This is a genomic window from Mesorhizobium sp. M0051, from assembly GCF_040323235.1.
Classification (GTDB): Bacteria; Pseudomonadota; Alphaproteobacteria; order Rhizobiales; family Rhizobiaceae; genus Mesorhizobium.
Genome location: NZ_JAMYUT010000040.1, coordinates 1 through 53,130 on the forward strand (window position 1 = coordinate 1; position 53,130 = coordinate 53,130).

A 53,130-nucleotide genomic window follows, 5' to 3' on the forward strand; every position below is an offset into this window, starting at 1 on the left:
CCGGCGGGGGGGGGGCGGCGGGCTCGCGGGCGCTAAGTGCCACCCCCGATACCGCGACTACCCCCCCGTTACCCGGGCCGCGCTTCCCTACGCGGTGCGGCCCCGGGGCCACACCTTGGGGGCCGCCACGGCACTCGCCGCATGCAACGATCTCGGCCAGCCGGTTGTCGTGCAGGGCGGACGCACGGGGCTAACGGGCGCGGCGCGTGTCCAGCCAGGCGAAATCGTGCTCTCGCTGGAGCGCATGACCGGGCTCGCAGTGCCGGATCGCCAGGCTGCCAGCATCGTTGCCGAAGCGGGCGCGACGCTGCAGGCGCTGCAGGAGGCAGCCGATAGCGCCGGGCTGATGTTCGGCGTCGATATCGGTGCGCGGGGCTCCGCAACGATCGGCGGCAATGTCGCCACCAATGCCGGCGGCATCCGCGTGCTGCGCTATGGCATGTACCGGGCGCAGGTTCTGGGGCTGGAAGCCGTCCTTGCCGATGGTGGCGTGCTGACTTCGCTGAAAGGTCTGCCCAAGGACAATTCCGGCTACGACCTCAGCCAGCTCTTCATCGGCACGGAAGGAACTCTCGGTGTTGTCACCCGCGCCGCGCTCAGGCTGCATCCGAAGCCCGCGTCCGAGGTGAACGCCTTCTGCGCGCTCTCCTCGCTCGATGCGGCGATCGCGCTGCTTGGGCTGCTGCGGCAAAAGCTCGGCCCACTGCTGTCCGCCTATGAGGTCAATTTCGCGCCGCTCTATGACGTCATGGTCGCCAGCATGGCCATGCGGGCGCCGCTGCCCGCGGGCTCGCCTGTTTATGTGCTGGCCGAGATACAGGGCAGCGAGCCAGAGCGCGACGGCGAGCGCTTCGCCGAAGTGCTGATGCAAGCGGTCGAGGACGGCGTCATCGACGATGTCGTCGTCTCGCAGTCGTCGCGCGAATTCCGAGCCCTTTGGGACGTGCGCGAAGACGCCAATCGCGTCCTGTTTTCGATCAAGGATCTGATCGGCGTCGACATCAGCATCCCGTTGGCGCGGATGGGAAATTTTCTGCAAGAGGCGCACGCTGCCATCCATGCCGTCGACCCCGGCGCCGACATCTATGTCTTCGGCCATCTCGGCGACGGCAATCTGCACTATCAGGTACGCACGGTCGATCCTGCGGCGGCGTATGACATCGTCTATCGCGGCGTCGCGGCGGCCGGCGGTGGCGTTTCGGCCGAACATGGTATCGGCCTCGACAAGAAGAAGTGGCTGCATCTGGTCCGCAGCGATGCCGAGATCGCGACGATGCGGCGGCTGAAGACGGCACTTGACCCCAGAAACATCCTCAACCCGGGACGGGTTTTCGACCGCTTTCTCCCGATGACAATTGCCCTGTAAGTCAAGTCTGTTCCGTCGCGACCTGCCTCGGAATAAGAAAGCGGGCGGCAAGCACGCAGAGCAGCACGGTGAACATCAGGATCAGCGCCACCAGCGCATTGATGTCGGGTGAGAAGCCAAGCCGCATCATCGCCCAAAGCCTCACCGGCAGCGTGCTCTGCGTGCCGGTGACCAGGATGGTGATCATCGTCTCGTCGAACGACAGCGCGAAGGCCAGGATGGCGCCGCCGACCATGGCGCTCGACAGGTTCGGCAGGATGATGCGCCAGAACGTCTGCCAGCCCGTGGCGCCGAGATCGTAGGACGCTTCGACCAGCGTGCGGCTCATCGACTGCAGCCGCATCAGCACCGTGCGATAGACGATCGCCAACACGAAGACCGTATGGCCGATGACAACCGTCAGCAGCGAGCGTTCGAGGCCGATTTCGCGGAAGAAAATCAGCAGCGCCAGACCGCTGATAATCGGCGGCATCAGGAACGGCAGGAAGATGATGAACTGCAGGATCGAACGCCCGGAACGCCGGCCGTGATAGTAGAGCGCCAGCAGCGTACCGCTGACCACCGACAGGATGACAGTGCAGACACCGACGATCAGCGTGGTGCGCAAGGCGGCCAATATGTCGTGATTTTCGGCCAGCGCGACATAGGTCGAGAGGGTTGGCGACGACCAGTCGACATTGCCGTGCGCAATGGTGAAGAATGAAGACACGATTGGCACGAACAGGGGGCTGTAGAGCAATACCGCAACCAGTGTCGTGATCGCAGCCAGAAAGATGGTGGACAGTCGGGGCAGGGAGCTCATATCGCAATCCCCCGGTGGCGCCCGAAGCGTTCGCCGACGAGGATTGCCGCGATCACCACGACTGCCAGCGCCACCGACAGCGCGGCGCCGAACGGCCAGTTATAAGCCGTGCCGAACTGGCTGTAGAGGATGCGGCCGAAGGTGAAGCCGCTGATCCCGCCGACCATCTGCGGCGTCAGGAAATCGCCGATCGCCAGCACGAAGACGAAGCTCGCCGCCGAAGCGACACCGGGCAGGCTGAGCGGCAAAGTGATGCGCAGGAAGGTCTGCAAGCCGCTTGCCCCGAGGTCGTCGGAGGCGCGCAGCAGCACCTGCGGAATTCGTTCCAGCGACAGGAAGATCGGCAGGATGGCGAAGGGAATGAGCAACAACGTCAGCGTCAGCAGGATGGCATTCATGTTGAACACGAAAAGCGTCGACGGTTCCTGCAGGATGCCGAGCGCCACCAGCGCCTTATTGAGAAAACCGTTGAGGCCGAGGATGCTGCGGATCGCATAGATCTTGATGACGTAGCTCATCAGCAGCGGCACCAGCAGCAGCATCAGCAAGGCATAGCGCCAGCGCCCCTTCAGCGTCGTCAGGAAATAGGCGGCGGGATAGGCGAGCAGGATGCAGATGACGGCCACCGAGACGCACAGAACGATGGTATTCCAGAACACCGGGAGAAAGATCGGATCGGTGAAGAACCTGACATAGTTGCCAAGTGACAACCCGTAGACGATCGTGCCCTGGTCGACGCTGAAGAAGCTGTAGCCGAGGAAGATTGCCAGCGGCATCAGGACGAAGACCACGGGCAAGGCAAACGCCAGCACTGTCACCAGCAGTGACCATCGCCTTTCGGCAGGCTGTGTCGAGCCGGCTTCGCTCATGCCAGCACCAGATGGCCTTCAAGCGGCGCAAACGAAAGCGATACAACCTCGCCGGGTTTCAGGGTGCTGCCGTCGACCCGACTCGGCACGCGCAGCCGCAAGTGTTGCGCACCATCGTCGGCGCCGGCCGCGATGGTGACGATCGTGGATGAGCCGGCGAAGGCCATGTCGGAGGTCGTGCCGGAAAAGCGGTTGTCGGTGTCCTTCACGTCCGCAAGATGCAAGGCCTCGGGACGGAAGGCAGCGTAGGCGCTGGCACCATCCGCTGCTCCTTTCAAATAAGGCTGGTTCCTGATCGAACAAACCAGTCGGCCAAGCGCCGTCTCGATCGACCGCAGTTCGCCCTGGACGGCCCCAAGTTTTCCGGCCACCAGATTGTTCTCGCCGAAGAAGCGCGCGACGAACTCGCAATTCGGCTTGTAGTAAAGCTCATGCGGTGTGCCGAGCTGGCGGATATGGCCTGCTTCCATGACGCAGATCCGATCTGCCATGCCGATGGCTTCTTCTTGGTCATGGGTGACGAACAGGAAGGTGGTCTTGATTTCGCGCTGGATGGATTTCAGGAAGACCTGCATCTGCCGGCGCAGTTCGAGGTCAAGTGCGGCCAGTGGCTCGTCGAGCAGGATCAGGCGCGGCTGGCAGATCAGTGCACGGGCGAGCGCGACGCGCTGGCGCTGGCCGCCGGAGAGCTGTGCGGGAAAGCGGTCGGTGAAACGCCCGAGCTGGACCAGGTCAAGCGCCTCCGCGACCCGACGCGCAATCTCCTTGCGTTGGATATGGCGAACCGAAAGCCCGTAGCCGACATTGCCGGAAACGGTCAAATGCGGAAACAGCGCATAGTCCTGAAATACGGTGTTGAACGGTCGCTGGTTGATCGGCATGCGGCTGATGTCTTGGCCGTCCAGACGGATCTCGCCAGATGTCAGCGGCTCCAGCCCGCCGATCAGCCGCAACACCGTGGTCTTGCCGGAGCCCGAAGGCCCGAGCACGGTGAGGAACTCACCGTCGCGGATCGATAGGTCGATGTCGTGCAGCACGGGGACCGTGCCGTAGGATTTCGAGACGGACCGCAGCGTCAGCAGGTCGGCGTTCTGGTTCATGAAATACTCTCGCATACACTTCGGCGGTCCGGAACCTCCGGACCGCCGGGTCCTTCAAAGGCATGGGGCGGACAAGATCAGGGCGTCGCCTTGACCTCGTTCCACATGTCCGACCGCTTGAGCGGATCCTCGACATTGTTGAGCCAGACCAGCTTGTCGTTACCGCCGGCGCTGCTCGACTCGACCACGGTGTTGCCGAAGCCGGTGCGCTCGGAAAGCGCGCCGCTGACCTTCTTGCTCAGCATGAAATCGATCCATTTCTCGGCCGCCGCATTGTCGCGGACGCCCTTGGAAATGACCCAGTTGTCGAGCCAGGCGAGCGCGCCCTCGCTAGGATTGACGTAGGCGACATGGGCGCCGATCTTCTGCAGCGCCTTGACCTGCTGCTGGCCGTAATTGGCCCAGATCAGGGCCACGTCATTGTTCTGGTAGATCTGCTGCGCCTCGTCGGCGGTGGTATAGAAGCTAAGCACGTTGCGCTTGAGCTCAACCAGCTTGGCCTTGACCGCCGCAAACTGCTCCTCATTTAGATTGAACGGATCCTTGTAGCCGAGCGTCAGCGCGGTGAACGAGAAATTGTGCTCGCCATTGTCGTAGGCCAGCACCTTGCCCTTGTAGGCCGGGTCCCACAGAACCGACATCGAGGTCGGTGCCGGCTTGACCTTGTCGGTGTCGTAGATCAGGCCGATGGAGTCGAAGCAGAACGGAATGCCGTAGACCTTGCCGTTCTTGGTGTCGCCGCTGACTTGAGACAGATCACGGAAGCGTGGCAACACTTCCTTCTGGTTCGGCAGCTTCGTCACGTCGATTGGCGACACCAGGTCGGCCTTGATGTAACGCTGCAACTGGGCGGTGTTGACGGCGAAGACGTCAAAATCCTGGCCTTCGCTGCCCTTGATCTTGGCCCAGATCTCATCATCGCTGCCGATGAAGACGACATCGACGCCGATGCCGGTCGCGGCCGTGAAGTCCTTGACCCAATCGGGATCGGCATAGCCGTCCCAGGCCAGAACCCGCAGGTTCGCGGCAAGCGCCGCCGATGTCATCAGGCCGATGCCGAGCCCGATTGTCGCTAGTCTTAGAAACAGTTTTTTCAGTCCCATTTTTCAATCTCCCATTGTCGTTCTGATGGACCGCAGTTTCCGGACTTTCGCCGTCACAGCTGGGTGACCGCGACCAGTCCCTCGTCCGGCACCGACACCATCCGGTTGCGCAGTGGCTTGCCGAATGTCTGTGCCTGGATTTCATATTCGTCGCCGGAAGCCGTCTTGACGCCAGAGGCGTAGCTCATCACCGCCGCGCCGAAGAAATAGGCATGCAAGTCGCCCGCCCTGCGGTGCATCGGGTAGCGGAAATGGAAGTGTTCAAGATTGGCGATCGAGTGCGACATGTGCGCCTCGCCCGACAAAAACTCCTGCTCCCAGATAATTGTGCCGTCGCGCAGGATGCGCGAATGGCCGCGCACTTCGTCGGGCAGGTCGCCGATCAGCAGCTCCGGCCCGATCGAGCAGGAGCGCAGCTTGGAATGGGCGAGATAGAGATAGTTCTCGGCTTCCGTGACATGGTCGGAGTATTCGTTTCCGAGCGCATAGCCGATGCGGTAGGGGCGGCCGTCCGGCCCATTGAGATAGAGGCCGACGATCTCGGCTTCTTCGGCCCCGGCGCGTGCGAAGGCCGGCATCGGCAGCGGCGCACCTGGCGGCACGACACAGGTGCCGACGCCCTTGAAGAACCATTCCGGCTGAATGCCGATCTGCCCGGCGGCGGGCTTGCCGCCGTCCAGGCCCATGCGGAAGATCTTCAGCGAATCCGATTCCTCGGCATCCTCGCCATGGGTCAGCACATGCATCTTGTCGCGTGCGGCCGCACTTCCGGTATGGGTCAGTCCCGTGCCGGTGACCAGGAAGCGCGCCGGCTCCGGATTGTCGACCGGGGCCAGCACGCGGCCATCGCGCGACAGCTCCTCATAGTCGACCGTCGCGGTGCCCGTCCGCCTCTCGACCAGCGCTGCGATGGACGCGCCCTCGGCGATCGCCGCTTCGGCCAGTTCCAGCACGGTGCTGGTCTTGTCGAGCGGATGCAGATGATTGCCGTCGTCGGAGACACGGCCAACCCGTCTGCTGCCATCGGCCATTTTGAACTGAACAAGACGCATGAACTAACCTTCTTTCCCTAGGGCCGTGCGGGTCACACCCAGCCCGCATCGACGATGAACTGCTGGCTCGTGCACATGCGGCTGTCGTCGGCTGCGAGGAACAGGGCCATGCGCGCGATATCGGAGGGTTGCAGCCGATCGGGCAGGCACTGCCTTTCCTCGATCTGGCGTTCGCCGGCCGGGTTCAGCCACAGGCGCATCTGGCGCTCGGTCATCACCCAGCCCGGCACCATGCAGTTGACGCGGATGCGCTCGGGGCCGAGTTCGCGGGCCAGCGCCCGCGTCATGCCATAAACGGCGGCTTTGGCGGTGACATAGGCGGGGCAATCCGGATCGCCGACCATCCAGGTGATGGAGCCGAAATTGATGATCGAGCCGCCGCCCAGCGTGCTCATCTGTGCACGCACAGCCTGCGCGGCGAAGAACTGGTGGCGCAGATTGACCGCCATGCGGTCGTCCCAATAGGCAACCGTCACGTCCTTGCTCTGGTGGCGATCGTCATTGCCGGCATTGTTGCACAGGGCCTGGATGGGGCCGTTGTGCCGCATCGCCTGCACCGTGGCTGCCTGCAACTCTTCGACGTTGCGCAAGTCGCAGGGAATGAACAGCGGCGCACGATGTCCCTCGGCTGCGATCGCGTCGACCAGGCGCCGTGAAGACTCCTCGGCCATGTCGACAAACGCGACACGGCTGCCTTGCGCGCAGAAATGGCGCACCAGGCTTTCGCCGATGCCGCTGCCGCCTCCGGTTATGAAGACACTGCGGCCCTTGAGGCTTGGATAGATCGCGTAGCCGATTTCATCCGTCATCGCGCGCCTCTCTAGTGCGAATGCCGAGGAATGCCAGCATCGCGCCGGCCGACGAGAAAGTCGAAATCGCAGCCCTTGTCTGCTTGTAGGACGCGCTCGACATAGAGGCTCTGGTAGCCCCCTTCCGGCGGCGCCGGCGGCTTCCAGTCACGCCGGCGGATTGCGAGCTCCTCATCCGATACCAAGAGCTCCAGCCGGCGGCCGGCGACATCGAGCTCGATGAGGTCACCGTCGCGCACCAGCGCAAGCGCGCCACCGGCCGCGGCTTCCGGCGCCACATGCAGAACCACGGTGCCGTAGGCGGTGCCGCTCATACGCGCGTCCGAAATGCGCACCATGTCGGAGATGCCCAGCTTGAGCAGCTTCGCCGGCAGCGGCATATTGCCGACCTCAGCCATTCCAGGATAGCCGCGCGGCCCGCAGTTCTTGAGAACCATCACCGAGGAGGCGTCGATGTCCAGCTCCGGATCGTCGATGCGCGCGTAGTAGTGCTCGATGTTTTCGAACACCACCGCCTTGCCGCGATGCTGCATCAGCGCGGGCGTTGCCGCAGATGGCTTGATGACCGCGCCGTCAGGCGCCAGATTGCCGCGCAGAATGGAGATGCCGCCCTCCTTGGTCAGCGGCTGGCTCAGAGGCCGGATCACCTCGCGGTTGTAGTTGGGCGCGCCGTCGATCAACTCGCCGATCGTCTTGTCGCAGACGGTCGTGGCGTCGCGATGAAGAAGCCCCACTTCATCAAGCGACGCCATGACCGCAGCCAGCCCCCCGGCGTAGTAGAAATCTTCCATCAGGAACCGGCCCGATGGCATCAGGTCGACAATGGTTGGAACGCCGCGGCCAAGGCGGTCCCAGTCATCGAGACTGAGATCGACACCAATCCGGTTGGCGATGGCGATCAGATGCAGCACGGCGTTGGTCGAACCGCCAATCGCGCCGTTGACGCGGATGGCGTTCTCGAACGCCTGCCTGGTGAGGATCTGGGCGATAGTCACATCCCTGCGAACCAGATCAACGATCTGGCGTCCGGCCAGCTGGGCGAGCACACCACGCCGCGAATCCACCGCCGGGATCGCGGCGTTGTCCGCCATGCCGATGCCGAGCGCTTCCACCATGCTGGCCATGGTCGAAGCCGTGCCCATCGTCATGCAGCTGCCGGCCGACCGGCTCTGGCCCTGCTCCGCGGCAAGGAAGTCGGCAATCGGCATGCGGCCGGCCTTCACTTCCTCGGCGAATTTCCAGACATGTGTGCCCGAGCCGATATCCTGTCCGCGGAACTTGCCGTTGAGCATCGGCCCGCCGGAAACGGCAATGGTCGGCAGATTGCACGACGCAGCGCCCATCAGCAGTGCGGGCGTGGTCTTGTCGCAACCGACCAGCAGGATGACGCCGTCGATCGGATTGCCGCGTATGGATTCCTCGACATCCATACTGACCAGATTGCGAAACAGCATGGCGGTGGGGCGCATGTTGCTCTCGCCCAGCGACATCACCGGGAACTCCAGCGGCAGGCCGCCGGCTTCATAGACCCCACGCTTGACGTGATCTGCCAGGCCGCGGAGATGGGCATTGCAGGGGGTCAGTTCCGACCAGGTGTTGCAGATGCCGATCACTGGGCGGCCGTCAAAAGCGTCGGCGGGGATGCCCTGGTTCTTCATCCAGCTGCGGTGCATGAAGGCGTTCTTGCCCTCACCGCCGAACCAGGCCTCGGATCGCAGCTTGCGTTTGGTCTCGGTCACGATGTCTGTTCCCGTTCCTGGCGGCGCCTGTTGCGATTCTCGACGCTGCGGCGCACGTCTTCCTCGGCATTGTCGATGAGCACCAGCAGCGCATTTTGCGCGCCGGCGGCATCGCCGGATGCGATCTTTTCGGCCACTTCGCGGTGCAGCGGCAAAGAATGGCGCTGCCCTTCCGGATTGTCGTTGGAGAGGCGAAAGCTCATCACCAATGCGGTTTCGACCAGAGCCGCCAGCGAGCCGATCAACTCGTTGCCGGTCATGCGCAGAATAGTCTGATGGAACAAAAGATCGGGTTTGGCGAAGCGGTCGCCGTCTTCGACCACGGCTTCCATTTCGGCCAGCGCGGCATTGATCTCGGCAAGCTGCGCCGGTGTGGCGCGCTTGGCGGCAAGTGCGGCCGACATCGGCTCGATGGCTCGCCTAAGCTCAAACAGCGCCCGGACGTCCTCGGCACTGACGTCGCTGGCATAGCGCCACGACAGGACATCCGGATCGAGAAAATTCCAGTCGGCGCGGGGACGCACCCTTGTGCCGGTCTTCGGCCGCGATTCGACAAGCCCCTTGCCGGCCAGAACCTTGATCGCCTCGCGCAGCACCGTGCGGCTGACCCCTAGCATCTGGCTGGAATCGTCGGCGTTGGGCAGTGCCTCGCCGGGCAGGAAGTCGCCCTGCACGATGCGCAGCCCGATCTGCTCGACCACAGTTGCATGCAGCGCCGTCGAGCCGCTGGAAACCGCCACCGTGACTCTTGACGTGCGCGCGGTGCTGAAAGATTTCTTATTCTTCATACTATTCATAAGATATGTCTTATAGGCGTGAGAATTGGAGTCAAGGGGCGAGGAGAGCCGATGACAAAGAATCCATTCTCTGAAGCCCTTAGCCCATAAGAGATGCTGAGTGCCGCGCGATACTTCAGGCCCGGGCCCGGGGCCGCCATCAGCAGGTTGGAAACCTCCTCGATGCTCAAGACCACCGACAACTTCTGCGGTTGCCGACGGAATTGCGTATGCCGCTTCATGTCCTCGCGGCCGCAGGTCGTGCCAAAGAAAAAGCGAAGCGCGATGATACGGGCATTGAAAGTTGGCGGCGCGATGCCCGCGTCGAAACTCGCCTGCCGCAGTGCCACGCCGAGCGTGAGAAGTTGCGACCGCCGGCAGGTCTTCCCGCCGCCACCTAAGAGGAGGCTGCAAATTGCACAAAGTACCGTCTTAAGCCCGAATTAATACGTCATGTGCGACATTAAAGGAATTCACTCCTAAATTCTCGTTGAATTGGCGTACGTGGGGCGGGATTGGCCGTATTGTGCCAGTGTTTTACATGAACCACCTGAAGGGCGTTAGCGTTAGGACCAAGCTTTCGCTGGGCTTTGGTTTGGCGTTGCTGTGCATTGTGGCAGTAGGGCTATTTGGAGTCGCGCAGCTGCGATCTCTCAACGAAGTCACAAGCGAGATCACCGCGGTTTGGTTGCCGCAGGTCCAGGTCGTGGAGGAGATGAAGCGCAACCTGGCGGAACACCAGCTCTATGCGACCCTGCGCATGCGCACTGACGATACTCAACAATTGCTCGGCATCAATGACAAGATGGCGAAGGAGAGCGATGAGATACTCCGAGGTCGGCGAGCCTACCGCAGGAGTGCCGGATCGCTGGCCGAGCAGGACCTGTTCGACCAGTTTGTCTATCTGTGGACGGCCTATGAAGATTCCCTGACGTCGATTTTCCCGCTCCTGGAAACAGGAGAGCGATCGAGGGCCTTTAAAGAGTTCGAGACAGTGTCGCTTCCAATTGTTGCCGAGGCGGCTCAGCGACTGGACGGCCTGCTGGCCCTCACCAACCAGCGCAGCACTGCTGTCGCAGCGATGGCCGATCGCAGCTACAGCGTCGCACAGCGGCTGACCTGGATAGCGATTGTTTTTGCGGCCGCGTGTCTTGGCGGGCTTGTCGCCTGGATTCACCACAATGTCAGCAAGCCGATCCTCGCCGCGAGCGAGGCGATGCACCGGTTGACGCAAGGCGACCGCCGCTCAACCCTCGTTGCGCTGAAAAGCGATCGGCGCGACGAGGTTGGGCTATTGTTCTCGGCGTTTGCCGGCTACCGTGCCAGCCTGGAGCGCAGTGACGCCTTGGCCCGCGAGGCCGAACAGGAACGGCAGCACCTAGCAGCCGCCGCCGCCAACATGCCCGTGGGCCTATGCATGTTCGATGCCGGGCGACAGCTGGTTCTTTGCAACCAGAGTTACGCTGATCTCTACAACCTACCGGAGGCCCTGACTCGTCCAGGCACGCAATGGGCCGATCTGATGCAGTACCGAATTTCGGCGGGGCTGTACGTTGGCCAAGACCCGGGAAAGTATCTGCAACAACTCTCTGAGACCATCGACCGCGCTGAGCGCGTGGAGAGCTTGGTGGAGTTCAATGATGGACGGACCATCGACCTCATCCACCAACCACTGCCGGGCGGCGGGTGGCTCGCCACCCATCACGACGTGACCGACTTGCGCCGCAACGAGGCCCGCATCTCTCACATGGCACGCCATGACGGGCTTACCGACCTTCCAAACCGCATATTGTTCCGCGAACGCGCCGAGGAAGCCCTCGCCGAGATGGGACGCAGAGATGGCAAAGTCGCCTTCCTTTGCCTTGATCTCGATCATTTCAAGATGGTCAACGACACGCTGGGGCATTCGGCCGGCGACGCCCTTCTGAAGGAGGTTGCCTCCAGGCTGAGGCGGCTGGTCCGCGATGATGACACAGTGGCCAGGCTTGGGGGCGACGAGTTCGTGATCATTCAAAGGGAGGCAGGTCAACCGGTCGAGGCAACCGCCCTCGCGCAACGGGTCATCGATGCGCTCAGCGCGCCTTATGTAGTCGACGGTCATGGGGTCGTGATCAGCGTCAGCGTCGGCATATCGATTGCGCCCAACGACAGCAGGAACACCGACCAGTTGCTCAAGAACGGCGACATGGCGCTCTATCGGGCAAAGGCCGAGGGACGCAGGACGTATAGGTTCTTCGAGTCGCAAATGGATGCCCGCATGCAGGCGCGGCGATTTCTCGAACTCGATCTGCGCGAAGCGCTGGATCGCGGGCAATTCGAGATCTACTACCAACCGCTCCTCAATATCGGCCGTGGCGAGGTTAGTTGCTTCGAGGCGCTGCTTCGCTGGCATCACCCGAGACGCGGCATTGTCTCCCCAGCCGAGTTCATTCCCCTGGCCGAGGAGATTGGCCTGATCGTCCCGGTCGGGGAATGGGTGGTCAAGCAAGCCTGTCTGGATGCGGCACACTGGCCCGATGGCATCAAGGTCGCCGTCAATCTGTCGCCCATGCAGTTTCGCAACTCGCGCCTGCTCTCGGCAATTGTCGAGGCGCTCGATGTCTCGGGACTGCCCCCGAACCAGCTCGAGCTTGAAATTACCGAAACGGTGCTGCTGGCCAACACCCAGGCGACGCTGGCGATGCTGCAGCAGATTCATATGCTGGGCGTGCACATTGCGATGGACGATTTCGGTACCGGATATTCGAGCTTGAGCTACCTGCGCTCGTTCCCGTTCGACAAGATCAAGATCGACCAATCCTTAATCACGGACGTGGGGGGCATCGACAGTTCTGTTGCCATCATCCGAGCCATCACGGGTCTAGGCAACAGCCTCGGAATGCGGACCACCGCCGAAGGGGTTGAGACGGTGGAGCAGCTCGACCGCGTCCGACGAGAAGGCTGCACGGAGGCGCAAGGCTTCCTGCTCAGCCGCCCGCTGCCTGCCCGGGATATTCCCAAGATGCTGGAGCAGGTGCGCGCCGTGGTGGCGGGCGAGATCATCGAGACTGCACTCGACGCGACCGGAGGGCGGAACAGAGCGCAGTCCTCCGGTGGCCGGCGTTTCAGGAATGCGCCTTTCTCCGCTTAACCGGAAGCGAATTGATCGCGGTGATGCAGTCCCGGCGGTCTCCCGGATGGCTGCCCCAAAGCGACACGCCGTGAAGCCAATCACTTCTTGGCCGCGCCTTTCATATCCGCACACATTCAGCCGATAGCTCAGCAGAGCGAACCTCGATCGCCTAATGGCTGCGTCCGTTTTGACCAAAGTAAGGCTGGCTGAACCAACCGCTGAGGCGAAAGCGGCCATGGCGCGCAATCACCGGATCCCGTGGAAGGAGAAGTGCTATGACCAATCGAGAAGCCAGACTGAGCAGGGGTGAGTTGAACGCCATTGATCTGAAGCGAAGGGCGCCCGAGGTGACCCTTGATTGGAACCATTCTGTCCTGAACGAGTTTGGCGCTCTGGAGTGGGATAGTTCCAATCATGGCCGAGCATTATCAATCAGGGCAGATGTCGGCTGCGCACGCTGTTCGGCGCATGATTGCGTCCGATGAGACCCGTCATTTCCTCCACAAGGTGTTAGATTTGAAGGTCGAGGCGCACCTACCTGGCGCCATTGGGGCACTCCTTGCTGTGCTTGATCAGAAAGGACAAGACGAACCGTCCGAACCGTCCGAAACCCCCTGACCTTTCCCCTATTGCTCTCAGTTGGTTCCATGTCACCGACGTGATCGGCGGCGCCCTCACTGGCATCTTAGGTGCCGTCTTCCGAATCGGGCCGCGGCTTTGCGAACGACCATCTGGCCAAATGGCTTTGAATAAAAGTTAGCAATCGCTCGAGGTGAGCAGGGTCGGGAACATTTTAGCTGAGTTGCATGTTTCAATCACGATCACGATCATGGGCGATTTGAATGGCGCGAAAACCGAAAATCGGAGATGAGATCACGCTGTCGGCCATCCTGAAGGTGATGGAGGACGGCGTTTCGAGCGTTAGTGTGCCGACCTATAATTTCCCGCTCGCCATCGACACGCCGCAGAAGGCCAAGGTAGGCCAGAAAGTCGAAATCAGTGGTTTCGCGACGCGCGTCGATCAAGAGGACGGCAAAGTCACCGTTCGGATCGACGGATGCGGTCTTGTCACTGTCGATATGGATTCCATCGCCGAGGTCTCAGCGACATCGCGGGTAACCGTGCGCGAGTAGCTCGCGCAACCTTCCTGCGCGACAACGCCATAGGGCGATGACGAACGCACGTTAGCTTGTGCTTGCGGGGTGCCCGGACCGCCCCTGCCGGCGCCTTCGATCCCAGCGATACCAGCTCGTTTAGGGCTGAGATCGAAGAGGACGAACTGGCTGGGATGGATAACCGCGTCGATTAACTCCTTCGCGGTAGTCGTTGGCTTGTAGACCGCCTGAAGCCTCATTGCCGCGTCCGCCTCAAGGAGAAATCCAGGATCTATCCTCTTGGGCAGCCAGCCGGAGCGTGCGTAAAAGGCGATTGTCAGCCCGACCAGGTTTGACGTACCTAGCGGATCCGACGCCGACCGCAGCCAATGAAAGTGCGCCTGGCCGATCTCCGGATCAAGGCCCTTGCCGCGAGTGCACGAGATCGACTGATCCACGAGCTCCACGCCCCTCTCAAGGGAAGAGAGACTCTGTTGCGTTCCGGCAACAGGTCGAAGATTGCACCCAATCCGCCCGGCCGGCTGGCCTAATAGTCGTCATTTGACGACTGGTCGCATCATCCTCACTCCGCTTATCTTCGTTCGGAGCGGATCGAATCTGCGGAGGCCACATGTTCGGTCGGTGGATAGGGCTCGCAGGCCTGGCCGTCATGGCCCTGCTGGTGCTGACGGGCGCGGCGGCGGCGCAGGCGGTCTGCGGCGTAAGCGCAACAGGCGCCGAGCCACAGGGCAGTGGCGGTGCGACCGTGGACGGCTCCACAGGCTCCTTTGCCTGCGGTCCCGGCGCCACAGCTGTCGGCAACTCTACTTCTATTGGCGTGGATGCCGGAGATAGCGCCGCCCCCGGGAATGAGTTCAACGTCTCTGTGGGCACTAGCGCTGGCGGAGTCGTGAATGGTGCCAACAACACGGCCCTCGGCTCAGCGGCTGGCGTCCATGGCCGGTCTCCTTCCCGGCCAACAGAATCCCGCTTGGTTACCAGAGCGTTAACGATTCATGATTCCGCCCTGCGATGTCGGCAACCGACGTCTTATGGTAGCCGATGCGGCGAAAGTGCTGCTCCGCCACCTCCAGAATGCGCCGGCGCACCTCGTTTCGATCAGGTGGCTTTCGAACCGGGCGATCCATTGATGTCTCCAGTGCTGATGCCCCCTTCGCGGCTTGCGTGGCCAGTCATCGGCAGACGGCAAGATCGCGCAGCCGGCCTTGCGCATGTCAGGCAAGGCCAGCGGACGAAGTTGAACCGTCTCCTCCGACACCAGTGCCCTATTCGGCGGCCATCGCTGTTTGCAATTCCGGTTCTTCGGTCGAAGCCTGATGGGCCTCATCCGCAGTCGGCTTGATCCGGAACCAGGCGGCATAAAGAGCGGGAAGGAAGAGCAGGATCAGCACCGTGCCGGCCGCCGTGCCGCCGATCAGTGTGTAGGCCATCGATCCCCAGAACACGGAGTGCGTAAGGGGGATGAAGGCCAGCACGGCGGCGAGAGCGGTCAGGATGACGGGCCTCGTGCGTTGCACGGTGGCCTCGATGACGGCGTGATAGTCGTCAAGACCGGCAGCACGGTTCTCCTTGATCTGTTCCGTCAGGATCAGCGTATTGCGCATCAAGATGCCGGCCAGTCCTATGAGGCCCAGAATGGCGTTGAACCCGAAAGGCTGGTTGAAGGTGAGCAACATCGGCACGACGCCGACGAGCCCAAGCGGTGCCGTCAGCACTACCATGAACATCGTCGAGAAGGATCGTACCTGCAGCATGATGACGATCAGCATGGCGGCGATCATGGCCGGGAAGATCTTGCCCAAAGCAGTGTTGGCCTTGGTCGCCTCCTCGATTGATCCACCCATTTCGATGCGATAGCCGGCCGGAAGGGAAGCGATCAGCGGCTGCAGGGCCGTCATGACCTGCTTGGAGACCTCTGGAGGCTGCGTTGCCTCATTGATGTCCGAGCGGACCGTAATAACCGGCAGACGATCGCGGCGCTTCAGGATCGGCTCTTCAAGACGGACCTCCGAATGACCGATCTGGTCGAGTGGAATCTGGCGGCCGTCCCGGCTCATCAGCGAGAAATCCGCCAGACGCGACGGATCCAGCCGCTCAGCCCCAGCGCTGCGCGCCACGATCGGGACATTGCGAATGTCCTCGCGGACCTGCGTGACGGGAATGCCGGTGAGCAGGAACTGCAGCTGCTGGGCCACCTCCGCAGGCGACAGCCCGATGAGGTTCAGCCGATCCTGGTCAGGGATGAAGCGCAGTACGGGCGTGCGGTTGCCCCAGTCGCGATTGGCCTGTCGCACGTCCGGGACGCCCCGCATGATAGTGAGGGCGTTCTCGGAGATGCTATAGAGTTGCGCGGGATCAGGCCCGATGACCCGGAACTCGACAGGAAACGGTGTGTAGGGTCCGAACACAAGCTGTGTGACGCGCACATTGGCCTCGGGAGCGAGCCCCTGCGATACCGCCTCCCGGAGCCGGTGCTTCAACGCCTCGCGCGCCTCGGCGTCCGGGGTCAGCACGACGATCTTGGCAAAGGCGGGATCAGGCAGTTCCGGCGCCATGGCGAAGAAAAAGCGCGGAGCGCCCTGACCGACGTAGCTCGTCACGATCTTGGCTTCGGGCTGGCCGTCCAGCCAGTGCTCCAGCTTCTCCACTGTGGCGGTCGTGGTCTCCATGCTGGTGCCTTCCGGCAGGCGAACCTCGACCAGTACTTCGGGGCGGTCGGATGTCGGGAAGAATTGCTGTTTCAGGCTGCCCATGCCGACAACCGAGAGCGCGAAGACGATGGCGACGACACCGCAGGTCACGAACTTGTGGCGCACGGCAAAGATGATGAGCCGCCGTAGGCGCCGATAGTTCGGTGTGTCGTATATGGCGTGAACGCCGCCTTCGACCGGTTTGATCGCGGGCAGCATCTTGACGCCAAGGTAGGGCGTGAAGACCACCGCGACGATCCAGGAGACGATGAGAGCGAACCCCACGACCCAGAAGATGTTGCCGGCGTACTCGCCGGCCGTCGAGCGTGCGAAGCCCACGGGCAGGAACCCAGCGATCGTCACGAGCGTTCCCGACAGCATCGGCGCCGCGGTATGGCTCCAGGCGTAGGCCGCCGCCTTGATGCGATCCATGCCTTCTTCCATCTTCACCACCATCACCTCGATGGCGATGATGGCGTCGTCCACGAGAAGACCGAGCGCCAGGATGAGGGCGCCGAGCGTGATGCGATCGAAGAACCGGCCGGTCTCCAGCATGATGAGGAACACGGCGGCAAGCGTCAGCGGGACGGCGGCCGCCACGACGATGCCGACGCGCCAGCCCATGCTGAGCAGGCTGATCAGCAGCACGACGCCGAGCGCCATCGCGAACTTCAACATGAACTCGTCGACCGCCGAGGTGATGTTGACGGCCTGGTCGGACACCTTGTCGAGCGTTATCCCAAGCGGCAATGTCCGTGCGATGGCCGCCGTCCTGTCCTCCAGCGCCTTGCCGAGCGCGCGACCGTCCCAACCCTCCTGCATAACGGCCGCGAGCATGATGGTGGGCTCGCCCTGGCGTCGGATGAGATAGGTGGGAGGGTCCTCGTAGCCGCGGCGGACCTGTGCAACGTCGGAAAGCTTCAGCGTCCGCCCCCCGGCAACGATCGGCGTGTCGGCGATAGCCTGGACACCGTCATAAGCGCCGTTGAGCCTGATGAAGACCTGCGGCCCCTGAGTATCGATCGAGCCCGCCGGCGTGACGGTGTTCTGCCTTTGCAAGGCCGCAACGATATCTTGTGCGGACACGCCGAGGGTTGCCAGCTTGGCATAGGAAAACTCGACGAATATCTGCTCCGGACGTTCACCGAGGATGTTGATCTTCTTGACGCCAGGCACGTGCAGAAGATCCTGGCGAATGGTCTCGGCCTGCCTGGCCAGCTCACGCATCGGCATGCCTTTTGCCTTCAGCGCATAAAGGGCGAAGCTCACATCCGAATATTCGTCGTTGACGAAGGGGCCGTAGACGCCGGGCGGCAGGTTGCGGGCTTCATCCCCGAGCTTCTTGCGGGCCTGGTAAAATTCTTCCTGCACGGCGGATGGCGGCGTGCTGTCCTTCAGCGTGACCGTCATATAGGCGTATCCCGGCCGCGTGGTCGTCTCGACCCGATCGTACCAGGTGAGCTCCTGAAGCCGCTTCTCCAACGGCTCGGCGACAAGGTCCTGCATCTCGCGGGCCGTCGCGCCCGGCCATGCCGTCGTGACCGTCAGGGTCTTGATGGTGAAGTTGGGATCCTCCGCCCGCCCGAGCATAAGGAACGCGTAGGCGCCAGCCGCCACGAGCAGGAGGATGAAGAACAGGGTGACGGCGCGTTCGCGAACGGCGATCGCTGAAAGATTGAGGTTCATCGTCAGTTGCTCCCGCTTTCGGAAGCAGTCCTGACGCGAGCGCCCTCCTGCAGAAGATGAGCGCCGAGCGAGACAATCTGATCGCTGGAACCCAATCCGGAGATCACGGCGGATTCGCCGGTCACACGAACAAGCTTGACCGGTTGAAAGTGTACGGTCGACGTGCCGTTGTCCAAGACCCAAACGCCTGTCTTCTTGCCGTCGTCGAGCACTGCCCCAAGCGGCACCTGGACTTCCGGCTGACTTGCCTGGGTTGCAAGGCGAATGGTTACCGTCGCGCCAAGCGGCGCTGCCGCTGCCTCACCGTCAAGCACATAGCGGGCCTCATAGGTGCGGGTCTGGGCATCGGCGGAGTTGGACAATTGTCGCAGATGTGCCGCGTGGCGTTGCTCATCACCCCCGTAGACGCTGGCCTCGGCCGCGGAGCCGATCGCCGGCCGGATCGTTTCGGGAAGTGCGACCACAGCTTCGCGGGGGCCGGCCTGGGCGACACGAACCACCGCCTGGCCGGCAGAGGCGACCTGACCAGGCTCGCCAAGCGTATCGACCACTGTTCCATCGGCATCCGCGACCAGGACCGCATAGGTCGCCTCATTCTCCGCGACCTTCGCTTCCGCTTCGGCGGCGGCGAGCTGGGCCGTGGCGGTATCCATTGCGGCCTTCGCCTGCTCGTACCGCTGCCGGGGGACCCATCCGTCTTTCAGCAGATTGGCGTATCGCCGTTCATCCGGCTCGGTCTGGGCGACGATCGCACGCGCGGCGACAACGGCATTATGCTTTGCAGTGAGCGCGAGACGAAGGTCGGTGTCATCGATCCGCATCAACGGCTGACCGGCTTTTACCTGCTGACCGACATTCACGAGCCGTTCGATGATCTTGCCAGGAACGCGGAAGCCGAGATTGCTCTCCACCCTGGCCCCTATGATGCCCGTGAAGCTGCGTTCGGAACCGCTCACTTGCGCTGCCGTCGCCAGCCTGACGACGGGCGGCTCCTGCCTCGGGTCGGTCGAGGCGGAAGCTTCCTGCGCGGAACTGGCAAATGTGGCGAATGCCGTCGCCGCTGACACCGCGATCAACCCTGACCCCGCGATCAGGATCGCACCCAGCATAATAACCGGTCTCTTTTTCATGCCCATCGCCTTACGTCGAAATAGATTGCGTTCATTCTCTATGCTGTGTCCTGCGTCGCCCGAGATTCTGCGGACCATCTTCGTATCCCCCTTGTTAGATTGCGGTCGAACTCTATACCATTTAGATTTCGAGCGCAATCTAAAAAGGAGACATATTCGGTCCGCGACAAACCGCCACACCGCTCACGTGGCGAGCATCCGTCCCGCATCTCCTCTTGATAGATTGCGTTCGGTCTCTAACTGACATATAGATTTTGGACGCAATCTAAATATGGAGATGATGATGCGCGTAAGTCGCGTTCAGGCTGAGCAGAACCGGCAAACCGTGATCGATGTGGCCAGCCGGCTCTTTCGGGAGCACGGCTTCGACGGCATCGGCCTCAAGGATCTGATGAAGGGCGCCGGGCTGACCCAAGGCGCTTTCTACAAGCAGTTCGCATCGAAGGAGGACTTGGCGGCACAGGCATCTAGCCGGGCGATGGAACATGCGACCAGCAGATGGTCGGGTGCTATCGCTGCGAAACCGGAGGATCCGCTTGGCGCGGTGATCGACCTTTATCTCAGCACGGGGCATCGCGAAGAAAAGATGGACGGCTGTCCGGTTGTTGCCCTCGGCTCGGATGCTGCCAGGCAGGGGAGCGACGTCAAAGCATCGTTCGAATCCGGAATCAGGGAATACCTCAAGATGTTGGGACCATGGGTCGGCGAGGCCGGCGGCGCGCAGCCCAGCGGCAAGGCCAGGGCCATTCTCTCGATGATGGTCGGTGCGGTCGTCCTCTCGCGCGCGGTCAACGACCCGGACCTCGCAAAGGCCTTTCTCGATGCGGCGACCGATCAAGTGCGCAAAGCAGTCGCGGCTTGAAGGGCATGCACAGCGCGACCGACACGCCCAAGCCATAGGAGAATGGATGCGACGGATTGTGGTTACGGGCGTAGGGGCGGTCACGCCGCTGGCCGCCAATGTCGAGGCGTCGTGGTCGCGTCTCCTGGCCGGTCGCTCCGGGGTCCGGAAGCTTCCGGACGATATGGTGAGCGACCTGCCGGCGAAGGTCGGCGGCGTGGTCCCCTGCGTGGAAGAAGACCCCGAGTCCGGCTTCGATCCCGATATGATCTTGGCTCCGAAGGACCAGCGCCGGGTGGATCGCTTCATCCTCTTCGCACTGGCGGCTGCGGATGAGGCGCTTGCCCAGGCGAGATGGGCACCCGTGTCGCAGACAGATCGCTTGCGTACGGCGACGATCATCGCTTCGGGGGTCGGCGGCTTCCCGGCGATAACCGAAGCCGTGCGAACGGTTGATCAGCGCGGTGTTCGCCGTCTTTCACCCTTCACGGTGCCATCCTTCCTGGTGAACCTCGCGGCGGGCCACATCTCGATCCGCCATGGCTTCAAAGGCCCGCTCGGCGCGCCGGTCACGGCGTGCGCGGCCGGCATCCAGGCGATCGGCGATGCGGCTCGCCTCATCCGCGCCAATGAAGCCGATATCGCCGTATGCGGCGGAACCGAGGCATGCATGAATGTCGTCAGCCTTGGTGGTTTTGCAGCGGCACGCTCTCTTTCGACCTCCTTCAATCATCGTCCTGATCAAGCCTCTCGTCCATTCGACACGTCACGCGACGGTTTCGTCATGGGCGAAGGAGCCGGCGTGCTGGTGATCGAGGATTTGAACCATGCGCTCGCGCGCGGCGCCAAGCCGCTCGCCGAGCTCGTCGGCTATGGCACGACGGCGGATGCACACCACGTGACTTCCGGTCCCGAGGATGGCGATGGCGCGCGCCGTGCCATCGAGATCGCAATCGCCCAGGCTGGCATCTCGCCGCATGAGGTTCGTCATCTCAATGCGCATGCGACCTCCACGCCGGTGGGCGATCTCGGAGAGATGGCGGCAATCAAAAGCGTCTTCGGCGGGGATTTCAATATCGCCGTCAGCGGCACGAAGTCGGCGACCGGGCATCTGCTCGGAGCCGCGGGTGGGCTTGGCGCGATCTTCACCATCCTGGCGCTCAGAGACCAGGTAGCCCCGCCCACTCTCAATTTGAGCGCTCCCGATCCGGCCGGTGACGGTATCGATTTCGTCGCAAACCAAGCCCGGCCATTGGCGATGGATTACGCGATTTGCAACGGCTTCGGCTTTGGGGGCGTCAATGCCAGCGCCTTGTTCCGGCGCTGGGACGACGAAGCTGGCCGGCGCGCGGCTTGACTGAGACCACCTGTCCTCATTCCCGACATACACAAAGAAGAGAGCTGAAATGCTGACCTCGCCCAGACCCAACCTTCTGCAGATATCGGACACGCTTACTCTGCGTTATGAAAAGACCGGCAATGGGCCACCATTGGTCCTTATGCATACGATCCGCACGCAGCTCGAGTACTTTCGCGGTTTGGCACCCCTGCTCGCCGAGTCGTACACGGTGTATGCCATCGATCTCCCTGGACACGGTCACTCGCCGATCGACCCACTCGCACCCTTCGATGAGCCGTATTTCAGGCAAGGCGTCATCGGCTTCATCGAGAAGCTCAACCTCACCGACGTCACGCTTGTGGGCGAATCGATCGGCGGCGCATTGGCGCTCACGGTCGCGGCCGCAATTCCGCAACGGGTCAAGCGCGTCTTCGCCAGCAATCCCTATGACTACGAAACCCGTTACGGAGATGGACTCCGACGTGGCAACTGGCTCGCGAATTTCATCATCGGAAGTCTGCAAGTCCCAGTTCTAGGCCCATTCAATGCCTGGATGGAAAACCAGATGGTACTCGGCAAGATCATGGGCGGGGGATATCACGATCCGCGCAAGCTTCCTTCCGACCTTCTTGCCGAGTTCGGCCGCGTCGCGAAGCGCCCTGGATACAAGCGCATCGCACGCAAGGTGCTCGCAGGCTGGCGATCCTGGTCCGCGGCGCGGGACCGGTATCGGCTCGTCTCTGCACCCGTAACGCTCATCTATGGCGACAGCGATTGGTCGCGCCCCGACGAGCGCGAGCGGACCCGGGCACTGCTTCCCAACGCGCGCATGTTCACACTCAAGAACACTGGGCACTTTTCAGCGGTGGAGAATCCATCGGAACTGGCACGCATCATACTGGGATCTACGGGTTGAGCTGGGTCCTCAGCGTCGTTCCACAAATAACTCTGTTGATAAGTATCCTATTACAGTTTGGCGTCGTATTCCCAAAATGAAAGATGAGTACCGATAGGCAACTTGGCTTGGGGGACTCATGAAACGGTTTCTTGTTGGCGCCGCAGTGCTTGCCTTGAGTGTTGTGGGCGCGGATATTTCTGCTGTCTCTTATATTAGCGGAAGTGCAGGGATAGTAGTGTTCGCGCAGGAGAGCCGGGGCTCTTCCGCGGCTACAGAAACATCTGCTGCCGGCTTCGGGAATGGCGGCGCGGCACTGGGATCAGGCGCACAGCCGGCAGGTGGCACGCCAGCGTCGGGCACTGCGGCGCCGACGGCGGGAGATGCAGCATCAAGTGCGGCAACCGACAGCCCGGATGCGGCGGCCAAGGTTGGCGCCAAGCCGGTGGATGCCAAGGCGACAGATACCAAGGCTGCGGATGCCAAGAGCAGCGGCAAGGCGGCCAAGACGACCGACACGGAGGCCGCCCCCGAGGCGCCGGCCGTTGCAACTACGCTGGCGACCACGACCAGCGGCGATCCAGAAGCCATTGGCACGCCGAAGGTTGATCTGCCGAAGAGTTCGGGTAACGGCAATCTGGGCTATTCCATCGGCATCGATGTGCCTGCCTTCCATGGCATCGAGCCGCAGATCGCGCTGAACTATAACTCATCCCGCAAGAGCAAGCTTGGTGGCCTTTATCAGGGCTGGCTCGGCTATGGATGGGGGCTCGATGGTCTCGATGTCATCGAGCGGGCCACGCCGGGCTATGGCATGCCGGCCTACGATGCCAACGACATCTATCTGCTCGACGGCCAGGCGGTGGTCGCGTGCGTTGCCGGGATGGTCTCGCCGTCGTGTGCGACCGGCGGCACGCATGCGACCGAGAACGAGAGCTACCGCCGCGTTGCGCTGAACAGCAGCACCAATGAATGGAGGGTGACCGACAGGGATGGCACCGTCTCGACCTTCCGCTCGGTAGCGGCGGTTGCCAATTTGACGCCAACCGCCGGCACGCCGGCCTATGACCTTGCCATGAGCTACCGCTGGCTGCTGACCTCGGTCGCCGACACCAACGGCAACAGCGTTTCATACAGCTACACTTGTCCGGCCAGCCCGGTCTGCTATCCCGACAGCGTCAGCTACAACGGCACCATCGTAAAATTCCACTACGAGACCCGTCCCGACCTGATCCTGATGGGCAATGGCCGCGACATCTCTCTGACCAGCCAACGCATCAAGACGATTGGCATCACCGTTAGCGGCGCGGTGCGCGGCGCCTATAGGCTCACCTATGACCAGGCGCCATTTTCCAACACCTCACGGCTGACCCAGGTCACCCACTACGGCACCGATGCAACAATCGCCGTCGATGGCACCATCGGCGGCGGGACGTCGAAATCGCTTGGACAAATGGCCTATCAGGATGCCGGCTGGAACTACACCACCGTCAACACGCCGATCTACGAGCACATCCCGACATCTGGTGACAATCCAACTTACGCGAATCCAAAAGAAAACCTCGATGTCGACTTCGACGGTCGAGATGAACTTTGTTGCGAATATGCTGAGACGACGACAACAACCACCAACGGAGGAGGAGGATCGACCGGAGATCACGAAGTATTGACGTCGAAGAAGACACAACACTACAAAAGAATAATAAAATTCGGCAGCAATGGTGTGCCTTTTGACGTAGCAAGTTTGTTTGGCAGTACAACTTCAACAACGACGTCATCACTCGGCACCGATCTTACACCGAAAGGTAGCTCTGTGTTGACCGTCTTGGGTCCTGGACGCTTCCTGGCGACCAAGAACGCGATGGATTTTGCCCAGTATCAGAATACGAAAACAGCTTCCTGTCATAGCACGCGTGATAATGGGGAGGTTTGCACTTACACTTACTCAGCGACCCCTTCGCTGGTGCTGCCGGACGCCAATCTCGCGATGACAACTGTTGCATGCAGCCCAGCGCCTGTGGGCTATGAGGCCCTGTGCAGCAGTTTGCCAAGCTACAGCAATGTTTCCACTCTTCCCGCAAATCCGTCATTCGCGGCTGACACGAATGGCGACGGAATCGATACTCTCGAGAAACGCACCACATTCACCGACACCAGCATGGGCGTTGGTGATTTTCTCGGCAATGGCAAGCAACAACCCTTGTTCATTGTGAGTACCACCCTCAAAAAGGGCGTCCTTTCCAGCGGCAAATGGCAAGCAGGCGGAACTGCCTTCAACATAAATTGCCAGTTTGACACAGTCTCGAATCCTGGCTCCTGCGTCTTTGCGGACCTCAACGGCGACGGTGCGACTGACGTTGCCAGGTATAGATCAAGCGCCGACGAGATCACCGTATATCTGTCGACCGGCGTTGGTTTTAAAAGCTTCACAGCTACCGCCAATATTCTTGGCGGCAAGGCAATTCTGGGTGATTTTGACAATGATGGAAAAACGGATGTTTTTACGCTGAGCGACAACGTTGTTGTGGGCCCGGGTGAAACACGTTTGATCAAAGTTTACTCTCTTCAACCCTCCTCATCCACGACTTACGCTGCGGTCAATCTCCCGCGGCCAGCATCGATTCCAACAGTCGGGGACGTAATCGGCGACTTCAACGGCGATGGGCTGCCGGATTTCACCAACTATACCAGCATGATCATCTCGAATGCCGGCACCGGCAATCCGAACCTGGTGAAGCAGATCACGACGGAGCTGGGAGGGACGGTGGCGGTCGAGTACACGCCGTCGTCGACCTGGACGAACAACTACCTGCCGCAACTGGTGCATGCGGTGTCAAAGCTCTCTGTCGGTGATGGCCGCGGCCAGACGGCGGTGACCACCTACACCTATGCCGGCGGCAAGTACGATCCGGCGGCGCGCAAGTTCCTGGGCTTTGCCTCGATCGTCGAGACAAAACCGCTGGCCAATGGCGAGACGGCAGCCTCAAAGATCGAGACCACCTATCGGCAGGATCTGGCAAGCTACGGCCTGCCAGCGCTGACAGTGTGGAAGGATGGCACTGGGACCGTGCACAAGCAGGTGGCCGAGACCTATGCGGTCAATGCGGCGACAAAACCCTACACAGTGCAGAACACGGCGACCGACACGACGCTGACCGAGAACATCGCGCGCAACTTGCGCGTCGAGCGGGGCTTCGATGCCTACAACAACGTCACCAGCCTCAAGGACTATGGCCGCACCGATGTCGGTGGCGACGAGACCTGGACCGAGCGCTTCTTCTCGCCCAACACCTCGGCCTACATCGTCTCGGCGCTGATCGCCGAGCGCACGCATGCCGGGCTTGCCGGCACGGATCCCTATGTCAGCTACAGGCACAATTATTACGACGGCAACACGACCGACGTCTGGGCGGTGCCGACCAAGGGCAACCTGACCTGGGTGCAGACCTTCAGCGATGTCACCGCGGGCAAGACGGTGAATCAGTATTTTGCCTACGACGCCTATGGCAACAGGACCGCGGCCATTGACGGTGTCGGCAACAGGACCGAGTGGGATTACGGGACGACCTATCACATCTTTCCGATAACCGAGCGGGCGCCGCGCTATTTCGCAACGGGCGGACAACCGGCCGACACGCGCTTCGTCTCAACCGCCGCCTACAATGCGGTGTGTGGCCTGCCAATGACGAAGACCGACCCCAACGGCATCGTCAGGACCTTCGCCTACGATGCGTTCTGCCGACCCTACCAGGTCTCACAGAACGTGCTGGGTGCCTATGTCAGGACGCAGTTCTTCAACGAAGGCAATCCTGCGGCGCAAGCGCTGGTCAAATACACTCCCCTGCCCAATGGCGCGGGTGAGGACTTTATCGTCTCCTATTATGACGGCCTTGGCCGGGTTTATCGGGTGGAGGCTCCCGGCGAGACGGCGGCCGGTGCACGACGCGTCGTCGAGACTGACTACGATGGGCGAAGCAATGTGCTGCGCACTGCCTTCCCGCGCTTTGTCGGCGAGGCCGCGCAGTGGACCACCAACTTCTATGACTGGGCCGACCGGCTGACAAAGACAGTCAATCCGGATGCCAGTCAGCGCAGCTATCTGAACGAATTGGCCACTGCTGCCGCCACCACTCCACGGCTGAATGCCGTGACAACGACTGACGAGCTTGGCCATCAGACCAGAACGGCGTGGTCTGCGCACGGCGATATCGCGGGTGTCGTTCGCGACTTTGCGGGGCTTCAGCTTGCCGATATCCGCACCTTCGATCTGCTCGGCCGCTTGATCGGCGTCACCGATCCCGGCGGCTCTACCTGGACCTACACCTACGACATGCTGGGCAACAGGCTGTCGGCGTCCGATCCCGATCTCGGCACCTGGACCTATGTGTACGACGCCGCCAACCGGCTGGTCAGCCAGGCCGATGCCAGGGGCACGGTCACCACGCTCAGCTATGACCAGATGGACCGGCTGACGCTGAAGACGGCCACCGCGCCGGGCGGCGGCCCGGTGACGCTGACGCAGAACACCCACGACCAGGCGGCATCAGGCTACTACAACATCGGCCAGCTGACCCGCTCGGAAAACGCCGCCGCCGTCCAGCTCTACAATTATGACGGTCTCGGCAAGGTTGCCCGTCAGGATGCCACCATCGCGGGCATCACCAACACCACGTTCAACGTCCACGACGGCTCCGGCCAGAACGTATATGTCCAATACTTCCCCGTTCAGCTCGACTTCGGTTCGAACACCAACCACTTGCAGTACACCGCCGGCAACAGGCTCTATTCCGCTCCCGGCTTCATCACCTCGACCATCTACGAGGCTGACGGCCAGACCAAGGAGATCACCTACGCCAACGGCGTAAAAACGTCCTTCACCTACTCGCCGACACGGCGCTGGCTGACGCGCATCACCAACGCATTCGGCGCCAGCATGCTGATGGACCGGCAATTCACGCGTGATGCTCTCGGCCGCATCACCAACATTGTCGGGGCCGCTCCCCCAGGCAGTTGGAATTATGTCTACGACAATGCCGACCGGCTGGTCTCATCAGACAATCTCGGCGACAACACGCTCGACGAAACCTTCGCCTATGCCGCCAACGACAACATGATTTCGCGCACGCGTGTCGCTGGTACCTATGTCTATCCTTCGGCGAGCGCAGCTCGTCCGCATGCGCCGGTCTCGGTCGGCGCCAACGCGATGGCCTATGATGCCAATGGCAATCTGACATCGGACGGCAGCCGCACGCTGGTCTGGGACGAGGCCAACCGGCTGAAGACTGTCACGCGCGCCTCCAACACCGTCAATCTCGCCTACGGCCCGGACGGGGCGCGTGCCAGGAAGTCATCGAGCTTCGCCACGACGCTCTATCCCGACGCCAATGTCGAGATCAATCCGGCGATACCCGGAGCAGAGGTTTATACCCGCTATCCGCATCCCGACATCAAGGTCGTCGGCACGACCAAATACTTCCTGCACCGCGAGCATCTGGCCTCCGTGCGCCAGGTCACCGACATGTCGGGCACCGTCGTCGACGGCACCAGCTACGCCACCTATGGCGAAAGCCTCAACACCGGCTTCCAGACGCAGAAGAACTACGTCGGCGAACGTTTCGATGCCGAGACCGGACTGCTGTATCTCAATGCACGCTACATGGACCCGGTGCTGGGGCGGTTTATTTCGCCGGATGATTGGGATCCGACCAAGGAAGGTGTTGGCACCAACCGGTATGCCTATTCTCAGAATGACCCGGTCAACAAAAGCGATCGGAATGGCCACGGATGGGAAAGCCTATTTGGCGGAGGGGGTATTTTCAGCGGAGGCCCTGGAGCTGTTGCCGCCAGAGGTTACATCGGCAATCAGGCCGACATATCTGGACATGCGGGCGTTGATGCCGCCGTTAATACAGGAAAAGCGATTGTATCGGCTACTCCGGTCGGAGACTTGCAATCGATATACGAGGGAGTAAAAGAAAAAGATAAGGGAAAAATTGGGCTAGGCGTGGCGGGCCTTGCGCTGAGTGTGGCGCTACCCGAGGAGAAAATAGGGGCAGCGTTAGTTGAAAATGGACTAAAAGCAGTCGTAAAAGAAACCCCTCTATTATTGAATCCATCAATAAAAATTACTGCAAAAGGTTTGAAGCATACCGTAGATCGTCATACAATTAACAGCATATCGAAGTATGCGGATAAAAGTAAGTTTAGCAACGGTGAGGATGTAGAGTCATTAATAGATTTGGCGACGCAGCAAAAGGCGACCGTGCAGCCAAATGGAAACTTTGTTCGCACCCTTGACGTGAATAGGGATATTGGTGTTGACAGGTCAACAGGACAACCGACGTCGGTAATGTCTGTTGTTACCAATCCAAAGGGTGAATTGGTAACAGCCTTTCCAGGGAGGCCATAGAGTCTAATGTCGCTAGATTTCTCAATCCTTGATGCAAGTGGCGCCCCAAAAAAATCAGTCCCACTAGATGTCGAGCTTCATCATGAATTGTTGGTGGCCGCCAAATCTCTTGGGTTGGGCGAGGTTGTTAGATTCCATGATTACTATGAGGATGAGGAGATACCTCTTTCTTCAATACCGATATTTATGCAAGAAATTTTCATACTAAAAAACAACACTAACTCTTCCAGGTTACTGGATTTCTTAGAAAAAATGACATCGCTCGGGAGTTCCGCTTTATCAGAGAAGAGAAGCATCGTTGCAATATCGGATTGATTTCGAATTACAGTGCACTTTTTGCCATCTTCGCCCGTCCGCCGATGCGGCGAGGAATTACGGTGACAGTGCACTTTATTCATATTCGTTCGACCTTCATTGCGTGTAGATTGCTCCCATGGCTCGCCTCGCCCGCATTGTCGTGCCCAGTCTGCCGCACCACGTAACCCAGCGCGGCAACGGGCGCGCCAAGGTGTTTTTCACGCTTGGTGACTACGCGCTCTACAAGGCCCTCCTAGTCGAGCATTGCCGCGCCGCCGATGTCGGCATCTGGCCCTGATGCCGAACCATGTGCACCTGATCTCGACACCGGCAGACCCGGATGGCCTGCGGCGCGCGCTTGCCAAGGTGCACCAGTGCCTATGCCGGCACCATCCATGCGCGGCAAAAGAAAACCGGGCATTTCTGGCAAGGTCGCTTCGGCGCCGTCGCGATGGACGAGGATCGCCTGTTGTCGGCAGTGCGCTATGTCGGGCTGAACCCGGTACGCGCGGGGCTGGTGAGCCAGGCGGCGGATTGGCCCTGGTCAAGCGCTCGGGCGCATCTGACGGATGAAGCCGATGGCGTTACGGATCTGGGGCCGATGAAAGACCGGCTGCCCTCGTCGGCCGGACTGTTCGACCTGATCGAGACGGATGTCGCGGCTTTCGACGCCCTGCGCAAAGCCGAGAGCATCGGCCGGCCGGTGGGCAGCGAAGCATTTCTGGACCGGATTGCCGGGCAAACCGGAAGGGCCGTGAAATCGGGAAAGCGAGGCAGGCGGCGAAAAGAAAATAGTGCACTGTCACCGTAATTCAAGAAATTCTAAAAATGGTGGTCGCAAATAATGTCCGGCTCTAGTGCTCGCTTTCAACTTAAAGAGATAAATGACGGCGGCCGTCATTTGTCCGAAAAAGAAAAAGAATCCGTGCGTGGTATGCTGCTAGGGAAAATAGCGCGAGCACATATGGGCGACGGTATAATCCCAGACCGGAAAATCTATGCTCCAATGGTCAGAAATAACACCCGGCTACTGGAAGGGTGTTTGGGTATTCAAGGGCCGAGTAAAGGCACTTGGACAGAGGAAATGTTCGATGTTTTCTTCGGAAAGCATTTCGTTGGCGGGTGTTACCTTTGGGTGGAGCCTCCAGTAGGGCACATACCGGATCCTATCTTTTGGGCACCTTACAGTCCGGCGCGCCGAGACTGGCTATATATCTATGCAAGCAATTTGGGCATGCGACCTTGTGGAATGATGCGCGTGGACGGCCGCCTAGCAGTTTACGCCAATTTGGACTGTGATTTCACATTTGTATTTGGCGACGATGGCATCATTAAAAATTTTGACAAAGCATTTGGTGGGCGGGAAAAGATTTGTGAAGAATTTAACAAATTTTTGGATTCAAACGAAGTAGATCTTGGTGAAGGGAATATATATGCGTTTATGAAGTTATACTTACCAGAGATTGGAGGTTGCACTTGATGGAATTACGGCGACAGTATTCGCCTGACCATCGCTGTGAGCAGCTTCAAAACCCCGCCTGATCGCGAAACAGCTCCGCATTGTCCAGCTTCGAAACCTCGATCACCGCTTGCGTGCGGCTGTACACATTGAGTTTGGAATTACGGTGACAGTGCACTTTATTCATGTTCGTCCGACCTTCATTGCGTGTAGACGGCCAGCATGGCTCGCCTTGCCCGTATTGTCGTTCCCGGTCTGCCGCACCACGTGACGCGGCGTGGCAACCGGCGCGCCAAAGTGTTTTTCGCGCCTGGTGACTACGCGCCCTACAAGAACCTGCTGGTCGAGCATTGCCGCGCCGCCGATGTCGGCATCTGGCCCTGATGCCGAACCATGTGCACCTGATCCTGACACCGCCCGACCCCGATGGCTTGCGGCGCGCGCTTGCCAAGGTGCATCGCGCCTATGCCGGCACCATCCACGCGCGACAGAAGAAAACCGGGCATTTCTGGCAGGAATTACGGTGACAGTGCACTTTTTACCATCTTCGCCCGTCCGCCCATACGGCAAGGGGCCTGCTCGGTGGCCATCTCTGTAGCTCACCGCAGTCTCGGCTGCTCTGGTCAAGTAGCCGGCTTCCCTAATTGATATCCAGATCTCAGGCATTAACCTGACCCGGCAGGTTGCCGCCCTCCGCCACCAACCCTGTGGATAGACCCCAAACACCCACATCATTCCCGACATCGGCTTGCAAAGGCCGTAGACTAAAAACCCAGGGGAATCGGGTGGATGTCGATCAAGCCGAGTCATCGGGTCGTGGTGTGCACGTTGCTGGCGATTGCCGGCTGCACCTCTGCGCCGGGCAAGGACTTCTTCACCGAGACCATCGACAGCCTGCACGCCAAGAACTCGCCGTTGCGGGCGGGCTACACCGGTCCCGGCGCCATCACCTCGGCCGCCGGCCAGGCGCAGCGCTTCAACGGCACGCAGTATCAGGGGTCGGGCCAGTTCGTCTCCTCCGGCGCGCCCGTCACCAAGGTGACGACAGACGGTTCGGGCCAGTTCGAGCTCAACCTGATCAATGCGCCGATCACCGAGGCGGCCAAAGCGGTTCTGGGCGATGCGCTGCACCTCAACTACATCGTCGATCCGCGCGTACAGGGCACGGTGACCTTGCAGACCTCGCAGCCGGTGTCGAAGGACGCGCTGGTCGACATCCTGCAATCGGCGCTCGCGGTGAATTCCGCCGGCATCACCAACCGCGCCGGCACCTATCAGATCGTGCCGCTTTCCGAGATCATGTCCAGCACACCGCCGGTCAGTGTGCCTTCGGTTTCGCCGTCCGGCCCCGGCGTCAAGGTGCAGGTGCTGCAGCTGCAATTCATCGCCGCCGACGAGATGAAGACCATTCTCGAACCGATCACCCGACAGGGGTCGGTGCTGCGGGTCGATTCCGTTCGCAACCTGATCACGGTCGCCGGCAACGACAGCGACCTCAACGCTATCAGAGAAGCGGTCTCGGTGTTCGACGTCGACTGGATGCGCGGCATGTCGGTGGCGCTGCATCCGCTCAAGACCTCCAAGCCGGAGGCGGTTGCCGCCGAACTCGATTCCATCTTCGGCACCAAGGAAGGGCCCGGCGCCAAGCTCATCCAGTTTATCCCCAACGACAGGCTGAATTCGGTGCTGGTGATCACCTCGCGCCCGGCCTATCTCGCCCGTGCCGCGACCTGGATCAACAAGCTCGATAGGCTGGCCGAGACCAACGAAGATCAGCTTTTCGTCTACCAGATCCAGAACCGCCCGGCCAAGGAACTGGCTGCGGTGTTGAGCTCCGTGCTTGGCACCACGGTCAAGACCGAGGGAGATTCAGGCGGCTCGAATGTGTCGCCCGACCAGACGCCGATCGCCATGCAATCGGATGGCGTCACGCCGGTGCCACTGACCGGGCCGTCGCCTTCGATGCCGATGCAGGATGGACAGGCGCCGGCCCACGCCACGGTCGTCGCCGATGTAGAAAACAATGCGCTACTGATCCAGACCACAGCGCGCGACTACGAACGCATCGAGCAGATACTGGCCAAGGTCGACGTGCTGCCGACGCAAGTCATGCTGGAGGCTGTCATCGCCGAAGTGACGCTCAACGACGATTTGAAATACGGACTGCGCTGGTTCTTCGAGAATGGCGGCATGAACATCTCGGTGACCGACGTGGCAAAGGGCGTTGCCGCGGCGGCACTGCCCGGCTTCAACTGGAGCTACGCCACCGACAATATCCAGGTGACGCTGAATGCACTTTCCAGCATCACCGACGTCAATGTCATCTCGGCGCCGACCATCATGGCGCTGAACAACCAGAAGGCGATCTTGCAGGTCGGCGACCAGGTGCCGATCGCGACAAGGCAAGTGGTGGACCAGACGCTCGGCAGCTCGCCGGTCGTCTCGGTCGAGATGAAGGACACCGGTGTCATCCTGACGGTGACGCCACGCATCAACAATGCCGGCAGGGTCATGCTCGACATCCAGCAGGAGGTCAGCAACGTCACCAGGACGACCAGCTCCGGCATCGATTCGCCGACCATCCAGCAGCGCAAGATTCAGACCCGCGTCCTGGTCAATGACGGCGAGAGCCTGGCGCTGGGCGGCCTGATACAGTCGCGCAATAATGTCGACCGCACGCAAGTGCCTATCCTCGGCGACATCCCGATCATCGGCAACGCGTTCAAGCAGAAGACGGACAGCATCGGACGCACCGAGCTGATCATCTTCATCAGGCCGCATGTCGTGCGCGACATCAACGAAGCCCGCGAGGTGACGGACGAATTCCGCGGCAAGATCAGCTTGCAGACGCCGATCCAGAAGCGACGCGGCGGCACCAAGCTGCAACAGGACCTGAAGAGGCTGGCGTATTGACGATGCACTCATCCCTCGTGCTGGCTGCCACGATCGCCCTGGCGGCTATTCTCTGCGCTATTTCGATCGCCGATTTCCGCCGGCAGATCATCCCGGATGGGTTCAACCTGGCCCTGGCCGGCATCGGCCTTGTCTATCAGATGGCGACGCAGGCGGATGGCCTGCCGGCGCGCCTGCTGTTCGCCGCCTTGACCTTTGCCGCTGCCTGGTTGATCCGGCGCGGCCATTTCCTGATGACCGGCCGGATTGGCCTCGGCCTCGGCGACGTCAAGATGCTGGCCGCCGCTGCATGCTGGATCAGCCCACGGCTGTTGCCGGTGCTGCTGTTCGTCGCCAGCGCCAGCGCTTTGCTGTTCGTCGGCGGGCTGGTGATCGCGACAGGGCCGGCGGCGGCCAAAGCCCGTGTCGCCTTCGGCCCGTTCATCGCCATCGGCCTCGGCTGCAGCTGGGCACTGGAGCAACTTGCAGGTTTGGACATGGGACTGCTCTGATGATCACTCCACGCTTTACCTCTGAAAAATCCCGCCGAGAACGCGACGATCGCGAAAGCGGCTTCACCCTGGTCGAGCTTCTGGTCGTGCTCGCCATCATCGCGCTGATCGCCACGCTCGCAGCACCTCAGGTGCTGCGCTATCTCGGCTCGGCAAGAACCAACGCGGCCAAGGCGCAAGTCCGCAACATCGAAAGCGCGCTTGAACTCTACTATGTCGACAATGCGAAATATCCGACCGCGGAGGAGGGGCTCTCGGCCCTGGTTGCGGCGCCCACAGGCGAAGCGCGTTGGAACGGCCCTTACCTCAAGGGGACGACCGGTCTCAAGGATCCGTGGGGGAGGCCTTATTCCTACGAAGTGAAGGCCGATGCGAGCGGCGTGGTCATCCGCAGCCTTGGAAAAGACGGCAAGCCCGATGGAACCGGCGAAGACCAGGACATCAGCAACTGATATTTCTTCTCTATGGTCGGCGCTGTGTTTCGGGGCGCTGTGTTTCGTTCATGCCCGGCAGCTGCCGGGCATTGGCCAGATCGAGGCGAGCAAAACCGCTCGCCGAAAAGGCGGCACCATCGCGCTGAACCGACACGGTGAACCGCACTGCGGCGGGCAGGCGCCGCGGCGCATTCCAGTTCGACAACCATGATGAACCAGCCGTCGAACCGTCGAGATATTCGAATCTTATGGCGTTCACACCGCCGAGCAGCCGCACCGGCTGGCTCTGCGTCGACGCGCCGGGTCCGCTGCCGCGCCGTGTTTTCTGGACAATGGCCAGTGCACTTCCGCCAAGCGAAACTGCAATTTCGCGCAGCGCGGAGGATTTGAAGCCGATCGCCTGAACGGCGTTGAACTCGATCCGGGAACCATCGCCGTCGAGATAAAGCACCTGGTCCGGCGACGACTTCGACAAGGGCAAGGGCTCGGCATGGCTGATCGCCGTTTCCAGAAACCGCGATGCGGAATCGACCTCCATCTGGAACTCGGTCGCCTTTTCGATGCGCAGCATGGTTCGAGCCTGGCCGAGGAAGACCATCATCAGCGATGTGATCACGCCGATCAGGGCCAGCCCGACCAACACGTCGGTCAGCGCAAATCCCTCGACTGATGCCGATGGTCCCCTTGATGATCTGGCGTCGGGCAGGGGGATGCCTGAACGGCGCTCCGGCCGGCAGACGGCGCGGATTTTCGAGTGAGCGCGGGAAAACAGGCCGCTCATTGAGCACCGGGCTCCTGCACCGGCACGAAGGTTAGAAACGGCTTGCCTGGAAACGCTCCGCCCGTCTTTTCTATGAGCACAGCCGTCACCTTGGCCTTCGACATTTCTATCGTGTACGTCTTCAGGGTCCAGCCGTTTGGCGCCGTGGTTTGTGTCCGGGCTTCGTAGTCGGCCAGCATCACACGCACCGTCCTGGCGGCTTCGACCTGGCGCTTGGCCGCGGCGATGCTGCGGCTCGCCAGAACGATCGACTGGCTGGCGATGCCAAGCACAAGCGCCAGGATGGTCATGGCGACGATCATCTCCAGGATCGAAAATCCGTCTTCGGAGGTCGGTTGAGACGATGGCGCCGTCATGGCAGCGCGCGCCAGGTTGAAAGCCCGGTCAGCCAGTTGACCGCGATGCGCGCGGTCCGCCCTTTTTGCAGCAGCGAGATGTCCATGCCGGAAGCGCTGCCATCGGGAAGGAAGGTCAGGACTGTCTGCCGGTCGGCGATGACGGTCTCCTGGCCGGTGGTCACGGTCATTTTGACATCGTCCGGCAGCGTGAGCGTGTTCTGTTCGCCGAACCGGAAGGTGCGGGTGCCGAGATCGACGAGAACCTGCCTGGGCCTGGCGGCGGCGATCGCCGATGTGCGCGACAGGCGCAGCCGCATGGTGATCTCGCCGGCCAGTGTCTCCAGGTTCCTGGTGCGATAGTTGCTGACCAGCCCCGGTGCAGCGATGGCCGCGACGAGGGCCATGATCGCCAGCACGACCAGCATCTCGACCAGAGTAAATCCGGCCGTTGCGTGCGCCGGCGCGCCGGCTCTCGACGCAGCTGTCATTGCAGTGCCAGATCGTTGATGCTGAGGATCGTGGTCATCACCGAAATGACCAGGCTGCCGACGAGGAAGCCGAGCGAAATCGTCAAAGCCGGGGTCAGCAGCTTCAGCACAGTGTCGATCCGGCGCGTCAGCGTCAGCTGGAGCATTTTCGCGGCCCGATCCAGGACCACGGGAAGGGCATTCGCCTCTTCGCCGAGCGAGACCAGCGACATCGTCGCATTGTCGAAAATCCCTGCCTTGACGATCGCGCCATGCAGGCGGGCGCCGTTGGCGACGGTTTCTTCGATCGCCGCAAAGCTTGCCGCCAGCGAACTCTGCCTGGAAACATTGGCGGCCAGGCCGAGCGCCTCGGTCATCGCCACGCCATTGCCGAGCAGCAGCGCAAGCGTTTCCAGATAGCGCGCGATCACGGCATCCCTGACCAGCGCGCCGATCAGCGGGATCTTCAACAGCCAATGCGAGAGGCGTTTTCTCGCACCGGTGGATCGGGACAGAAAAAGCCAGGTAAGCAGGCCGAGGACCGCCGCCAGCGGGAAGACGAACGGATAGTCGCGGAACACCGTGCCGAATGCAGAAAGCATGGTCATGGTGAACGGCTTGGGAGCAGATGAGCCTTCGAAAATCGGTTCCAGCGCCGGTACCAGGACCGTCGCCAGAATGACCAGCGCCCCGCTCATCACCAGCAGCAGGAAGGCAGGATAGGCCAGAGCCTCGATAATTGCCGCACGGCGTTTGGCCGTTGCCTCATAGGTGTCCGCCAGCCGCTGGCATATATAGGCCATCTTGCCGCTGCGCTCGCCGCTGGCGAGCAGGGCGGCAACGTCGGAGGTGATACCCGGCAGCCCGGCAAAGGCCTCGGCGATCGGCCGGCCGCCGGTTGTGAGATCGAGCACCGATTGCAGCTGTTGACGCCGCTGACCGTTGGCCTCGCCCGAAATGACCGCATGCAGGGCGCGGTCGACGGTGAACCCGGCATTCAGAAGCACCGAAAGCTCGGAAAACAGACGGCCGAGATCGACCTTGCGGGTCAACGTCAGCGCGCTGCGCCCGGGCAGGCGAAGCTGCTGCTTGTCGCCGCTCACAGGCGCAAGGTGAAAGGAACGGCGGCCCTGCTGCGCCAGTTTGCGCGCCGCATCTTGCTTGGTCGACGCATCGAGAATGCCGGTCTCGGTGCTGCCGTCGACGAGATAGGCGCGATAGGCGAAGGCCGGCATCAGCCCCCTCCCGCGAGATCGATGACACGCCGGACTTCGTCCATCGTGGTGACCTGCGATCGGGCAAGGGCGGTTGCGTGGACCGACATCGGCACGAGGTCGTCCTCGGCGGCAATTTTCCCGATCTCCATTTCGCCGGCGCCCTGGTCAATAAGCTCGGCGATGCGCGGCGATACCTGCAGCATTTCGTAGGTCACTGTGCGCCCGCTGTAGCCGGAGCCGTTGCAGGTGCGGCAGGCCGGGCCGGTTTGGTCGGCGCCGTGGCAGGTCGGGCAGACACGGCGCAACAGCCTCTGTGCGATGACGCCCCGGATCGTCGCGCCGAGCAGATAGCCGTCGATGCCCATGTCGCGAAGCCGCGTCAGCGCGCCCGCGGCACTGTTGGTGTGAAGTGTCGAGAACACCAGATGGCCGGTGAGCGCCGCCTGGACCGCGACCTGCGCCGTCTCGCGATCGCGAATTTCACCGAGCAGGATGATGTCGGGGTCCTGCCGCAAGATCGAACGCAGGGCGGCGGCAAAGTCGAGGTCGATCGCCGGATTGACCTGCAACTGGGTGATGCCCGCCATGCGATATTCGACCGGATCCTCGACCGTGAAGATCTTGACGTCCGGCCGCGAACGCTCGGCGAGGATCGAATAGAGTGTCGTCGTCTTGCCGCTGCCGGTCGGCCCGGTGATCAGCACGATGCCGTTGGCGGCTTGCGACATGGAGCGGATCTTGCCTTGCGCGACACCGTCGAAACCCAGTTTCTCCAATTTCAATTCGACGCCGGCACGGTCAAGAATTCGAAGTACGATGGCTTCGCCGTGAATCGACGGAATGACCGAGACGCGCAGGTCGACGTCGCGGCCGCGCACGGCGATGCGCATGCGTCCATCCTGCGGCAGGCGCCGCTCGGCAATGTTGAGGCGCGACAGGATTTTGATGCGGGTGGAGATGCCGGACAGCATCGCAATCGATGCGGTATCGACGGTCGACAGCATGCCGTCATGCCGGAAGCGGATGCGGACGTGATCCTCGAGCGGCTCGATGTGGATGTCGGTGGCCCTTGCATCGACAGCCTTGTGGATGGTCTCGGCGACGAAGCGGACGATCGGCGCCTCACGGGCAAAATCCTTCAATCGTTCGAGGTCGTCGGGGCCGAAATCCAGGAATTCGCCACCGCCGCCGCCATTTGAAACGGCCTCCAGAGCCGATTGCTCGATGCGATCGATGCATTCGGTGATAGTGCGCCTCGGCAAGATGCGTAGCGCCAGTGTCCGCTCATAGTGAAAGGCAAGCGCGTCGATCATTGCCGACGAGAAGGGATCGGCGACGGCGACAACTAGCCGCTCGCCATCCATTTGCAGCGGCAGGATCGCGTTTGCACGCAGGTAGACCAACGGCACGCTTGCCAGCATTTCGGGGCTGATCTGTTCGGGAATCTCGACCGTCGGTGCCTGGAGGTAGCGGCTGAGGCTGTTGGCAAGCTCCTGCTCGCCGATCAGTCCGAGTTCGGTCATCACCGTATCGAATGGGTGTCCTGATGTTCGCGATGCTCCCAATGCGCGCTGGGCCGCGTGCGCAGTCAGCACCTTCTCGCCTTCGAGAAAGGCCAGAAACGCCTCGGTCCCCTGGGGCTGGACGGGGGCGTTCATGAGCTCCACCCCTGCAGGAGCTGTGCGGCCTCGCTGCCGAAAAGCACCTCGCAGCCGGCACTGCCGGCGCCTGCCGGCAATGTGCCGGCGTCACGCGCAGGGCTTCGCGAGACGCGCCGGAACGCCGTGTCGCTCACCGGAGATTTCTCGATGATGAACTCGGCCTGACCCGTGATGCCGGATCCGTCGCGTCTGACGGCCACGTCGACCGTGTAGGCCGATGCCTCGGCAGCCTGAACAAGCGCGGCGCTGGAACCAGTGGCAAGGGCCGCGCGAAGACGGTTCGGTGCACGATCGGCGCTGATCGTGCCGCGCTTCGAGTTGACCGTGAAGGCGGCATGGAGGGCCTGCAGGGGCACTGACGCAAGGGCAGCGAACTCCTGCAGTTCGGACACAGATTCGAACGGCGCCTGCTTGTCTTGCGGCGGCCCGACGGCGCTTCTTGGCCCGGGCTGGCCGGCAAACAGCTTGGCGTTGTCACGAAACCGGAGCGCGGCCTCGGCCAGCGCTTGCGACGCCTGCTGCTCGAAGCCAAGCGATGCGAAACCAAGCGCCAGCAAATTGTCGTCGGCGGCATTGAGATCGATCAGCCCGCCGTGATCCTGGACGCGCACATCGAAGCTGAACGCACCCGACCGGCACGCCGCCGGTGTGGAATCCAGCGCAAACGTCTTTGTCCCCGAGCCGCCGGTCAATTCGCTCGCAACAAGATTGCCCAAGCCCTCGGCAAGCAGCGACAGGCGCTCCTGTTCTACCTCGTTGTTGGCGATCATCAGCCGCGTTTTGGCCGTCACGGCGAAGGGCACGACGATTGCCGAGACGATCAGCATGAACACCAGCACGGCGACCAGCGAAAAGCCGCTACTTGGGCTTTCGTTGCCTGCGCTTGCGCCGTCGTGAGGTGTGCGGCCGCTCATAATTCCGGGACCGGGGGTGGCGGAGGGGGCGGTGGTGGTGGCGGGAGGTTCTCCCATGGCGGATAAAGCAGGATGTGGGCCACCTTGCCGTCACGCTCGAGCACGGCCTGATCCTTGTCGATCGCCGACACCTTCCAGCCATCGACGGTCTCGCCATTGCCATACCAGACAGCAGCATCGCTGCCCGCGACGCGCAGCAGCGCCTTTGCCGCTCCGCCGTTTCTGCTGATGCCCAGCAGCGATGGCGTAACGGCCGGTGCGGCTTCGGGCCGTGGAGCCGGCTGCTCGGCCGGTGCGACGGCGATTTCCACCGGCTGCGGCGGGACTGGCGGCGGCACGATTTTCCGGCGCGTCGGTGTGAACAGCGGACGCTGGAACGTCTCGCTGAAATCGCCGGCCTCAGGAAACTGCAGCGATCCCGCCGCTGATGCCAACGCGCCGTCATGCCCTTTCCCGGAGGCGACCGGCGTGATGTCCACCGGCGTGCCGTAGAGCACGACATTGACCAGGATGAGGCCCGCGATCATGGCCGCAATCGCCAGGCCGGTGACTTTCAGGGTCATGGCTTGACCCCACTGGCTGCCGATGCGCCTTGCGTTTGCAGCGGGCCGTAAAACAGGATCTCGGCAAAGATCTCGGGGTCGCCGCTGTGCCCGGCGGCCGGTCCGACATCGGTCGTGCGCACGGTGGCCTCGCGAATGAACAGCACCGGAAGCGACGTTTCGATGGCGAGAACGGCGTTGTGAATGCCCTCGAGCGGCCCCGAAAGGTTGGCCCGCAGCCCGATGAAATCGACGCCGGCTTCGCTGAGCACCGGTGCATTGCCGGCCGACAGCACGTTCACGCCATTGGCGGCGGCGATCGCGTTCAGGCGGGTCTGCAGCCCGCCGCGAATGATCGCTTCGCTCCCGCCGGTGAGAAATTCGGGATTTGCTGCCACTGCCGGACTGGCGGCGCTATCGAGGCGCTTGGCCAGTGCCGCCACGCTCTGCAACTGGCCGAGGAGCTCGCGCTTCTCCTCGATCCCGGCCTGTGCCGAGGCGACACTGTCGAGCGCCGCGAACACCACCCAGGCGAGGACGCCAGCCGATACCGCCGCGATGGCCAGCGCGATCAGGCGGCGAACCAGCGGGCTGGTGTTGAGGATGGCGAAGAGCATCGCTAGAGCGCTCCGATCTTTGCCGTAATGGTGAAGTGTTCGCCCTCCTGGCCGGGAACCTTGACCACGGGCGAGGCGAATTCGGGCGCCGAAAACAACGGCGAGGCGTCGAGCGGCTGGATCAGCTCGGCGGCGGAGGCCGAAAAGCCTGTGATGGTCAGGTCGTCGCCCTTGGCCGAAAGATCGGTCAGCCAGGTCGTGTCGGGAAGCAGGTGCGTCAGCTCGGCCCAGACACGGACCAGCGACGCCGTCGTCTTCTTTTCCTGGCGGATTCTTTCGATCTGCTCGATGCCGGCCTGGCGCTTCTGCAGCGAGGTGCGTGCCGCCTTGGCCTGCACCTGCGCATCGGCGATCTGCGCGTCCAGTTCGGCACCCGCCTGCCAGCTGCGCCAATGCGCGTGAGCAAAGGTGACCAGCATGGCTCCGGCCAGGATCGAACAGGCCGCGATCCCTATAGTTCTGCGGCTCCGGTCGCCAGCGCTCGGCGGCCAGACGGCGGCGAGGCTGAGCGGATCGGCCGGCAGCACGCTGTGCGGCTGCAACAGCGATAGGCAGCGGACCGATCCACCAGCCCGGCGGACCGCTTCGAGCACCGCAGCAAGTGTCTTCGCCTTGACGACATGGTAGAAGCAGTCCTGCTCGGCGTGCCTGGCAAAGACGACATGCACCTGCGCCGGATCGATCGGCGTCGAGGCCAGGAGGTCGAGCTCGGCCATGTCCCGAGCCTGGCGAAGCGGCAGCCGCCGCGCCGCCAGTTGCCGGGTCAGGAACAGCCCGGGCTCAATGCGGATATCGAAGGTCGGCCGCTTGCGCCGAGGCCCGCCCTGAAGAAGCGCCAGAACCTCGTCCGAAGCGGCGGTGAGCGCCAACGGGATTGATTGGAACTCCGGCGCATTGGCCTCGCGGGCGCGGATGCCGTCATCGGCCACGCTGACGATCCAGTCGCAGGTGGTGGCTTGCCTTTGTTTGGGCGCAAGCCGCGCCCGGACCCCTCGCAGCTCGTCGAGCCACCAGTCGAAAAAATCCAGAACCTGCGCGTTGAGTGTCGCCACAACCAGCCGCCCGCCAACCCGGCTGATTCTCGGCCGAGGTTTTCAAGATGAGATTACTACAAAAGCCGATTTGATGCGGATATTAGCGAAGGCGCGGTAGGCCGATTAGTCACAGCTTTTGTTGAGACCGAAGAACGACATAAAACCGCAGGCATTCCGATTTTTGGTCTTGAGCACCTCTGCTTTACTTCTCGGTCGGCCTGCCAAGCGGGTTCTCGTTCAGTCGATGGTCGAGCAACTGGTCGACTGAGAGGTATCGGAAGCCCCTTTCATTTCCCTGGTTCGGCATACAGGGTTGGAGGCATCAGGTGGAGGCGGTCCGCGTGGCGTTTGCGGCGATCCTCGGGTTCCTGACTGCCGTTTCGTCCAACAGTTCCGATTCCGGCAAGGCCGTGTCGAGGAGACTTGCGACGGCCAAGGAACTGCTCGCGCTTCGCCCGTGCGCATGACGACGGCGTTGGTGTCATAGGGCCTGCTGACTTCAGCCGCGCGGCATTAATCGCCGGTTTCAGCGAATGTCGGGATTGTTCGACCATACCGCATTGCACAATTCCTTCGCTTGGTCACAATGCAGGCATGGTCCGAACTTCTCTCGCCGTCCTGGTGATCGACGAAAACCGTATCCGCGCCGCGATCATCGAGGCGGGGCTGCGCGAGGCCGGGCATGAGCTGGTCACCGTCATCCATGACGTGAGCGGCATTGCGCGGCGGATCGCCGAGATCGAGCCTGACGTCATCGTCATCGATCTCGAAAATCCGAACCGCGACATGCTGGAAAACATGTTCCAGCTGTCGCGCGCGGTGAAGCGGCCGATCGCCATGTTCGTCGACCGTTCCGATCAGGCCTCGATCGAGGCGGCGGTCGACGCCGGCGTTTCGGCCTATGTCGTCGACGGGCTGCGGCAAGAGCGCGTGAAACCGATCCTCGACATGGCGGTGAGCCGCTTTAACGCTTTTTCGCGCATGGCGCGCGAACTGGAAGAAGTTCGCGGCGAACTCGAGAGCCGCAAGGTGATCGATCGCGCCAAGGGCATCCTGATGAAGTCGCGTGGCCTCTCCGAAGAGGCGGCCTACACGCTGCTGCGCAAGACGGCGATGAACCAGAACCGCAAGATCGGCGACATCGCCCAGAGCCTGGTGACTGCCGCCGGGCTGCTGGGACCGGCGGAGGACGAATGAGCATGGGCGCCGAGCACCAGATCACCGCCGGCTTCATGCCGCTTTTCGACAGCGCCGTGCTGGTCGCGGCCGGCGAGCTTGGCTTTGCCGCGCGCGAAGGCATCGAGCTTGCGCTGCATCGCGAGACGTCCTGGGCCAACATCCGCGACCGCATCGCCATCGGCCACTTCCATCTCGCGCATATGCTGGGACCGATGCCGCTCGCCTGCAATCTCGGGCTGACGCCGCTCGCTTCGGAGACCATCGTGCCGTTTTCGCTCGGGCTCGGCGGCAATTGCGTCACCATCTCCAACGCCGTCTGGGCCGGCATGGCGGCGCATGGCGCCGAACCCGATCTCGACCCGGCGCGTGCCGGTGCGGCACTTGGCGCGCTCATCCGCGAGCGTGCCGTGGCCGGTTACGACCCGTTGCGCTTCGCGGTTGTGCATCCGCATTCCGGGCACAATTACGAACTGCGCTACTGGCTCGCCGCCTGCGACATCGATCCAGAGCGGCAGATCGAGATCGTCATCGTGCCGCCGCCCTTCATGGCCGACGCGCTGGCCGCTGGGCGGATCGACGGCTATTGCGTCGGCGAACCCTGGAACAGCGCCTCGGTGGCTGCCGGCACGGGCCATATCGTCACCGTCAAGGCGCAGATATGGCGCAACAGCCCGGAGAAGGTGATCGGCGTGCGCAAGGCCTGGGCGGACGAGAATCCTGCGGCATTGGCGGCACTGCTGCGCGCGCTGCATCACTCGGCGCGCTGGTGCCAGGATCCGGCCAACCACGGTGAATTGGCCGCGGTGATGGCGCAGGCCGGTTTTCTCGGCCTGCCGCCGGCGGTCCAGATGCCGATCCTGACCGGTCATCTCCAATTGGGCGGCGGGGCCGATCGGACCATCGACGACTTCTTCCTGCCCTTCGACAAGGCGGCGAATTTTCCCTGGAAGAGCCATGCGCTGTGGTTCTACACGCAGATGGTGCGTTGGGGGCATGTGGCGCACACGCCGGAAAATCTCGCCATCGCCCGTGACTGCTACCGGCCCGATCTCTATCGTTCGGCGCTGAAGCCGCTTGGCGTAGCACTTCCCGGCGCCAATTCGAAGGTCGAGGGCGCGCTGAGAGTGGCAACCGCGGTCGGCGCGACAGGGGCCGGCCTGGTGCTCGGCCCGGACGGTTTCTTCGACGGCCAGATATTCGATCCCCTTGAGATCGACGCCTACATTGCCGGCCAGAAGTCGGCTCACACTAACGACTGATCATTTCCGCGCCACTCTTGTGCATTGCACAAAAGTTGTGCGTGCACCAGCGCTAATGAACAATCTTTGGCTTGCTCGCCCGGCGGGCCGGCGCGCCGACGATTGTGGCATCTCATTGATATCATTGATATTTGTCATCCATTCCGAAACTGGCATGGTTCCTGCTTTGTAATAAGCAGACTCTTCTCGGGGTCACGGAACAGGCGTCCAATGGCGGGCGCTACAGGCAAAGCTGCCGCTCAGGTCAACACGCGATCCCGGATGGACGGACGCGCGCGGCCTGGCCGGCGGCTTTCTTGTTTTGATCGAACACGCAATCGACGGCGCTGATCCCAAGCAGTGCCCAACGGGAGACGATGATGACGAAACGCATCAAGACTGAAGCCTCTCGAGGGAATGACTCGCCGCAATTTCCTGATGGCAAGTGCTGCCACCGCGGCAACCCTGGCGGCCGCGCGTGCGCTGCTGCCCTCCGGCGCCCATGCCGCAACTGCCGCTCCGGAAGTCACAGGCGCCAAGCTCGGCTTCATCGCGCTGACCGATGCGGCTCCGCTGATGATCGCCAAGGAGAAAGGGTTGTTCGCCAAGTTCGGCATGCCCGATGTCGAGGTGCTCAAACAGGCCTCCTGGGGCGCGACACGTGACAATCTGATGCTCGGCGGCGCGGCCAACGGCATCGACGGCGCTCACATCCTGACGCCGCTGCCTTATCTCATGCACACCGGCAAGGTGACGCAGAACAACCAGCCGATGCCGATGGCGATCGTGGCGCGGCTCAACTACGACTGCCAGGGCATTTCGGTCGCCCAGGAATATGCCGGCACCGGTGTCGGCCTCGATGCCTCGAAGCTGAAGGACGCCTTCGCCGCCAAAAAGGCGGCCGGCAAAGAAATCAAGGCCGCCATGACCTTCCCGGGCGGCACGCATGATTTGTGGCTGCGCTACTGGCTCGCCGCCGGCGGCATCGATCCCGACAAGGACGTCTCGACCATCGTCGTGCCGCCGCCGCAGATGGTGGCCAACATGAAGGTCGGCAACATGGACGTGTTCTGTGTCGGCGAGCCATGGAACGAGCAACTCGTCCACCAGGGCGTCGGCTTCACCGCTGCCACGACAGGCGAATTGTGGAAGGGGCATCCGGAAAAGGCGCTCGGCCTGCGCGCCGAATTCATCGAGAAGTACCCGAACGCCACCAAGGCGATCCTGATGGCCGTGATGGAAGCCCAGCAATGGTGCGAGGCCAGCGAGAACAAGGACGAGATGGCCGCCATCATCGGCAAGCGGCAATGGATGAACGTGCCCGTCGCCGATATCATCGGCCGCCTCAAGGGCGACATCAACTACGGCAACGGCCGCGTCGCCAACGGCACCGATCTCTACATGAAGTTCTGGAAAGGCGGCGTCTCCTATCCGTTCAAGAGCCACGATACGTGGTTCCTCGCCGAGAACATCCGCTGGGGCAAATTCGCGCCGTCCACCGATCTCAAGGCGCTGGTCGACCAGGTCAACCGCGAGGATCTGTGGCGCGAGGCGGCCAAGGACCTTGGCGTCGCGGCAGCCGACATCCCGGCGTCGTCGTCGCGCGGCGTCGAGACCTTCTTCGACGGCAAGATCTTCGATCCGGCCAACCCGTCCGCCTATCTCGACAGCCTGAAGATCAAGGCCTCGGCTTGACCGCCGCAAACGGCGCAGTGCGCCGTTTGTCGACCCCAAGCGCAGCGGCGCCGCTTGCGCCGTTGCCGCACGCAAGCGGCGCTCGCGCCGTTTGTCGCAAATCCCGACCACGGAGTTTTTCCCGGACATGTCGATCCAGACTATCGAGGACACAAAGGTGAAGGCGTTCCCCGCGAAACCGGCGGCGGTGATCGCTTTCACCGCCAAGACGCGGCGCCGCTTCGATCTGCTCGCCATCGCTGGCAAGCTGGCCAGGGCGCTGGTGCCGCCGGCCATCGTCATTGCCATCATGCTGGTCGTCTGGCAGATCGCCTGCTCGTCGCCGACATCAAGCCTGCCGCCGCCGAGTCAGGTGTGGAACGAGGCCTATGATTTGATCGCGCATCCGTTCTTCGACAATGGCCCGCAGGATATCGGGCTCGCCTGGCGCGTACTGATCTCGCTGCAGCGCGTTGCCATCGGCTTTGGCCTGGCGGCGATCGTCGGCGTGGCGCTCGGCGCGCTGGTCGGCCAGTCGATCTGGGCGATGCGCGGTCTCGACCCGGTGTTCCAGATCCTGCGTACCGTGCCGCCGCTGGCGTGGCTGCCGCTGTCGCTGGCCGCGTTTCGCGATTCCAGCCCGTCGGCGATCTTCGTCATCTTCATCACCTCGATCTGGCCGATCATCATCAACACCGCCGTCGGCGTACGCAACATCCCCGAGGATTACCGCAACGTCTCGCGCATCCTGCGGCTCAACCAGTTCGAGTTCTTCGTGAAAATCATGGTGCCGGCCGCCGCGCCCTACATCTTCACCGGCTTGAGGATCGGCATCGGCCTGTCCTGGCTCGCCATCGTCGCCGCCGAAATGCTGACCGGCGGCGTCGGCATCGGCTTCTTCATCTGGGACGCGTGGAACTCGTCGCGGCTGCCCGACATCATCGTCGCGCTCGCCTATATCGGCGTCACCGGTTTCTGCCTCGACCGTTTGGTCGCTGCGGTCGGCGCCTTCGTCACCCGTGGCACAACGGCAAAGTGAGGGGAGGGGCGATGACGGCCTATCTGAAACTCGACCATATCGACAAATCCTTCGCCCGCGGCATCCAGGTCAGCGAGGTGCTGAAAGACATCCGGCTGACCATAGACAAGGGCGAATTCGTCTCCATCATCGGCCATTCCGGCTGCGGCAAGTCGACCCTGCTGAACCTGATCGCCGGGCTGACCAAGGTGTCCGCCGGCGCCGTGCTGCTCGAGGACAAGGAGGTCGACAGCCCCGGACCCGAACGCGCGGTCGTGTTCCAGAACCACTCGCTGCTGCCGTGGCTGACCGTCTACGAAAACATCAACCTCGCCGTGTCGAAGGTCTTCGGTCGCTCGAAGAGCAGGGCCGAGCGGCATGACTGGATCATGCGCAATCTCGATCTCGTGCAGATGGCGCATGCCAAGGACAAGCGCCCGGCGGAAATCTCCGGCGGCATGAAGCAGCGCGTCGGCATTGCCCGGGCGCTGGCCATGGAGCCGAAGATCCTGCTGCTCGACGAGCCGTTCGGCGCACTGGATGCGCTCACGCGCGCCCATCTGCAGGACGCGGTGATGGACATCCATTCCAGGCTCGGCTCGACGACGATCATGATCACCCATGATGTCGACGAGGCGGTGCTGCTCTCCGACCGCATCGTCATGATGACCAACGGCCCGGCGGCGACCATTGGAGAGGTGCTTGCCGTGCCGCTGGCCAGGCCGCGCCGCCGCGTCGAACTCTCTTCCGACCGCACCTTCCTGCGCTGCCGCGAGGCGGTGCTGAAGTTCCTCTACGAACGCCACCGCTTCGTCGAAGCAGCGGAGTAAGGCCGTGACCGAAAAACAATCTGCACCGGCAATGGGCAGCATACCGCATTGCACAAATATTATGCTGCTGTGCAAGGCATTCTGACTAATCTTTGATCCGCTGCCGGGCTTGGTCAAAAGTCGTGCGGCTGCGGTTCACATTGATTTCATTCGATAATTCAGAGCGCTGTCGAATTGGCACGCTTCCTGCTTATCAGAATGTAGGTCCGCAAGGGCCAAGTGACACGGCGTCCAATGGCGGGCGCCACAAGCAAAGCTGCTGCTCAGGCCAATACGCGATCCCGGATAAACGGACGCGGCGGCCTGGCCGGCAGCTTTTTTGTTTTGACCGAACACGCGATCGACGGCGCTGGTCACAAGCGGCGCCCAACCGGAGACGATGATGACGAAACGGATCGGAACTGGCGCTTCCCTCGCGGACTTCGCGCGCCGCGATTTTCTGGCCAGCAGCGCGCTGACGGCGGCGCTGTTCACCGCTGCGCTCCTCCTCTTTCCCGCAGGCGCCAAGACTGACGGCAAGGGCCTTAGTGTGACCGCGCAGAGGTCGGTTTCAACCAGTTCGCCGATGCCGCGCCGCTGACAGCCGTGAACGAACAGACAAGGGCGGTGCCTCCCACGCCGCAAACCGGAGCCTGATAATGACCGCAAATCTCCCAGCCGCGCCGAGCCAGGACAATGCTTCCCGGCAGGCGCTCATGATGTCCACCATCGCCTTCACCGTCTGCTTCGCGGTGTGGACGATCTTTTCAATCATCGGCATCCGCATAAAGACGGAGCTTGGGCTGAACGAGACGGAGTTCGGCCTGCTCGTCGGCACACCAATTCTCACCGGCTCGCTCGTACGCATGCTGCTCGGCATCTGGACGGACCGCTTTGGCGGGCGGCTGGTCTACACCGCGACCATGCTTGCTGCGGCGGTCGCGACCTTCCTGCTGGCTTTTGCGCACACCTATGTGCAAATGCTGATCGCCGCGCTCGGCGTCGGGCTGGCCGGCGGCTCCTTCGCCGTCGGTGTCGCCTATGTTTCGCGCTTCTTCCCTGCCGGCAAGCAAGGTACGGCGCTCGGCATTTTCGGTGTCGGTAATGTCGGGGCCGCGGTCACCAAGTTCCTGGCGCCGTTCGTGTTTCTGTCCTGGGGATGGCAGTCGGTCGCGCTGATCTGGGCGGCCGCGCTGGTCGTCATGGCCGTCGTTTTCTGGTTCACGACGGGCGACGACCCGGTCATACGTGAGCGCCGCGCCGGCAAGGCGGCACCGGCGAGAAAGTTCTGGGAGGAATTCGCGCCGCTGAAGAACGTGCAGGTCTGGCGCTTCGCCTTCTACTACTTCTTCGCCTTTGGCGGGTTCGTGGCACTGTCGCTGTGGTTGCCGCGCTACTTGATCGGCGTCTACGGCTTCGGCATCGCGACCGCCGGCATGATCGGCGCAGCCTATTCGATCCCGGCGAGTGTCTTCCGCGCCTATGGCGGCGTGCTTTCCGATCGGATCGGCGCTCGCACCGTGCTCTATTGGACCTTCGCGGTGTCGTCCGTCGCCGCGTTGATCCTGTCGCTGCCGCCCACGGATTATATCGTGCACGGCATTACCGGGCCGATCGCCTTCCACTTCGCCATCGGGCCGCTGGCTTTCATAGCCGTCGCAAGCGTGCTCGGCTTCTTCATGAGCCTCGGCAAGGCTGCCGTCTACAAGCACATACCGGCCTACTATCCAGGCAGCGTTGGCGCAGTCGGCGGCGTTGTCGGCATGATCGGCGGGCTCGGCGGTTTCGTCCTGCCGATTGCCTTCGGCGCGCTCAACGACCTCACGGGCGTCTGGTCGAGCTGCTTCATGCTGCTCTTTGTCATCGTCGTCGCTTGCTTTGCCTGGATGCAGTTCAGTATTCGGCGGATGGAGCGTGCGGCATCTGCCGAAGCCCCAGCCCTTTCATACGCGGCTGAGTGAGACCGGAGCGGATCAGGAATATGACCGAAAAACTCGTCATCATCGGCAACGGCATGGCCCCTGGGCGCATGCTTGAGCATCTCCTGGAAAAGGCCCCGGGCCGCTACCAGGTCACCATCTTCAACGCCGAGCCGCGCGTCAATTACGACCGCATCATGCTGTCGCCGGTTCTCTCCGGTGAAAAGGCCTATGAGGAAATCATCATCCACGGCGATGGCTGGTACATCGCCAACAACATCACCCTCTACAAGGGCCACAAGATCGTTGCCATCGACCGGGAGGCCAAGACCATCACGTCCGATCATGGCGTTACCGAGCCCTACGACAAGCTCGTCATCGCCACCGGCTCGGTGCCGTTCATCATCCCGGTGCCCGGCCACAATCTGCCGGGCGTGCTGACCTATCGCGATCTGGATGACGTCCGGGCGATGATGCTTGCCGCCCAGTCGCGGGCCAAGGCCGTGGTCATCGGCGGCGGCCTGCTCGGCCTGGAGGCGGCAGCCGGGCTGAATGCGCAAGGCATGGACGTCACCGTGCTGCATGTCATGCCGACATTGATGGAGCGTCAGCTCGATCCGGCTGCCGGCTACCTCTTGCAGCGCGCAGTCGAGCAGCGAGGCATCAAGGTCATCACCAAGGCCAACACCCAGGCGATCACCGGAAACGGCAAAGTCGAGCAGGTGGAACTTGCCGACGGCACCATCATTCCGGCGACGCTGGTGGTCATGGCGGTTGGCATCCGACCGAACGCCGCAATCGCCAAGGAAGCCGGCATCGCCGTCAATCGCGGCATCGTCGTCGATGCGGGCATGCGCAGCAACGACCCCGATATTTACGCGCTCGGCGAATGCGCCGAGGTCAACGGTCAGGTTTATGGGCTGGTCGCGCCGCTCTACGAAATGGCGCGCGTGACAGCCAGCCAGCTCGCCGGCGACGAGGCCGCGGCTTTCATCCATTCGGACACGCCGACCAAGCTCAAGGTCACCGGCATCGAATTGTTCTCGCTCGGCGATTTCGCCGAGGGCGATGACCGCCAGGAGATCGTGCTGCGCGATGCCTCCGCCGGCGTCTACAAGCGTCTGGTGCTCAAGGACGACCGTATCATCGGCACCGTACTCTATGGCGAGACGGCCGACGGCGCCTGGTTCAACGATCTGAAAAAGAAGCAGACCGATATTTCAGAGATGCGCGATACGCTCATCTTCGGCCAGTCCTACCAGGGGGGTGCCCCGCTGGACCCTATGGCGGCCGTTGCAGCCTTGCCGGATGATGCGGAAATCTGCGGCTGCAACGGCGTTTGCAAGGGAAAGATCACGGGCGCGATCACGGCCAAGGGCCTGACCTCGCTCGACGACGTGCGCGCGCACACCAAGGCATCGGCCTCGTGCGGCTCCTGCACCGGGCTGGTCGAGAAGCTGATGGTGCTGACCATCGGCGACAAATACAATCCGGCGGCGGTGCAGCCGATGTGCGGCTGCACGACGCTCGGCCATGACGAGGTGCGCCGGCTGATCAAGGCCAAGAGCCTGAAGACCATTCCGGCGGTCATGCAGGAATTGGAATGGACGACCTCTTGCGGCTGCGCCAAATGCCGGCCGGCGCTCAACTATTATCTCGTCTGCGACTGGCCGGACGACTATGCCGACGACTACCAGTCACGCTTCATCAACGAGCGCGTCCACGCCAACATCCAGAAGGACGGCACCTATTCGGTGGTACCGCGCATGTGGGGGGGTGTCACAAACGCCGCCGAACTGCGCGCCATTGCCGACGTCGTGGACAAGTTCGAGATCCCGATGGTCAAGGTCACCGGCGGCCAACGCATCGACATGCTCGGCATCCGCAAGGAGGATCTGCCGGCCGTGTGGGCGGATCTCGGCCAGGCCGGCTTCGTCTCCGGTCATGCCTACGCCAAGGGCCTGCGCACCGTGAAGACCTGTGTCGGCTCCGACTGGTGCCGCTTCGGCACGCAGGATTCGACTGGGTTTGGCGTCCGCATCGAAAAATTCATGTGGGGCTCGTGGACCCCGGCCAAGGTCAAGATGGCGGTGTCGGGCTGTCCGCGCAACTGCGCCGAGGCGACCTGCAAGGATGTCGGCGTCATCTGCGTCGACAGTGGCTACGAGATCCATTTTGCCGGGGCTGCCGGCCTCGACATCAAGGGCACCGAAGTGCTCGGACTGGTCAAGACCGAGGACGAGGCGCTGGAGCATATCGTTGCGCTGACGCAGATGTACCGCGAGCAGGGCCGCTATCTCGAGCGCATCTACAAATGGGCCAAGCGCGTCGGCATCCCCGAGATCAAGCGCCAGATCATGGACGATGGGGAGAAGCGCAAGGCCTATTACGACCGCTTCGTCTTCAGCCAGAAATTCGCCCAGGTCGATCCATGGTCGGAACGCGTGTCCGGCAAGGACAAGCACGAATTCCGGCCGATGGCCTCGGTCGGCTTTGCGCAGGCGGCGGAGTGATGGAGATGTCTGCGGGAGCCGCCCCCCTCTGGCCTGCCGGCCATCTCCCCCTCAAGGGGGGAGATCATCCTTCATCAAAGGTTCCGCCAATCTCCAACGCTGCAAGATGGGCGACAAAATCAACGCTGCCAATCTCCCCACTTGAGGGGGAGATGTCCTGCAGGACAGAGGGGGGTGCCTTGGCGCATTCACATCAAGCAAAGGCAGCTCAATGAACTGGGTATCGATAGGCTCCATCTCCGACATTCCGCGCCGCGGCGCCCGCTGCGTCGCCACGCCCGAGGGGAAAATCGCTGTCTTTCGCACCGCCGACGATCAGGTCTACGCCATCGACGACCATTGCCCGCACAAGGGCGGACCGCTCAGCCAGGGCATCGTGCATGGCACGGCCGTGACCTGTCCCTTGCACAATTGGGTGATTTCGCTGGAGACGGGCAAGGCGCTCGGCGCTGACGAGGGCGCGGTGCGGACCATTCCGGTACGGGTCGAAGGCGAGCATCTGTTCATCGCGCTGGAAGCGCTGGCGAGCCGCGCGGCCTGACACATGGAAATTGAAGAAGCGCGCGAGGTGAGGACCACCTGCCCCTATTGCGGGGTGGGCTGCGGCGTGCTGGCGAAGGTCGCCGCGGGCCGGGCTGGGGGGCGGCCCCGCGGCCCCCAAACATTCTATTTTCCCCCGCGGGGGCGGGCCCCCCCCCCCCTCCTTTTGGGGGGGGGGTGGGGGGTGCGGGGGGTGGCGGCCCGCGGGGCGGGCTTCGCGCCCGCCCCCCGGCTACCCCAAC

Annotated in this window: 46 protein-coding genes and 3 pseudogenes; 26 read left to right on the plus strand and 23 right to left on the minus strand. The window is 62.2% G+C overall.

Translation table 11 applies throughout. The annotated features are described in order from the left end of the window. Positions 1-1,366, plus strand: a 1,366-nt coding sequence (locus NKJ90_RS29475; RefSeq protein ID WP_352487460.1) for an FAD-binding oxidoreductase, incomplete at its 5' end; no start/stop codon positions are given. 1 nt (position 1,367) lies between these two features. Here the strand turns inward: NKJ90_RS29475 and NKJ90_RS29480 are convergent. The 8 genes from NKJ90_RS29480 to NKJ90_RS29515 form a co-directional block, all read right to left on the minus strand. Continuing rightward, positions 1,368-2,168: an ABC transporter permease gene (locus NKJ90_RS29480; protein WP_023762412.1), complete on the minus strand. Its 801-nt coding sequence runs from the start codon at positions 2,166-2,168 to the stop codon at positions 1,368-1,370. Continuing rightward, positions 2,165-3,037 carry an ABC transporter permease gene (locus NKJ90_RS29485; protein WP_352487461.1) on the minus strand — a complete coding sequence of 291 codons (873 nt, stop codon included), beginning with the start codon at positions 3,035-3,037 and terminating at the stop codon, positions 2,165-2,167. The genes NKJ90_RS29480 and NKJ90_RS29485 overlap by 4 nt, the downstream gene beginning before the upstream one ends. Beyond that, on the minus strand, positions 3,034-4,137 hold the full coding sequence (locus NKJ90_RS29490) for an ABC transporter ATP-binding protein (protein WP_023762410.1): 1,104 nt from the start codon (positions 4,135-4,137) through the stop codon (positions 3,034-3,036). Before NKJ90_RS29490 ends, NKJ90_RS29485 begins: the two co-directional genes overlap by 4 nt. Before the next feature lie 77 nt (positions 4,138-4,214). Next, positions 4,215-5,240, minus strand: a complete 1,026-nt coding sequence (locus NKJ90_RS29495) for an ABC transporter substrate-binding protein (protein WP_023762409.1) — start codon at positions 5,238-5,240, stop codon at positions 4,215-4,217. Between the two features lie 53 nt (positions 5,241-5,293). Continuing rightward, positions 5,294-6,292: an AraD1 family protein gene (gene araD1, locus NKJ90_RS29500; RefSeq protein WP_352487462.1), complete on the minus strand. Its 999-nt coding sequence runs from the start codon at positions 6,290-6,292 to the stop codon at positions 5,294-5,296. Positions 6,293-6,324: 32 nt separating this feature from the next. Next, the gene (locus NKJ90_RS29505; RefSeq protein WP_023762407.1) at positions 6,325-7,101 is read right to left on the minus strand and encodes an SDR family NAD(P)-dependent oxidoreductase; all 777 of its coding nucleotides are present in this window, start codon (positions 7,099-7,101) and stop codon (positions 6,325-6,327) included. A gap of 11 nt (positions 7,102-7,112) precedes the next feature. Further along, the gene (locus tag NKJ90_RS29510) at positions 7,113-8,840 is read right to left on the minus strand and encodes an IlvD/Edd family dehydratase (RefSeq protein ID WP_352487463.1); all 1,728 of its coding nucleotides are present in this window, start codon (positions 8,838-8,840) and stop codon (positions 7,113-7,115) included. After that, positions 8,837-9,580 carry a FadR/GntR family transcriptional regulator gene (locus NKJ90_RS29515; RefSeq protein WP_023759628.1) on the minus strand — a complete coding sequence of 248 codons (744 nt, stop codon included), beginning with the start codon at positions 9,578-9,580 and terminating at the stop codon, positions 8,837-8,839. The genes NKJ90_RS29510 and NKJ90_RS29515 overlap by 4 nt, the downstream gene beginning before the upstream one ends. Positions 9,581-9,846: 266 nt before the next feature. On the opposite strand from NKJ90_RS29515, the gene NKJ90_RS29520 reads away from it, so the two are divergent. From NKJ90_RS29520 to NKJ90_RS29535, 4 genes are all read left to right on the plus strand, one after another. Continuing rightward, positions 9,847-10,017 (plus strand): hypothetical protein, encoded by a 171-nt coding sequence (locus tag NKJ90_RS29520; protein WP_156938553.1) that lies wholly within the window; start codon positions 9,847-9,849, stop codon positions 10,015-10,017. A 140-nt stretch (positions 10,018-10,157) separates the two neighbouring features. Then, positions 10,158-12,746 carry an EAL domain-containing protein gene (locus tag NKJ90_RS29525; protein WP_023759626.1) on the plus strand — a complete coding sequence of 863 codons (2,589 nt, stop codon included), beginning with the start codon at positions 10,158-10,160 and terminating at the stop codon, positions 12,744-12,746. Between the two features lie 396 nt (positions 12,747-13,142). Next, positions 13,143-13,346: a hypothetical protein gene (locus tag NKJ90_RS29530; RefSeq protein ID WP_023759625.1), complete on the plus strand. Its 204-nt coding sequence runs from the start codon at positions 13,143-13,145 to the stop codon at positions 13,344-13,346. A gap of 224 nt (positions 13,347-13,570) precedes the next feature. After that, a complete protein-coding gene (locus tag NKJ90_RS29535; protein ID WP_023759624.1) occupies positions 13,571-13,861 on the plus strand; it encodes a hypothetical protein in 291 nt (96 codons plus the stop codon). Positions 13,862-14,850: 989 nt separating this feature from the next. Here the strand turns inward: NKJ90_RS29535 and NKJ90_RS29540 are convergent. From NKJ90_RS29540 to NKJ90_RS29550, 3 genes and pseudogenes are all read right to left on the minus strand, one after another. Beyond that, positions 14,851-14,970: pseudogene (locus NKJ90_RS29540) on the minus strand (TetR/AcrR family transcriptional regulator); the annotation flags it as partial. Positions 14,971-15,108: 138 nt separating this feature from the next. After that, positions 15,109-18,219, minus strand: coding sequence for an efflux RND transporter permease subunit (locus tag NKJ90_RS29545; protein ID WP_023759622.1), 3,111 nt, complete (start codon positions 18,217-18,219; stop codon positions 15,109-15,111). Positions 18,220-18,221: 2 nt separating this feature from the next. Beyond that, positions 18,222-19,349, minus strand: a complete 1,128-nt coding sequence (locus NKJ90_RS29550; protein ID WP_023759621.1) for an efflux RND transporter periplasmic adaptor subunit — start codon at positions 19,347-19,349, stop codon at positions 18,222-18,224. A gap of 283 nt (positions 19,350-19,632) precedes the next feature. On the opposite strand from NKJ90_RS29550, the gene NKJ90_RS29555 reads away from it, so the two are divergent. From NKJ90_RS29555 to NKJ90_RS29585, 7 genes are all read left to right on the plus strand, one after another. Then, positions 19,633-20,211 (plus strand): TetR/AcrR family transcriptional regulator, encoded by a 579-nt coding sequence (locus tag NKJ90_RS29555; RefSeq protein WP_023759620.1) that lies wholly within the window; start codon positions 19,633-19,635, stop codon positions 20,209-20,211. A 46-nt stretch (positions 20,212-20,257) separates the two neighbouring features. Further along, positions 20,258-21,547, plus strand: coding sequence for a beta-ketoacyl-ACP synthase II (gene fabF / locus NKJ90_RS29560; RefSeq protein ID WP_023759619.1), 1,290 nt, complete (start codon positions 20,258-20,260; stop codon positions 21,545-21,547). Positions 21,548-21,596: 49 nt separating this feature from the next. Further along, positions 21,597-22,445, plus strand: a complete 849-nt coding sequence (locus tag NKJ90_RS29565) for an alpha/beta fold hydrolase (protein ID WP_023759618.1) — start codon at positions 21,597-21,599, stop codon at positions 22,443-22,445. A 118-nt stretch (positions 22,446-22,563) separates the two neighbouring features. Further along, a complete protein-coding gene (locus NKJ90_RS29570; RefSeq protein WP_352487464.1) occupies positions 22,564-28,833 on the plus strand; it encodes an RHS repeat-associated core domain-containing protein in 6,270 nt (2,089 codons plus the stop codon). Between the two features lie 433 nt (positions 28,834-29,266). After that, the gene (locus NKJ90_RS29575) at positions 29,267-29,428 is read left to right on the plus strand and encodes a hypothetical protein (protein WP_245266632.1); all 162 of its coding nucleotides are present in this window, start codon (positions 29,267-29,269) and stop codon (positions 29,426-29,428) included. A gap of 153 nt (positions 29,429-29,581) precedes the next feature. Beyond that, positions 29,582-29,941, plus strand: coding sequence for a hypothetical protein (locus NKJ90_RS29580; RefSeq protein ID WP_245266631.1), 360 nt, complete (start codon positions 29,582-29,584; stop codon positions 29,939-29,941). 33 nt (positions 29,942-29,974) lie between these two features. After that, entirely contained in the window at positions 29,975-30,610 is a 636-nt protein-coding gene (locus NKJ90_RS29585) for a hypothetical protein (RefSeq protein WP_352487465.1), read from the plus strand. A 46-nt stretch (positions 30,611-30,656) separates the two neighbouring features. On the opposite strand, the pseudogene NKJ90_RS33630 reads toward NKJ90_RS29585, so the two are convergent. Next, a pseudogene (locus NKJ90_RS33630) lies at positions 30,657-30,746 on the minus strand (DNA-binding response regulator); the annotation flags it as partial. A 65-nt stretch (positions 30,747-30,811) separates the two neighbouring features. Here NKJ90_RS33630 and NKJ90_RS29595 point away from each other — a divergent pair. From NKJ90_RS29595 to gspG, 5 genes are all read left to right on the plus strand, one after another. Beyond that, positions 30,812-30,973, plus strand: coding sequence for a hypothetical protein (locus tag NKJ90_RS29595; protein WP_023759615.1), 162 nt, complete (start codon positions 30,812-30,814; stop codon positions 30,971-30,973). Further along, positions 30,973-31,116: a transposase gene (locus NKJ90_RS29600; RefSeq protein ID WP_023759614.1), complete on the plus strand. Its 144-nt coding sequence runs from the start codon at positions 30,973-30,975 to the stop codon at positions 31,114-31,116. Before NKJ90_RS29595 ends, NKJ90_RS29600 begins: the two co-directional genes overlap by 1 nt. Before the next feature lie 262 nt (positions 31,117-31,378). Continuing rightward, positions 31,379-33,502 (plus strand): type II secretion system secretin GspD, encoded by a 2,124-nt coding sequence (gspD, locus tag NKJ90_RS29605; RefSeq protein ID WP_023759613.1) that lies wholly within the window; start codon positions 31,379-31,381, stop codon positions 33,500-33,502. A gap of 2 nt (positions 33,503-33,504) precedes the next feature. Further along, positions 33,505-33,993: a prepilin peptidase gene (locus NKJ90_RS29610; RefSeq protein WP_031260278.1), complete on the plus strand. Its 489-nt coding sequence runs from the start codon at positions 33,505-33,507 to the stop codon at positions 33,991-33,993. Continuing rightward, the gene (gspG, locus tag NKJ90_RS29615; RefSeq protein ID WP_023759611.1) at positions 33,993-34,445 is read left to right on the plus strand and encodes a type II secretion system major pseudopilin GspG; all 453 of its coding nucleotides are present in this window, start codon (positions 33,993-33,995) and stop codon (positions 34,443-34,445) included. Before NKJ90_RS29610 ends, gspG begins: the two co-directional genes overlap by 1 nt. Before the next feature lie 10 nt (positions 34,446-34,455). Here gspG and NKJ90_RS29620 read toward each other — a convergent pair whose 3' ends face one another. From NKJ90_RS29620 to NKJ90_RS29660, 9 genes are read right to left on the minus strand one after another with little or no spacing between them, the layout of a single operon-like run. Continuing rightward, a complete protein-coding gene (locus NKJ90_RS29620; RefSeq protein ID WP_023759610.1) occupies positions 34,456-35,208 on the minus strand; it encodes a PulJ/GspJ family protein in 753 nt (250 codons plus the stop codon). After that, positions 35,205-35,564: a PulJ/GspJ family protein gene (locus NKJ90_RS29625; protein ID WP_023759609.1), complete on the minus strand. Its 360-nt coding sequence runs from the start codon at positions 35,562-35,564 to the stop codon at positions 35,205-35,207. Before NKJ90_RS29625 ends, NKJ90_RS29620 begins: the two co-directional genes overlap by 4 nt. Further along, on the minus strand, positions 35,561-36,034 hold the full coding sequence (locus NKJ90_RS29630; protein ID WP_023759608.1) for a prepilin-type N-terminal cleavage/methylation domain-containing protein: 474 nt from the start codon (positions 36,032-36,034) through the stop codon (positions 35,561-35,563). The genes NKJ90_RS29625 and NKJ90_RS29630 overlap by 4 nt, the downstream gene beginning before the upstream one ends. Further along, complete coding sequence (locus NKJ90_RS29635) at positions 36,031-37,248, minus strand: type II secretion system F family protein (protein WP_023759607.1); 1,218 nt, start codon at positions 37,246-37,248, stop codon at positions 36,031-36,033. The genes NKJ90_RS29630 and NKJ90_RS29635 overlap by 4 nt, the downstream gene beginning before the upstream one ends. Continuing rightward, a complete protein-coding gene (locus NKJ90_RS29640) occupies positions 37,248-38,888 on the minus strand; it encodes a GspE/PulE family protein (protein WP_023759606.1) in 1,641 nt (546 codons plus the stop codon). Before NKJ90_RS29640 ends, NKJ90_RS29635 begins: the two co-directional genes overlap by 1 nt. Beyond that, positions 38,885-39,805 (minus strand): hypothetical protein, encoded by a 921-nt coding sequence (locus NKJ90_RS29645; RefSeq protein WP_023759605.1) that lies wholly within the window; start codon positions 39,803-39,805, stop codon positions 38,885-38,887. The genes NKJ90_RS29640 and NKJ90_RS29645 overlap by 4 nt, the downstream gene beginning before the upstream one ends. Beyond that, on the minus strand, positions 39,802-40,368 hold the full coding sequence (locus tag NKJ90_RS29650; protein WP_023759604.1) for a hypothetical protein: 567 nt from the start codon (positions 40,366-40,368) through the stop codon (positions 39,802-39,804). Before NKJ90_RS29650 ends, NKJ90_RS29645 begins: the two co-directional genes overlap by 4 nt. Next, positions 40,365-40,964 (minus strand): type II secretion system protein GspM, encoded by a 600-nt coding sequence (gspM, locus tag NKJ90_RS29655; protein WP_023759603.1) that lies wholly within the window; start codon positions 40,962-40,964, stop codon positions 40,365-40,367. The genes NKJ90_RS29650 and gspM overlap by 4 nt, the downstream gene beginning before the upstream one ends. 2 nt (positions 40,965-40,966) lie before the next feature. Continuing rightward, entirely contained in the window at positions 40,967-42,016 is a 1,050-nt protein-coding gene (locus tag NKJ90_RS29660) for a PilN domain-containing protein (RefSeq protein WP_023759602.1), read from the minus strand. 576 nt (positions 42,017-42,592) lie between these two features. Here NKJ90_RS29660 and NKJ90_RS29665 point away from each other — a divergent pair. Continuing rightward, the gene (locus NKJ90_RS29665; RefSeq protein WP_023759600.1) at positions 42,593-43,195 is read left to right on the plus strand and encodes an ANTAR domain-containing response regulator; all 603 of its coding nucleotides are present in this window, start codon (positions 42,593-42,595) and stop codon (positions 43,193-43,195) included. A 2-nt stretch (positions 43,196-43,197) separates the two neighbouring features. After that, positions 43,198-44,436, plus strand: a complete 1,239-nt coding sequence (locus NKJ90_RS29670) for a CmpA/NrtA family ABC transporter substrate-binding protein (protein ID WP_031260277.1) — start codon at positions 43,198-43,200, stop codon at positions 44,434-44,436. Positions 44,437-44,680: 244 nt separating this feature from the next. Here NKJ90_RS29670 and NKJ90_RS29675 read toward each other — a convergent pair whose 3' ends face one another. After that, positions 44,681-44,809 (minus strand): hypothetical protein, encoded by a 129-nt coding sequence (locus tag NKJ90_RS29675; RefSeq protein WP_023759598.1) that lies wholly within the window; start codon positions 44,807-44,809, stop codon positions 44,681-44,683. Positions 44,810-44,832: 23 nt separating this feature from the next. Here NKJ90_RS29675 and NKJ90_RS29680 point away from each other — a divergent pair, with 23 nt between their 5' ends. The 3 genes from NKJ90_RS29680 (at position 44,833) to NKJ90_RS29690 (ending at position 47,937) form a co-directional block, all read left to right on the plus strand. Then, the gene (locus tag NKJ90_RS29680) at positions 44,833-46,110 is read left to right on the plus strand and encodes a CmpA/NrtA family ABC transporter substrate-binding protein (protein WP_352487466.1); all 1,278 of its coding nucleotides are present in this window, start codon (positions 44,833-44,835) and stop codon (positions 46,108-46,110) included. Between the two features lie 127 nt (positions 46,111-46,237). Further along, positions 46,238-47,128 carry a nitrate ABC transporter permease gene (gene ntrB / locus NKJ90_RS29685; RefSeq protein ID WP_023759596.1) on the plus strand — a complete coding sequence of 297 codons (891 nt, stop codon included), beginning with the start codon at positions 46,238-46,240 and terminating at the stop codon, positions 47,126-47,128. An 11-nt stretch (positions 47,129-47,139) separates the two neighbouring features. After that, complete coding sequence (locus tag NKJ90_RS29690; RefSeq protein WP_023759595.1) at positions 47,140-47,937, plus strand: ABC transporter ATP-binding protein; 798 nt, start codon at positions 47,140-47,142, stop codon at positions 47,935-47,937. A gap of 135 nt (positions 47,938-48,072) precedes the next feature. On the opposite strand, the gene NKJ90_RS29695 is transcribed toward NKJ90_RS29690, so the two are convergent. Beyond that, positions 48,073-48,411 carry a hypothetical protein gene (locus tag NKJ90_RS29695; protein WP_156938549.1) on the minus strand — a complete coding sequence of 113 codons (339 nt, stop codon included), beginning with the start codon at positions 48,409-48,411 and terminating at the stop codon, positions 48,073-48,075. Positions 48,412-48,575: 164 nt separating this feature from the next. Between NKJ90_RS29695 and NKJ90_RS29700 the strand changes: the two genes are divergently transcribed. The 4 genes and pseudogenes from NKJ90_RS29700 to NKJ90_RS33635 form a co-directional block, all read left to right on the plus strand. After that, positions 48,576-49,877, plus strand: a complete 1,302-nt coding sequence (locus NKJ90_RS29700) for an MFS transporter (protein ID WP_023759593.1) — start codon at positions 48,576-48,578, stop codon at positions 49,875-49,877. A gap of 20 nt (positions 49,878-49,897) precedes the next feature. Beyond that, entirely contained in the window at positions 49,898-52,348 is a 2,451-nt protein-coding gene (gene nirB, locus NKJ90_RS29705) for a nitrite reductase large subunit NirB (RefSeq protein ID WP_352487467.1), read from the plus strand. A 211-nt stretch (positions 52,349-52,559) separates the two neighbouring features. Continuing rightward, a complete protein-coding gene (gene nirD, locus NKJ90_RS29710) occupies positions 52,560-52,889 on the plus strand; it encodes a nitrite reductase small subunit NirD (protein ID WP_023759591.1) in 330 nt (109 codons plus the stop codon). Between the two features lie 3 nt (positions 52,890-52,892). After that, positions 52,893-53,015 (plus strand): annotated as a pseudogene (locus tag NKJ90_RS33635) (hypothetical protein); the annotation flags it as partial. Between the last annotated feature and the right edge of the window lie 115 nt (positions 53,016-53,130).

Coding starts and splice junctions, on each gene's coding strand:
- NKJ90_RS29480 (WP_023762412.1), bottom strand. CDS start 2,168: ATGAGCTCCCTGCCCCGACTGTCCACCATCTTTCTGGCTGCGATCACG.
- NKJ90_RS29485 (WP_352487461.1), bottom strand. CDS start 3,037: ATGAGCGAAGCCGGCTCGACACAGCCTGCCGAAAGGCGATGGTCACTG.
- NKJ90_RS29490 (WP_023762410.1), bottom strand. CDS start 4,137: ATGAACCAGAACGCCGACCTGCTGACGCTGCGGTCCGTCTCGAAATCC.
- NKJ90_RS29495 (WP_023762409.1), bottom strand. CDS start 5,240: ATGGGACTGAAAAAACTGTTTCTAAGACTAGCGACAATCGGGCTCGGC.
- araD1 (WP_352487462.1), bottom strand. CDS start 6,292: ATGCGTCTTGTTCAGTTCAAAATGGCCGATGGCAGCAGACGGGTTGGC.
- NKJ90_RS29505 (WP_023762407.1), bottom strand. CDS start 7,101: ATGACGGATGAAATCGGCTACGCGATCTATCCAAGCCTCAAGGGCCGC.
- NKJ90_RS29520 (WP_156938553.1), top strand. CDS start 9,847: ATGCCGCTTCATGTCCTCGCGGCCGCAGGTCGTGCCAAAGAAAAAGCG.
- NKJ90_RS29525 (WP_023759626.1), top strand. CDS start 10,158: ATGAACCACCTGAAGGGCGTTAGCGTTAGGACCAAGCTTTCGCTGGGC.
- NKJ90_RS29530 (WP_023759625.1), top strand. CDS start 13,143: ATGGCCGAGCATTATCAATCAGGGCAGATGTCGGCTGCGCACGCTGTT.
- NKJ90_RS29535 (WP_023759624.1), top strand. CDS start 13,571: ATGGCGCGAAAACCGAAAATCGGAGATGAGATCACGCTGTCGGCCATC.
- NKJ90_RS29545 (WP_023759622.1), bottom strand. CDS start 18,219: ATGAACCTCAATCTTTCAGCGATCGCCGTTCGCGAACGCGCCGTCACC.
- NKJ90_RS29550 (WP_023759621.1), bottom strand. CDS start 19,349: ATGAAAAAGAGACCGGTTATTATGCTGGGTGCGATCCTGATCGCGGGG.
- NKJ90_RS29555 (WP_023759620.1), top strand. CDS start 19,633: ATGCGCGTAAGTCGCGTTCAGGCTGAGCAGAACCGGCAAACCGTGATC.
- fabF (WP_023759619.1), top strand. CDS start 20,258: ATGCGACGGATTGTGGTTACGGGCGTAGGGGCGGTCACGCCGCTGGCC.
- NKJ90_RS29565 (WP_023759618.1), top strand. CDS start 21,597: ATGCTGACCTCGCCCAGACCCAACCTTCTGCAGATATCGGACACGCTT.
- NKJ90_RS29570 (WP_352487464.1), top strand. CDS start 22,564: ATGAAACGGTTTCTTGTTGGCGCCGCAGTGCTTGCCTTGAGTGTTGTG.
- NKJ90_RS29575 (WP_245266632.1), top strand. CDS start 29,267: ATGGCTCGCCTCGCCCGCATTGTCGTGCCCAGTCTGCCGCACCACGTA.
- NKJ90_RS29580 (WP_245266631.1), top strand. CDS start 29,582: ATGGACGAGGATCGCCTGTTGTCGGCAGTGCGCTATGTCGGGCTGAAC.
- NKJ90_RS29585 (WP_352487465.1), top strand. CDS start 29,975: ATGTCCGGCTCTAGTGCTCGCTTTCAACTTAAAGAGATAAATGACGGC.
- NKJ90_RS29595 (WP_023759615.1), top strand. CDS start 30,812: ATGGCTCGCCTTGCCCGTATTGTCGTTCCCGGTCTGCCGCACCACGTG.
- NKJ90_RS29600 (WP_023759614.1), top strand. CDS start 30,973: ATGCCGAACCATGTGCACCTGATCCTGACACCGCCCGACCCCGATGGC.
- gspD (WP_023759613.1), top strand. CDS start 31,379: ATGTCGATCAAGCCGAGTCATCGGGTCGTGGTGTGCACGTTGCTGGCG.
- NKJ90_RS29610 (WP_031260278.1), top strand. CDS start 33,505: ATGCACTCATCCCTCGTGCTGGCTGCCACGATCGCCCTGGCGGCTATT.
- gspG (WP_023759611.1), top strand. CDS start 33,993: ATGATCACTCCACGCTTTACCTCTGAAAAATCCCGCCGAGAACGCGAC.
- NKJ90_RS29620 (WP_023759610.1), bottom strand. CDS start 35,208: ATGAGCGGCCTGTTTTCCCGCGCTCACTCGAAAATCCGCGCCGTCTGC.
- NKJ90_RS29625 (WP_023759609.1), bottom strand. CDS start 35,564: ATGACGGCGCCATCGTCTCAACCGACCTCCGAAGACGGATTTTCGATC.
- NKJ90_RS29630 (WP_023759608.1), bottom strand. CDS start 36,034: ATGACAGCTGCGTCGAGAGCCGGCGCGCCGGCGCACGCAACGGCCGGA.
- NKJ90_RS29635 (WP_023759607.1), bottom strand. CDS start 37,248: ATGCCGGCCTTCGCCTATCGCGCCTATCTCGTCGACGGCAGCACCGAG.
- NKJ90_RS29640 (WP_023759606.1), bottom strand. CDS start 38,888: ATGAACGCCCCCGTCCAGCCCCAGGGGACCGAGGCGTTTCTGGCCTTT.
- NKJ90_RS29645 (WP_023759605.1), bottom strand. CDS start 39,805: ATGAGCGGCCGCACACCTCACGACGGCGCAAGCGCAGGCAACGAAAGC.
- NKJ90_RS29650 (WP_023759604.1), bottom strand. CDS start 40,368: ATGACCCTGAAAGTCACCGGCCTGGCGATTGCGGCCATGATCGCGGGC.
- gspM (WP_023759603.1), bottom strand. CDS start 40,964: ATGCTCTTCGCCATCCTCAACACCAGCCCGCTGGTTCGCCGCCTGATC.
- NKJ90_RS29665 (WP_023759600.1), top strand. CDS start 42,593: ATGGTCCGAACTTCTCTCGCCGTCCTGGTGATCGACGAAAACCGTATC.
- NKJ90_RS29670 (WP_031260277.1), top strand. CDS start 43,198: ATGGGCGCCGAGCACCAGATCACCGCCGGCTTCATGCCGCTTTTCGAC.
- NKJ90_RS29675 (WP_023759598.1), bottom strand. CDS start 44,809: ATGCGTTTCGTCATCATCGTCTCCCGTTGGGCACTGCTTGGGATCAGC.
- NKJ90_RS29680 (WP_352487466.1), top strand. CDS start 44,833: ATGACTCGCCGCAATTTCCTGATGGCAAGTGCTGCCACCGCGGCAACC.
- ntrB (WP_023759596.1), top strand. CDS start 46,238: ATGTCGATCCAGACTATCGAGGACACAAAGGTGAAGGCGTTCCCCGCG.
- NKJ90_RS29690 (WP_023759595.1), top strand. CDS start 47,140: ATGACGGCCTATCTGAAACTCGACCATATCGACAAATCCTTCGCCCGC.
- NKJ90_RS29700 (WP_023759593.1), top strand. CDS start 48,576: ATGACCGCAAATCTCCCAGCCGCGCCGAGCCAGGACAATGCTTCCCGG.
- nirB (WP_352487467.1), top strand. CDS start 49,898: ATGACCGAAAAACTCGTCATCATCGGCAACGGCATGGCCCCTGGGCGC.
- nirD (WP_023759591.1), top strand. CDS start 52,560: ATGAACTGGGTATCGATAGGCTCCATCTCCGACATTCCGCGCCGCGGC.